This is a genomic window from Actinomadura geliboluensis (assembly GCF_043197915.1).
Taxonomy (GTDB): Bacteria; Actinomycetota; Actinomycetes; order Streptosporangiales; family Streptosporangiaceae; genus Spirillospora; species Spirillospora geliboluensis.
Genome location: NZ_JBICUA010000024.1, coordinates 1 through 53044 on the forward strand (window position 1 = coordinate 1; position 53044 = coordinate 53044).

53 protein-coding genes and 1 tRNA gene are annotated in these 53044 nt (G+C 71.2%); 18 read left to right on the top strand and 36 right to left on the bottom strand.

Annotation, left to right across the window (positions count from 1 at the left end):
* The first annotated feature begins 195 nt into the window (after nucleotides 1-195).
* A complete protein-coding gene (locus tag ACGFI1_RS43790; protein WP_392793550.1) occupies nucleotides 196-351 on the top strand; it encodes a hypothetical protein in 156 nt (51 codons plus the stop codon).
* A 210-nt stretch (nucleotides 352-561) separates the two neighbouring features.
* Here the strand turns inward: ACGFI1_RS43790 and ACGFI1_RS43795 are convergent, their stop codons facing one another.
* Together ACGFI1_RS43795 and ACGFI1_RS43800 are read right to left on the bottom strand one after the other, a co-directional pair.
* Entirely contained in the window at nucleotides 562-957 is a 396-nt protein-coding gene (locus ACGFI1_RS43795) for a hypothetical protein (protein ID WP_392793551.1), read from the bottom strand.
* Between the two features lie 304 nt (nucleotides 958-1261).
* On the bottom strand, nucleotides 1262-1999 hold the full coding sequence (locus ACGFI1_RS43800; RefSeq protein WP_392793552.1) for a VOC family protein: 738 nt from the start codon (nucleotides 1997-1999) through the stop codon (nucleotides 1262-1264).
* Here ACGFI1_RS43800 and ACGFI1_RS43805 point away from each other — a divergent pair.
* Complete coding sequence (locus ACGFI1_RS43805; RefSeq protein WP_392793553.1) at nucleotides 1998-2528, top strand: recombinase family protein; 531 nt, start codon at nucleotides 1998-2000, stop codon at nucleotides 2526-2528. The two genes, ACGFI1_RS43800 and ACGFI1_RS43805, sit on opposite strands and share 2 nt — an antisense overlap.
* A 285-nt stretch (nucleotides 2529-2813) precedes the next feature.
* On the opposite strand, the gene ACGFI1_RS43810 is transcribed toward ACGFI1_RS43805, so the two are convergent.
* Nucleotides 2814-3884, bottom strand: a complete 1071-nt coding sequence (locus ACGFI1_RS43810; protein WP_392793555.1) for a hypothetical protein — start codon at nucleotides 3882-3884, stop codon at nucleotides 2814-2816.
* Nucleotides 3885-3962: 78 nt separating this feature from the next.
* Between ACGFI1_RS43810 and ACGFI1_RS43815 the strand changes: the two genes are divergently transcribed.
* On the top strand, nucleotides 3963-4199 hold the full coding sequence (locus ACGFI1_RS43815; protein WP_387068830.1) for a hypothetical protein: 237 nt from the start codon (nucleotides 3963-3965) through the stop codon (nucleotides 4197-4199).
* On the opposite strand, the gene ACGFI1_RS43820 is transcribed toward ACGFI1_RS43815, so the two are convergent.
* The 15 genes from ACGFI1_RS43820 to ACGFI1_RS43890 all read right to left on the bottom strand — a co-directional run bounded on the left by ACGFI1_RS43820 (nucleotide 4200) and on the right by ACGFI1_RS43890 (nucleotide 23031).
* Nucleotides 4200-4424, bottom strand: a complete 225-nt coding sequence (locus tag ACGFI1_RS43820) for a hypothetical protein (protein ID WP_364552227.1) — start codon at nucleotides 4422-4424, stop codon at nucleotides 4200-4202. It abuts the gene before it with no gap.
* A gap of 206 nt (nucleotides 4425-4630) precedes the next feature.
* Complete coding sequence (gene cydC / locus ACGFI1_RS43825; protein ID WP_392793556.1) at nucleotides 4631-6373, bottom strand: thiol reductant ABC exporter subunit CydC; 1743 nt, start codon at nucleotides 6371-6373, stop codon at nucleotides 4631-4633.
* A gap of 50 nt (nucleotides 6374-6423) precedes the next feature.
* A complete protein-coding gene (gene cydD / locus ACGFI1_RS43830; RefSeq protein WP_171069064.1) occupies nucleotides 6424-8073 on the bottom strand; it encodes a thiol reductant ABC exporter subunit CydD in 1650 nt (549 codons plus the stop codon).
* A complete protein-coding gene (gene cydB, locus ACGFI1_RS43835; protein ID WP_387068834.1) occupies nucleotides 8070-9089 on the bottom strand; it encodes a cytochrome d ubiquinol oxidase subunit II in 1020 nt (339 codons plus the stop codon). The genes cydD and cydB overlap by 4 nt, the downstream gene beginning before the upstream one ends.
* Before the next feature lie 11 nt (nucleotides 9090-9100).
* Nucleotides 9101-10522 (bottom strand): cytochrome ubiquinol oxidase subunit I, encoded by a 1422-nt coding sequence (locus ACGFI1_RS43840; RefSeq protein WP_392793557.1) that lies wholly within the window; start codon nucleotides 10520-10522, stop codon nucleotides 9101-9103.
* A gap of 185 nt (nucleotides 10523-10707) precedes the next feature.
* On the bottom strand, nucleotides 10708-11994 hold the full coding sequence (locus tag ACGFI1_RS43845; protein ID WP_392793559.1) for a hypothetical protein: 1287 nt from the start codon (nucleotides 11992-11994) through the stop codon (nucleotides 10708-10710).
* Entirely contained in the window at nucleotides 11991-13259 is a 1269-nt protein-coding gene (locus ACGFI1_RS43850) for an ATP-grasp domain-containing protein (RefSeq protein WP_392793560.1), read from the bottom strand. The genes ACGFI1_RS43845 and ACGFI1_RS43850 overlap by 4 nt, the downstream gene beginning before the upstream one ends.
* Before the next feature lie 59 nt (nucleotides 13260-13318).
* Complete coding sequence (locus ACGFI1_RS43855) at nucleotides 13319-14578, bottom strand: MFS transporter (protein ID WP_392793561.1); 1260 nt, start codon at nucleotides 14576-14578, stop codon at nucleotides 13319-13321.
* On the bottom strand, nucleotides 14575-15843 hold the full coding sequence (locus ACGFI1_RS43860; protein ID WP_392793563.1) for an ATP-grasp domain-containing protein: 1269 nt from the start codon (nucleotides 15841-15843) through the stop codon (nucleotides 14575-14577). The genes ACGFI1_RS43855 and ACGFI1_RS43860 overlap by 4 nt, the downstream gene beginning before the upstream one ends.
* A gap of 31 nt (nucleotides 15844-15874) precedes the next feature.
* On the bottom strand, nucleotides 15875-16987 hold the full coding sequence (locus ACGFI1_RS43865; protein WP_392793565.1) for a hypothetical protein: 1113 nt from the start codon (nucleotides 16985-16987) through the stop codon (nucleotides 15875-15877).
* The gene (locus tag ACGFI1_RS43870; protein WP_392793567.1) at nucleotides 16980-18392 is read right to left on the bottom strand and encodes an iron-containing redox enzyme family protein; all 1413 of its coding nucleotides are present in this window, start codon (nucleotides 18390-18392) and stop codon (nucleotides 16980-16982) included. Before ACGFI1_RS43870 ends, ACGFI1_RS43865 begins: the two co-directional genes overlap by 8 nt.
* Nucleotides 18389-19525: a 50S ribosomal protein L11 methyltransferase gene (locus ACGFI1_RS43875; RefSeq protein WP_386874828.1), complete on the bottom strand. Its 1137-nt coding sequence runs from the start codon at nucleotides 19523-19525 to the stop codon at nucleotides 18389-18391. Before ACGFI1_RS43875 ends, ACGFI1_RS43870 begins: the two co-directional genes overlap by 4 nt.
* A gap of 31 nt (nucleotides 19526-19556) precedes the next feature.
* Nucleotides 19557-19961 (bottom strand): Rieske (2Fe-2S) protein, encoded by a 405-nt coding sequence (locus ACGFI1_RS43880; protein ID WP_386874827.1) that lies wholly within the window; start codon nucleotides 19959-19961, stop codon nucleotides 19557-19559.
* A 113-nt stretch (nucleotides 19962-20074) separates the two neighbouring features.
* Nucleotides 20075-21460 (bottom strand): iron-containing redox enzyme family protein, encoded by a 1386-nt coding sequence (locus tag ACGFI1_RS43885; protein ID WP_392793569.1) that lies wholly within the window; start codon nucleotides 21458-21460, stop codon nucleotides 20075-20077.
* Nucleotides 21461-22182: 722 nt separating this feature from the next.
* Nucleotides 22183-23031, bottom strand: a complete 849-nt coding sequence (locus tag ACGFI1_RS43890; protein ID WP_392735604.1) for a S1 family peptidase — start codon at nucleotides 23029-23031, stop codon at nucleotides 22183-22185.
* A 269-nt stretch (nucleotides 23032-23300) separates the two neighbouring features.
* On the opposite strand from ACGFI1_RS43890, the gene ACGFI1_RS43895 reads away from it, so the two are divergent.
* Together ACGFI1_RS43895 and ACGFI1_RS43900 are read left to right on the top strand one after the other, a co-directional pair.
* The gene (locus tag ACGFI1_RS43895) at nucleotides 23301-23570 is read left to right on the top strand and encodes a hypothetical protein (protein WP_392793571.1); all 270 of its coding nucleotides are present in this window, start codon (nucleotides 23301-23303) and stop codon (nucleotides 23568-23570) included.
* Between the two features lie 143 nt (nucleotides 23571-23713).
* Nucleotides 23714-24238, top strand: a complete 525-nt coding sequence (locus ACGFI1_RS43900) for a protein-tyrosine phosphatase family protein (protein ID WP_392793573.1) — start codon at nucleotides 23714-23716, stop codon at nucleotides 24236-24238.
* 15 nt (nucleotides 24239-24253) lie between these two features.
* Here the strand turns inward: ACGFI1_RS43900 and ACGFI1_RS43905 are convergent, their stop codons facing one another.
* Nucleotides 24254-25240 carry a helix-turn-helix domain-containing protein gene (locus ACGFI1_RS43905; protein WP_392793574.1) on the bottom strand — a complete coding sequence of 329 codons (987 nt, stop codon included), beginning with the start codon at nucleotides 25238-25240 and terminating at the stop codon, nucleotides 24254-24256.
* A gap of 97 nt (nucleotides 25241-25337) precedes the next feature.
* Between ACGFI1_RS43905 and ACGFI1_RS43910 the strand changes: the two genes are divergently transcribed.
* Both ACGFI1_RS43910 and ACGFI1_RS43915 read left to right on the top strand, forming a co-directional pair.
* Nucleotides 25338-25850 (top strand): rhodanese-like domain-containing protein, encoded by a 513-nt coding sequence (locus tag ACGFI1_RS43910; protein WP_387068859.1) that lies wholly within the window; start codon nucleotides 25338-25340, stop codon nucleotides 25848-25850.
* A gap of 197 nt (nucleotides 25851-26047) precedes the next feature.
* Nucleotides 26048-27511: a DEAD/DEAH box helicase gene (locus ACGFI1_RS43915; protein ID WP_392793575.1), complete on the top strand. Its 1464-nt coding sequence runs from the start codon at nucleotides 26048-26050 to the stop codon at nucleotides 27509-27511.
* A 102-nt stretch (nucleotides 27512-27613) separates the two neighbouring features.
* Here ACGFI1_RS43915 and ACGFI1_RS43920 read toward each other — a convergent pair whose 3' ends face one another.
* Nucleotides 27614-27826: a hypothetical protein gene (locus ACGFI1_RS43920; protein ID WP_392793576.1), complete on the bottom strand. Its 213-nt coding sequence runs from the start codon at nucleotides 27824-27826 to the stop codon at nucleotides 27614-27616.
* 112 nt (nucleotides 27827-27938) lie between these two features.
* Between ACGFI1_RS43920 and ACGFI1_RS43925 the strand changes: the two genes are divergently transcribed.
* Nucleotides 27939-28124, top strand: a complete 186-nt coding sequence (locus tag ACGFI1_RS43925) for a hypothetical protein (protein ID WP_392793577.1) — start codon at nucleotides 27939-27941, stop codon at nucleotides 28122-28124.
* Between the two features lie 7 nt (nucleotides 28125-28131).
* Here the strand turns inward: ACGFI1_RS43925 and ACGFI1_RS43930 are convergent, their stop codons facing one another.
* Complete coding sequence (locus ACGFI1_RS43930) at nucleotides 28132-28956, bottom strand: acyltransferase (RefSeq protein ID WP_138641515.1); 825 nt, start codon at nucleotides 28954-28956, stop codon at nucleotides 28132-28134.
* Nucleotides 28957-29083: 127 nt separating this feature from the next.
* A complete protein-coding gene (locus tag ACGFI1_RS43935) occupies nucleotides 29084-29557 on the bottom strand; it encodes a hypothetical protein (RefSeq protein ID WP_138641514.1) in 474 nt (157 codons plus the stop codon).
* Nucleotides 29558-29711: 154 nt separating this feature from the next.
* On the opposite strand from ACGFI1_RS43935, the gene ACGFI1_RS43940 reads away from it, so the two are divergent.
* Nucleotides 29712-30254: a peptidylprolyl isomerase gene (locus ACGFI1_RS43940; RefSeq protein ID WP_301174014.1), complete on the top strand. Its 543-nt coding sequence runs from the start codon at nucleotides 29712-29714 to the stop codon at nucleotides 30252-30254.
* Between the two features lie 58 nt (nucleotides 30255-30312).
* A complete protein-coding gene (locus ACGFI1_RS43945) occupies nucleotides 30313-31209 on the top strand; it encodes a rhomboid family intramembrane serine protease (protein WP_138641512.1) in 897 nt (298 codons plus the stop codon).
* Nucleotides 31210-31360: 151 nt separating this feature from the next.
* Here the strand turns inward: ACGFI1_RS43945 and ACGFI1_RS43950 are convergent, their stop codons facing one another.
* A complete protein-coding gene (locus tag ACGFI1_RS43950) occupies nucleotides 31361-31618 on the bottom strand; it encodes a cell division protein CrgA (protein ID WP_089327631.1) in 258 nt (85 codons plus the stop codon).
* 95 nt (nucleotides 31619-31713) lie between these two features.
* Between ACGFI1_RS43950 and ACGFI1_RS43955 the strand changes: the two genes are divergently transcribed.
* The 3 genes from ACGFI1_RS43955 to ACGFI1_RS43965 are packed head-to-tail and all read left to right on the top strand — an operon-like array spanning nucleotide 31714 to nucleotide 33356.
* Nucleotides 31714-32463, top strand: coding sequence for a DUF881 domain-containing protein (locus ACGFI1_RS43955; protein WP_392793578.1), 750 nt, complete (start codon nucleotides 31714-31716; stop codon nucleotides 32461-32463).
* A gap of 24 nt (nucleotides 32464-32487) precedes the next feature.
* Nucleotides 32488-33138, top strand: coding sequence for a class E sortase (locus tag ACGFI1_RS43960; protein ID WP_240808542.1), 651 nt, complete (start codon nucleotides 32488-32490; stop codon nucleotides 33136-33138).
* A gap of 11 nt (nucleotides 33139-33149) precedes the next feature.
* Nucleotides 33150-33356: a hypothetical protein gene (locus ACGFI1_RS43965; protein ID WP_138641510.1), complete on the top strand. Its 207-nt coding sequence runs from the start codon at nucleotides 33150-33152 to the stop codon at nucleotides 33354-33356.
* A 267-nt stretch (nucleotides 33357-33623) separates the two neighbouring features.
* Here ACGFI1_RS43965 and pknB read toward each other — a convergent pair whose 3' ends face one another.
* From pknB to ACGFI1_RS44000, 7 genes are read right to left on the bottom strand one after another with little or no spacing between them, the layout of a single operon-like run.
* Complete coding sequence (gene pknB, locus ACGFI1_RS43970) at nucleotides 33624-35453, bottom strand: Stk1 family PASTA domain-containing Ser/Thr kinase (RefSeq protein WP_392793579.1); 1830 nt, start codon at nucleotides 35451-35453, stop codon at nucleotides 33624-33626.
* Between the two features lie 22 nt (nucleotides 35454-35475).
* Nucleotides 35476-36942 carry a serine/threonine-protein kinase gene (locus tag ACGFI1_RS43975; RefSeq protein ID WP_392793580.1) on the bottom strand — a complete coding sequence of 489 codons (1467 nt, stop codon included), beginning with the start codon at nucleotides 36940-36942 and terminating at the stop codon, nucleotides 35476-35478.
* Nucleotides 36939-38414: a penicillin-binding transpeptidase domain-containing protein gene (locus ACGFI1_RS43980; RefSeq protein ID WP_392793581.1), complete on the bottom strand. Its 1476-nt coding sequence runs from the start codon at nucleotides 38412-38414 to the stop codon at nucleotides 36939-36941. The genes ACGFI1_RS43975 and ACGFI1_RS43980 overlap by 4 nt, the downstream gene beginning before the upstream one ends.
* A 16-nt stretch (nucleotides 38415-38430) precedes the next feature.
* Complete coding sequence (locus ACGFI1_RS43985) at nucleotides 38431-40017, bottom strand: FtsW/RodA/SpoVE family cell cycle protein (RefSeq protein WP_138641505.1); 1587 nt, start codon at nucleotides 40015-40017, stop codon at nucleotides 38431-38433.
* A complete protein-coding gene (locus ACGFI1_RS43990; RefSeq protein ID WP_392735580.1) occupies nucleotides 40018-41598 on the bottom strand; it encodes a PP2C family protein-serine/threonine phosphatase in 1581 nt (526 codons plus the stop codon).
* Nucleotides 41595-42086 (bottom strand): FHA domain-containing protein FhaB/FipA, encoded by a 492-nt coding sequence (locus ACGFI1_RS43995; protein WP_138641507.1) that lies wholly within the window; start codon nucleotides 42084-42086, stop codon nucleotides 41595-41597. The genes ACGFI1_RS43990 and ACGFI1_RS43995 overlap by 4 nt, the downstream gene beginning before the upstream one ends.
* Nucleotides 42087-42097: 11 nt before the next feature.
* Nucleotides 42098-42853, bottom strand: coding sequence for an FhaA domain-containing protein (locus ACGFI1_RS44000; protein WP_067627928.1), 756 nt, complete (start codon nucleotides 42851-42853; stop codon nucleotides 42098-42100).
* Nucleotides 42854-42981: 128 nt separating this feature from the next.
* Here ACGFI1_RS44000 and ACGFI1_RS44005 point away from each other — a divergent pair.
* Nucleotides 42982-43064, top strand: a tRNA-Leu gene (locus ACGFI1_RS44005).
* Nucleotides 43065-43417: 353 nt separating this feature from the next.
* On the opposite strand, the gene ACGFI1_RS44010 is transcribed toward ACGFI1_RS44005, so the two are convergent.
* Nucleotides 43418-43990: a DUF421 domain-containing protein gene (locus ACGFI1_RS44010; RefSeq protein WP_392793582.1), complete on the bottom strand. Its 573-nt coding sequence runs from the start codon at nucleotides 43988-43990 to the stop codon at nucleotides 43418-43420.
* Nucleotides 43991-44262: 272 nt separating this feature from the next.
* Between ACGFI1_RS44010 and ACGFI1_RS44015 the strand changes: the two genes are divergently transcribed.
* Nucleotides 44263-44595: a hypothetical protein gene (locus ACGFI1_RS44015; protein WP_392793583.1), complete on the top strand. Its 333-nt coding sequence runs from the start codon at nucleotides 44263-44265 to the stop codon at nucleotides 44593-44595.
* A 91-nt stretch (nucleotides 44596-44686) separates the two neighbouring features.
* Nucleotides 44687-45376 carry a haloacid dehalogenase type II gene (locus ACGFI1_RS44020; RefSeq protein ID WP_392793584.1) on the top strand — a complete coding sequence of 230 codons (690 nt, stop codon included), beginning with the start codon at nucleotides 44687-44689 and terminating at the stop codon, nucleotides 45374-45376.
* A gap of 22 nt (nucleotides 45377-45398) precedes the next feature.
* Here the strand turns inward: ACGFI1_RS44020 and ACGFI1_RS44025 are convergent, their stop codons facing one another.
* From ACGFI1_RS44025 to ACGFI1_RS44040, 4 genes are all read right to left on the bottom strand, one after another.
* The gene (locus tag ACGFI1_RS44025) at nucleotides 45399-46349 is read right to left on the bottom strand and encodes a DoxX family protein (protein ID WP_392793585.1); all 951 of its coding nucleotides are present in this window, start codon (nucleotides 46347-46349) and stop codon (nucleotides 45399-45401) included.
* 85 nt (nucleotides 46350-46434) lie between these two features.
* The gene (locus ACGFI1_RS44030; protein WP_392793586.1) at nucleotides 46435-47316 is read right to left on the bottom strand and encodes a sigma-70 family RNA polymerase sigma factor; all 882 of its coding nucleotides are present in this window, start codon (nucleotides 47314-47316) and stop codon (nucleotides 46435-46437) included.
* Between the two features lie 633 nt (nucleotides 47317-47949).
* The gene (locus ACGFI1_RS44035; protein WP_392793587.1) at nucleotides 47950-49419 is read right to left on the bottom strand and encodes a serine hydrolase domain-containing protein; all 1470 of its coding nucleotides are present in this window, start codon (nucleotides 49417-49419) and stop codon (nucleotides 47950-47952) included.
* Between the two features lie 342 nt (nucleotides 49420-49761).
* Nucleotides 49762-51207 (bottom strand): FG-GAP-like repeat-containing protein, encoded by a 1446-nt coding sequence (locus ACGFI1_RS44040; RefSeq protein WP_392793589.1) that lies wholly within the window; start codon nucleotides 51205-51207, stop codon nucleotides 49762-49764.
* Between the two features lie 161 nt (nucleotides 51208-51368).
* Between ACGFI1_RS44040 and ACGFI1_RS44045 the strand changes: the two genes are divergently transcribed.
* Together ACGFI1_RS44045 and ACGFI1_RS44050 are read left to right on the top strand one after the other, a co-directional pair.
* Complete coding sequence (locus tag ACGFI1_RS44045) at nucleotides 51369-51956, top strand: hypothetical protein (protein WP_392793590.1); 588 nt, start codon at nucleotides 51369-51371, stop codon at nucleotides 51954-51956.
* 106 nt (nucleotides 51957-52062) lie between these two features.
* Complete coding sequence (locus ACGFI1_RS44050; RefSeq protein WP_392735556.1) at nucleotides 52063-52284, top strand: hypothetical protein; 222 nt, start codon at nucleotides 52063-52065, stop codon at nucleotides 52282-52284.
* 336 nt (nucleotides 52285-52620) lie between these two features.
* Here ACGFI1_RS44050 and ACGFI1_RS44055 read toward each other — a convergent pair whose 3' ends face one another.
* A complete protein-coding gene (locus ACGFI1_RS44055) occupies nucleotides 52621-52944 on the bottom strand; it encodes an SDR family NAD(P)-dependent oxidoreductase (protein WP_392793592.1) in 324 nt (107 codons plus the stop codon).
* Nucleotides 52945-53044 lie beyond the last annotated feature (100 nt).

The following is a 53044-nucleotide window of genomic DNA, read 5'->3' on the forward strand; positions in this document are numbered from 1 at the left end:
CAACCTCATCTAGCAGGAGCTTCGCTACTTATGGGCGGCGGTCACCCGTCCGCAACCGCCCCGTGACCTGCGGACTCAGGTTGGAATCAGCTCACTGTGAGTGTTCTGCAGTGGATCATTCAACCCGTAGGGACGATCGCTTGGATCGTCCTGTATCGGCTCTATATCCGAGATCATGGATGGGCTGGATGGATCATGATCGCCCTCTACGTCCTGCTTCTCTTTGGTTTGGTTGTGGCTACTCTCGGCTCACTGCTCGCCGGGGAGTATTGGTTCTTCCTTCCGCTGCTGGGAGTCACCGGGCTATGGGCGTTCGTGGTTTGGAAGGCTCTGGCGGGTTTCCGGAAGTAACGCGCGGCCCGTGAGGCGCGTGTGGCGCATGGCCTGTTCGCCTGTGAGCCATCGGGGCGCCGAGTGCGGACGCGCCCTCGGCGACTTGCGCCCGCAGATGTTCCCCGGGCCAGAGGGATGACGCCCAGAGTTGAGGTTGGAACTCAGCTTGAGGGGGCCTTGCACAGAGTACGTGGGCCAGTGATGTATTCGCGTTTCTGATACGCCGGCTCAGGGGCGTGCTTGGCGTGATTTGCGGGCGAGGTGGAGGTCGCGGGACAGGTGTGCGCGGCGTAGGCCGTGGGAGCGTAGGTAGCGGAGGTCCTCGGTGGTGTCGTACATGAGTTGGACGTGGAAGTAGTTCACGTACTCCAGCACCGCGAACAGGCCGAAGGCCAGTCCCGGCCAGCTGCCCGCTCCCGGAACGGTGACCACTCTTGCGACCAGGAATGACACCCCGACAGCAAGGAGCACCGCAATGGCGGTGCGGGCTATCGCGAAGGCGCCAGCGCCGGGCAGGGTCCTGCTGGGAGTCGAGAGCTGCCGGAGTTTGGCCGACCAGTATGCGGCCCCGACCAGGAGGAGGGCCGCGAACATCGCGAAGCCCGTTAGGTTCGTCGCCGTCATCGGTAGTCCGATAACGCCGAACCAGGCTGTGGCCTGCAACGGAAGGTTGAGCAGCTCCAGCCAAGCCAGAGATCGCAGGCGTCGACGGACCCAGGAAGCGGAACGGTGATCCAACCAGGGCCTATCTCAGCTCGGGAGTACGAGGTGTCCGTGGACGCCACGTACCAGGATTCGGAGCGTATGGGGAGCGGGGCACGATGACGCAGATGAGGGGCGCGGCGTGGCGCGGGTGGTTTCTCGCCGCCGCGCTTCAGCGCTCGGCTGGAGGTGGGGCGGGCGGGCGACGGCGTAAGGGAGTGTGGGGTCAGTGTCGGCCTAGGACGCAGAATTCGTTGCCTTCTGTGTCGGCCATGACCGTCCACGGGACTTTGCCCTGGCCCAGGTCGATGTCGGTGGCACCGAGCGTGCGGAGTCGGGCTACCTCGGCTTCCTTGGCGTCAATGGGCTCTGGGAACAGGTCGACGTGGATGCGGTTCCACCATGCCCTCTCGTCGGGCTTGCGCAGGAACTCCAGGTAGGGGCCGGTGCCCTCGGCCGAGCGCAGTACCGCGTGGTCGTCGGTCACCTCGAGGAGCGTCCAGTTCAGTGCCTCGTCCCAGAACTGGGCCATGGCACGCGGGTCCGCACAGTCGACCACTACGGCGGCGATCGGTCCGGTGTCCCGGGTGGATTCGCGGGGCTCCAGCACGCAGAAGACGTTGCCCTCCGGGTCTGCCAGTACCGTCCACGGGACGTCGCCCTGGCCCACGTCCGCGGGTGTCGCGCCGAGTTTCTTCAGGCGCGCGACCATCTCCGCCTGGTGCGCCTCGGAGGTGGTGGCGAGGTCGAGGTGCACGCGGTACTTCACCGTTTCGGGGTCCGGAACGGCGACGAAATCGATGTAGAAGGCGGCGGGGTCTGGCCACTTGAAGCCCTTGGGCTCGAGGTTGGTGACACCGGGACCCTCGCTGGAGAGGTCCCAGTCGAGCGCCTCTGCCCAGAACTGGCCGAGGGCCGAGTCGTCCCCAGCCTTGAAGTTCACCTGTACGAGTCGCAGTGCCATGCCGCTGATCATAAGGCCGTCACGGAGTGAACCACATGGTCAAGCGCGTCGAACTCCCCGTCGGCCCGCTGCTGGACGGCTCGCTCGGCTGGAGTGCGCCCGGCCCGGCGACACGCTCGTGGTGCCGTCGCCGGACCGCCTCAGCCGCTCCCTGCAGGACCTGATCACGATCGTCGCCGGGCTCCGCGAGTGCGGCGTCGGGTTCCGCAGCCTGCACGAGGCGATCGACGCCACCACGCCGGGCGGCCGCCTGGTCTTCCACGTCTTCGCCGCCCTGGCCGAATTCGTCCGCGAACTCATCGTGGAGGGCACCCGCGAGGGCCTGGACGCGGCCCGCGCCCTGCTCACTCGCCCGGGTGAATCCGTCTCCTCGATCGCCCGGCTGAATAACATCAGCCGCTCCACGCTCTACGAGGACGTCTCCGAAGCCAAGGGCGGCCCCGCGCCATTCAGGTGCCCGCCCCCATGTCAGGAGATCGGGACCAGGTCAAAGGGCCATCGTGATCACTCGCGATGGGCCTTCTGGTGACTGCACGACCAGGTGTTCTGGGCGGAATGGGGAACACGGACACGTCGTCCATGGCCTTCGCACCGGTCGGCAGAGCTGATGTCGGACCGCACGAAGCTGTGTCGTAGTTGCCGCGACGTCTACTCGCCCGGGTTCAGGTCCGTCTTCGCCAGGACAGCCGGAAGGACCGCAGGACGTGAACCCGAGCACGGGGAAGAGGCTCGGCGGCGTTGAGGAGAGCCGTCCCGGCGCGAACCACCGTTCGGGGGGACGAGCAGCTTTGAGCGCCGGGCCCGGGCTGTTGGCTCATTGCAGGTGCGGGAGGTCCCAGAGATGGAGAGCGGTCTGATCCTTGGAGACCGTGTACCAGGCGTCTTTTCCTGCCGACAAGGGAGACCCCGAGACGGGGAAGGGGTAGGCGACTGATCCGCGTAGGGCCATTGTGCGTGGGTCGACGAGCCAGTGGCGGGGGACCTCCGCGTAGTACTCGGTGCCGACCACGGCGATGTCGTCGTACGGGAACGCCGCTTCGAAGTCCCAGCGAACACGGTCGTCTCCCGGAGGAGGGGGCACGGCATCCTGGGCGTTCAGTCGCCGCAGTTCCGTGCCGTCTTCCGCCTGGTGGAGATAGAGGGCCCACTGCCCCGTATCCGTCGTCAGGAAGTGCTCCCCGGACGGACTCACCGCGAGAAAGACCTCCTCGACGAATCGCTGGACGGTGAGCTGCGTACCATCCCAGCGTCCCCACAGCACGGGCGAACTCTCCTCGCCCTCCGCGATGGACAGCCCCATGTACGCCGGATCGGGGTGAGGAAAGTGGAAGGAGCCCGATCCCACGGTCATCGTCGGGACCCGGGCCAGCAGCGAGCCGTCGGCGGCGTCGAGGAGCAGCCATTCCTCCTCGGTTTCTTGCCCCATGTGGCTGCGGACGTGAGCCCATAGGACCTTGCCGTCGGAGGAGAAGGCGGCCGAGCCGCTGTCGGCGTGGCCGTGGTGGTAATCGTCGGCGTACTCGGAGAACGAGGCATGGGCCGTCGTGCACACGGTGGCGGACCAGCAACCGTGGCGGATCTCCCACAGCACGGTGCCGGTCGTATCCACGGCCCGCAAGGCGTGCACGCCGGCGAAAACGGCGACATCACCGGCGGGAGAGACCGCCACTGAGCCGTACCGGCGAGGCCACGGCGCGGGAAAGCGGGTCTCCGCCCCCGCCTCGTCCAGGTCGCGGACGGCCAGTTCGGTGTCCCCGCGCTGCACCAGCAGCCTGCGCCCCGGCCAGTGCAGTACCCGTGGGCCGTCCGCCGAGGCGGGGTCGAGGGAAGCGGCGGCGGTGGCCAGGAGACGGGCGGCTCCCTCACGGGTGGCATTGGGCGTCACAGCCGCATGCTTTCACAAGGGGCGGTCGGCTTCGCTGGGGCGCCTGGGAATCTTCGGCGGGGACTGACGGTGGTGGGCGTGGAAGACGCTTGGCCGGCTTTCTGGCTGACGGGCGCCGACATCTGGCCCCCGGAAAGCGACATTCTCGAATACAAGGGCGACACCCGGAACTGGTTCAACATCTACTGGAACGCGTCCGGCGGCTGGTCCAACACCATCGTCAACGTTCCCAGCCCCGGCTCCTGGGGCGGCCGCCACCGCGGACACCTACTACCGAGCCGCAACCTCCACGTAGGCCGCATCCGAACCTGGTGATCACTTGCCGCGACGACGACGGGTCTCGTCCGTCCAGGACAAATCCCCTCCACCGTGCCCTTGCGAGCCCCGGTCCCAGGCACGCATGTCGCGACGGTTCTCACGCATCTCCCGCGTCAACGCCGCACCGCCTTGAAACCGTCGCCCTCGCCGACGGAGACGGTAATCGAAGACCAACGCGAAGCCGAACAGCACGACGAAGAACCCAAGCACGAACCACCACATGCGCCTACCCTCGCCCACCCGGCCGTGCCTAACAATGGAGCCCTACACAAACCCCGAGCAGAGTTCCTCCTCGGCCTCCCGGCGGCCCTGCCGCCAGATCCTCCTCGCGGGCCGGCGCAGGGCGGTTGGCGGATTGAGCCGGTGCGCCTGGACGGCGTCGATCAGCTGCGCGTCCCCTGCTACCAGCTGTGGGCTCGCATCTCCTTTCAGGCCCTTGGGGCCGTCCTGGCCGGGGTGCGTTCGCGGTTCCAGAGGGAGCGGTAGAGGCCCGGGCGGGAGATGAGGTCGCTGTGGGTTCCGCGGTCGGCGACGCGGCCCTCGTCGAGGACGATGATCTCGTCGACGGCGTCCAGGCCGGTGAGGCGGTGGGTGACGAGGAGGGTCGTGCGGCCTTCGGTGGCGGTCAGGAGGTCGGCGGTGAGCTCGTCGGCGGTCGCGATGTCCAGGTGTTCCGCGGGCTCGTCGAGCAGGAGGATCGGGAAGTCGGCGAGGAGGGCGCGGGCCAAGGCGATGCGCTGGCGCTGGCCACCGGAGACTTGAGCGCCGTGCTCACCGACGTAGGTGTCGAGCCCCTGTGGCAGGGAGTCGACCCAGTCGAGGATGCGGGCGCGGCGTAGGGCGTCGCGTATCTCGGCCTCGGTCGCCGCGGGGCGGGCCAGGCGGATGTTGGCTCCGATGGTGGAGTCGAACAGGTGCGCGTCCTGGGCGCATAGGCCGATGACTGTTCTGGTGTCGTCGCTGTTGAGCGCGCCTAGATCGACGCCGTTCAGAGTTGCCTTGCCTGAAGCGGGCTCCAAGAAGCGCAGGAGGACGGAGGTAAGGGTCGTCTTGCCCGAGCCGGACGGTCCCACGATCGCGCAACGGCGGCCTGGTGTCAGGTCTAGGGAGATGCCGTCGAGGGCGTAGGGCGCGGTCGGTGTCCACCGGGCTCGGAGGTTCTCGACCTTGAGCGTGTAGGGGGACGCGGGGAGCGGTGCGGGGTCGGCCGGGTCTTGGACGGGCGGTTCCGCGTCCAGCACGGCGAAGATCCGTGCGGCGGAGCGGCGGACGCGCTCCAGGTACTGGGCGGCCATCGGGAGTCCCGCGACGACCTCGAACGCGGCCAGCGGGAGCAGGACGATCACCGCGAGCAGCACGCCGTCGAGCGCGCCCGAGCGGACGGCCGGGACGCCGGCGGCGAGGGTGGCCCAGACCGCGAGGCCGGCGGCGAGCGCGGAGATGGCGGCGCCGAGGCCGGCGGTGGCGGCGGAGCGGGCGGTGGCGCGGGTGAAGTCGCGGTCCAGTCGGGCCGCCTCGGCGAGCTGGGCGGGTGCCGCGCCGTAGGCGATGAGTTCGGGGGCGCCCTGGAGGGTGTCGACGATGTGGGAGGTCAGTTCGCCGCGCAGGTCGGTCGTCCGGCGTTCGGCCCGGCGCGCCATGACGGACGACAGCCAGGGGGCGACGACTCCGGCGACCAGCAGGGCGACCAGGAGGATGAGGCCGGCGGACGGCAGCAGCGCCCAGGCGACCCCCACCGAGGCCCCGCCGACGACGGCGGCGACCGTGCACGGCAGCAGGACGCGGAGGAACAGGTCCTGGACGGCGTCGACGTCTGCGACGAGCCGGTTCAGGAGGTCGCCGCTGCGGAACGCGGGCAGCCCGCCGGGCGCGAGCCGCTCCAGCCGTTCGTACACGCGCGCGCGCAGGTCGGCCAGGATGCGGAACGTCGCGTCATGCCCGATGAGACGTTCGAGGTACCGGAACACGCCGCGTCCCAGCCCGAACGCGCGGACGGCCACGATGGCGACCATCAGCATCAGGACGGGCGGGTGCTGCGCCGCGCGGGAGATGAGCCACGCGGAGGTCGCCATCAGGGCGACTCCGCTGCCGAGCGCGATGGCGCCGAACAGGACGGCGAGGAGGAGCCGTCCCCTGGCAGGGCGGGCGAACTCGATGAGCCGCAGGATCATGCCGCCTCCTCTCCGCCGCGAGGTTTCACGTGAATCATGCGCCACAGGGGTCATGCCGTCACCGCCGTGGGGGCGAGAGTGATCACGCGGTCGGCCAGGGTGGTCAGGGCCGGCCGGTGCGCGACGAGTAGGACGGTGCGGCCGGCCTTCAGGCGCTCGACGGCGTCGATGACCGCGGCCTCGCTCTCCACGTCCAGGTTCGAGGTCGGCTCGTCCAGCAGCAGGAGCGGCGCGTCGCGGAGGAAGGCGCGGGCCAGGGCGAGGCGCTGCCGCTGGCCGGCGGACAGCCCGGCGCCGCGCTCGCCGAGCGGGGTGTCGAAGCCCGCGGGGAGGGCCTCGATGAACTCCAGCGCGTTCGCGGCCTCGGCGGCGGCCCGCACCGACGCCATGGACGCCGACGGGCGGCCCAGCCGGATGTTCTCGGCGACCGTCCCGGCGAACAGGTGCGGACGCTGCGGGACCCAGGCGATCTGGGCGCGCCAGGCGTCCGGGGAGAACTCGGCGAGGTCGTCCCAGTCGGCCAGGACGCGGCCGGAGTCGGGCTGGACGAACCCGAGCAGCACCGACAGCACGGTCGACTTCCCGGCGCCGCTCGGCCCGACGAGGGCGACGGTCTCCCCGGGGTGGACGGTCAGCGAGAAGTCCGAGAGCGCGGGCCCCCGGTCGTAGGCGACCGTGACGCCCTCCAGCCGGAGCGTCGCGCGGGAGAGGTCGGGGACGTCGGTCCGGTCGCCGGTGGCGGGCAGCGGCGTCTCCAGCACCTCGAAGACGCGGGCGGCGGCGGTGAGGCCCTCGACGCTCGCGTGGTACTGCGCGCCGACCTGCCGCAGCGGGAGGTACGCCTCCGGCGCGAGGATCAGCACGAGCAGCGCGGTCTCCAGCCCGAGCCCGCCCTCGACGAGCCGCAGCCCGATCGAGACGGCGACGAGCGCGACCGACAGCGTGGACAGCAGTTCCAGGACGAGCGCCGACAGGAACGCGATCCGCAGCGTGGACATGGTGGCGCGCCGGTGCCGGTCGGTGACCTCGCGGATCCGGTCCGCCTGCGCCCGCGCCCGGCCGAAGATCTTCAGCGTGGGCAGCCCGGCGACGACGTCGAGGAAGTGGGCGGCGAGGACGGACAGGGTCCGCCACTGCCGGTCCATCTTCTTCTGGGTGGTGAGCCCGACGAGGATCGCGAAGACGGGGATGAGCGGCAGCGTCGCCGCGATCGTCACGGCCGACAGCCAGTCGCCGAGCAGGATCCGGAACCCGACGGCGGCCGGGACGATCACCGCGAGCACGAGCTGCGGCAGGTAGCGGGAGAAGTAGTCGTCGAGCGCGTCGATCCCGCGGGTGGCGAGGGTGGCGAGCTCGCCGCTGCGCTCACCGGACAGCCAGCGCGGGCCGAGGCCGACCGCGCGGGCGAGGAGCCGTCCGCGCAGCTGCGACTTGACCGCGGCGGACGAGCGGTGCGCGGCGACCTCCTGGAGCCAGGCGACGAGCGTCCGGCCGAGGACGACGGCCAGCAGGAGCAGCAGCGGCGTCCGCAGGTCGGCGAGGGCCGCGCCGTGCAGGAACGCGCCGTCGAGCATGTCGGCGAGCAGCGTCGCCTGCGCGATGATCAGCCCGGCGGTGGCGGTGCCGAGCGCCACGGACGACAGCAGGAAGACCCGCGTCGTCCGGGCGTATCTCAGCAGCCGGGGGTCGAGGGGTTTCACCGCACGGCCTCGGGCTTCTTGGGCGCGGCGGGGATGTTGGACGTGCCGATCCGCTTGCGGAACACCCAGTACGTCCATCCCTGGTAGATCATCACGATCGGGGTGAACACCACCGCGACCCAGGTCATGATCTTCAGGGTGTAGCCGGTCGATGCGGCGTTCTCGGTGGTCAGGCCGCCGGACTCCAGCGTGGACGGCATGACGTCCGGGAACAGCGCGGTGAACAGGGTCGCGACGGCGAGCACGATCGCGGCGCCGGTGCCGATGAACGCCCAGCCCTCGCGTCCGGCCCGGTTGGCGAGGGCGGCGAGCACCAGCGCGGCGGCGGCGCCCGCGGCGGTCAGCCAGGTCACCGGCTTGCCGTGCTGCACCTGCGTGATCAGCAGGAAGGCGCCGCCGGTGACGATGGCGGCGACGACCGCGAGTTCGGCGATGCGCCGCGCCCGGTAGCGGATGCTCCCGGACGTCTTCAGCGCCAGGAACACCGCCCCGTGCAGGACGAACAGGATCGTCGTGGTGAGCCCGCCGAGCAGCGCGTACGGGTTCAGCAGGTCGGCGAGCGTCCCGACGTACTCGTGGTCGGCGTCCAGCGGCACGCCCCGGACGATGTTCGCGAACGCGACGCCCCACAGGAACGCGGGCACGAGGCTGCCCCAGAAGATCGCCTTGTCCCAGCGGGACCGCCACCGCGCGTCGTCCTTCTTGCCGCGGTACTCGAACGCGACGCCGCGGATGATCAGCGCCAGCAGGATCAGCAGCAGCGGCAGGTAGAAGCCGCTGAACAGGGTGGCGTACCACTCGGGGAACGCGGCGAACATGGCGGCGCCGGCGACGATGAACCACACCTCGTTGCCGTCCCAGACGGGTCCGATGGTGTTGATGACGACGCGGCGCTCGGTGTCGTCGCGGCCGAGGGCGGGCAGCAGCATCCCGACGCCGAAGTCGAACCCCTCCAGGAAGAAGTAGCTCGTCCACAGGAAGGCGATGATGATGAACCAGACGGTGGTGAGTTCCATGGCCGGCTCCCTCAGTAGGCGAACGCGAGCGAGCGCTCGGCGTCGGGGTCGGAGTCGTCGTCGTCGGACGGCGGCGGGGGCAGCACCTCGTCCTCCGACGGCGGCCCGGCCTTGGCGTACTTGAGCATCAGCCCGGCCTCGATGACCATGAGGACGGCGTACAGCGCGGTCAGCGAGACGACGGAGATGAGCATGGACGTCGGCGACACGCCGGGCGAGACGCTCGCGCTCGTCTTCAGCACCCCGAACACCGACCAGGGCTGGCGGCCCATCTCGGTGAAGATCCAGCCGGCGGAGTTGCCGATGAAGGGGAGGGTCAGCGACAGCACGCCGATCCGGTACACCCACGGGTTGGACGGCAGCCGCCCGCGCCGCAGCAGCCACAGCCCGGCCAGCGAGACCAGCGCGGTGAGCATGCCGACCCCGACCATGATCCGGAAGTTCCAGTAGGCGATCGGGATGTTCGGCCGGTAGTCGCCGGGCCCGTAGCGGGCCTCCTCGGCGGCCTGGACGTCGTTGATGCCCTTGACCTCGCCGTCGAAGGTGCCGGTGGCGAGGAACGACAGGACGCGCGGGACCTTGATCCCGAAGATCTCCTCATTCCCGTCGAGCGTGCCGATGGTGATGACGGAGAACGACGCGGGCTGCTCGGTCTCGTAGAGGGCCTCGGCGGCGGCCATCTTCATCGGCTGCTGATCGGTCATGACCTTGCCCTGGAAGTCGCCGGTGATGGCGACGCCGATCGAGGCGATGGCCGTGACGACGAGGGCGAGCTTCAGCGACGGCCGGAAGACCTCGGTGTTCTTGCGGCGGGCGAGGTGCCAGGCGCTGACGCCGGCCATGAACATGCCGCCGGTGACGAACGCCGCCGTGATCGTGTGCGGGAACGCGACGAGCTGCGTCGAGTTGGTGAGGACGGCCCAGAAGTCGGTGAGGACGGCCCGTCCGGACTCCTCGTCGATGCGGTAGCCGACGGGGTGCTGCATCCACGAGTTCGCGGAGAGGATGAAGTACGCCGACAGCAGCGTCCCGACGTGGACGATCCAGATGCAGGCGTTGTGAAGCTTGGCGTTCAGCCGGTCCCAGCCGAAGATCCACAGGCCGAGGAAGGTCGACTCGACGAAGAAGGCGAGCAGGCCCTCGATGGCGAGCGGCGCACCGAAGATGTCTCCGACGAAGCGGGAGTAGTCACTCCAGTTCATCCCGAACTGGAACTCCTGCACGATGCCGGTGACGATCCCCATCGCGAAATTGATCAGGAAGAGCTTGCCCCAGAACTTGGTGGCGCGCAGGTATTTCGTCTTGCCCGTGCGCAGCCAGGCCGTTTCCAGGATGGCGACGAGCGCGGACAGCCCGATCGTCAGCGGGACGAAGAAGAAGTGGTAGACGGTGGTGATCCCGAACTGCCACCGTGCGATGTCGACCGAGTCCATGGCGCGTGATGCCTCTCCCGGGCTTCTACTACAAGCCGTAGTACTACTTCCCGTCAGACATACTACGGGCTGTAGTACTACGGCATGTCGTTACGTCCCTCACATGGGAAGGACGGCCCGGGGACCCGTCCAGGAGCGCCGTCCCGGACGGGTCTCGCCGCGCGTCATCGGCCGGGCCCGCCGTCTCAGTAGTGGAAGGCCGAGGTCACCCTCGCGCCGGGCGCGCCCAGGTTGACGACGGACCCCGCACCGGACGGGACGGCCCGGCAGAACGCGCCGCCGTAGCCGTCCGGGAAGACGAACAGCCCCCAGACGCTCAGCCAGTCCTCGACCGCGCCGGTCTCCGCGTTCAGCATCGGCTCCTGCACCGGGACGACCCGGCGCTGGACGATGTAGTCCCCCTTCAGGCACGCGGCGACCGTCTCGGCCCATTCCCGGTCGGTCTCGTCCCAGCCCGCGTGGATGCCCTGGCCCGACAGCCCCGCGAACGGCTTGAGGATCAGGTGCTCGCGGTCGGCGCGGACCTGGTCGGCCAGCTCCGGGGTGAGGGTCCGCGTCCACGGCAGGATCCGGTCGACCAGGGCGTTCTCCTCCGCGGTGAACTCGGCGCGCGCCTCGGGATCGGAGACCAGGGCCATGCAGCTCTTGTAGGAGAACATGGACGCCGTCATGGGGGTCCAGAGGACGACGTGGCCGTCCGCGTAGGCGCGCATGACGGTTTCGGCGGGCTCGTCGTTGCGCGGGTCCCGGGCGATCTGGTTGGCGGAGAAGTAGCGCAGGACGAGGTCGATCTGGCGGCCGTGCAGGTACAGCCGTCCGCCCCTGTCCTCCACCTGGCCGAGCTCGCCCAGAAGCAGTTCGATGCCGTACCGCTTCATGGTCTCCTGGAAGGAGCGGTGGAGGGAGTCGTACGCCGCCATGCCGCCGATCGCCTCCAGCGTCGCGACGACGGGCGCCTCCTTCCCCGTCGCCCGGACGAACTGGCGCGCGATGGCGGCCGGGGTGTCGACGGTGCCGAGCCCGTGCTCGCCGGCGAACTCCGCGAACCCCTCGTGGGCGAGCAGGGCGCGGTTGACCTCGCTGATGTCGACGCCGCCCAGCTCGCTGCCGAGGTTGAACTCCAGGAGCCGGAACCGGGACCCGTCGTCGTAGAGGTCGGCGCGCCCGTACAGGACCGGCTCCCCCTCGAACTGGGTCATGAGGGCGGTCCGGCGCGCGTCCGCGCCGATCGCCGCGCAGAACCGGCGGCGGTCGCCGTCGAACAGGCGCTCCGGCAGCGACGCCATCAGCCGGAACAGCCCGGCGAGGTCGTCGGCGGCCTGCCGCGTGCGGTCCTCGGGGGCGAAGAGGGGACGGGTCCCCAGGTACTTCCCCCAGGCCGCGCCGAACTGCGGCGGCAGGTCGACCTTGGAGACGACGTCGTGGAGGGGGCCGTCCTCGCAGGCGTCCAGGTACGCGCGGGTCACCTTCACGAGGAGCGCTCCACCGGGTCGACGACGAGATCCCGCTCGATCTTGCGGATGGCCTCGCGGTCGGCGTAGATCTGCTCCGAGTCCTCGTGCGCGAGGATGATGTAGCCCATCGTCATGCTGGCGAACAGGTCGGTGCTGGCGTCCACGTGGTCGCCGGTGGTGACGAGGTGCACCGGCGAGTGGTAGCTCGGCAGGTCGCGGGCCTGGTCGTAGATCTCGGCGTTGCGCACGATCCCGGTCGAGTGCGACATCAGGAAGACCGCCATCACGTTGCGCCGCAGCGTGTAGCCGGGCGGCAGCTGCGGGCCGAGGCCGCGGCACACGTCCACGATCCGGGTGACCTGGCTCTCCCCCGTCGCGATCTCCGTCACCGCCGGGTTCCCGGCGCCGGCCAGCCGCGCGTTGACCTCCAGCAGCCGGGGCCCGTCCGGAGTCATCATGATCTCGGTGTGCGCCGCCCAGTTGCGCAGCCCCACCGCGTCCAGGGCGGCGAGCCCGTAGTCGATCAGCTCGCCGTAGACGTCGGTGTCGTAGGGCAGCCACTCGACGCTGTCGTACACCGCGATGCCCTCGCCGAACGGCACCCGCTTGTACTTGATCATGTCGGTGATCGAGTGGCGGCCGTCGTGGCTGACGGTGTCGATGGCGAACTCGGTGCCCGTCATCATCTCCTGGACGAGCACCTCCTCGGCCAGCACGTCCAGTTTGTCCCGGGTGCCGAGCATCGCGGTGAACAGCTCGCGCCACCCCTCCCCGCCGGGCGCGCGGCTGACCCCGACGGTGCCGGCGCTGGTCGGCGGCTTGACGACGAGGTCCCGGCCGGCGAGCCCCTCCCGCTCGATCCAGGCGGCGACCTCCTCCGGGTCGGCCGTGGACACCTGGCGGGGGATCGGCAGCCCCGCCTTCGCGAGCTCCTGGTGCATCCGGTACTTGTGGCGCCGGGCGTCGACCAGCTCGGGATCGTTGGAGAACGCGGGCGCGAGCGCGTCCGAGCACTCCTGCGCCAGCCGCAGCGCCGCCTCGACGCCGGGGATGACCGCGATCGGCTTCAGCGCGCCGAGCCGCGCGACCGTCTCCGCCATGTCGCCGTGGTGGTTGATGATGGCGTCGTAGTCGCCCGGATTGTGCGAGGAGTGCAGCGGGGCCAGCGAAGGGCCCGTGTAGTCCATCACGGCCACCGGGCTGAACCCCGCCTCGCGCAGCGCGGGAGCGACCATCGCCGCCGAGGTGAAGGGCCGCACTACCGCCACGACTGGTCTGTCCATGATGTTCACCTTGTCTCTGGTTGATCCGTTGAGTTGTGCGGTCGGCCGCTGGACGTCCGTCAGTCACCGCCCTCCGCCGTGCCGGCGGTCGCCAGCTCCGGTTCGTCCGGCCCCTCCGGCGGACGCCGGCGCCCGAACTTCGCGCCGGCCGCGACGAGCACGGCGGCGAGGAGCCCGAACGTCCCCGTCAGCGCCCACACCCCCGAGCCCCAGGCGTGCCACGCGGCGATCCCGATCATCGGGCCGACGGCGTAGCCGACCTGCTGCGGGATCGTCGCCGCGGCGATGTAGTGGGCGCGCAGCTCCGGCGGCGCGACGAGACCGGGGTAGGCCATCATCGACGGCGCCGCGATGACCTCGCCGAACGTCCACACGACGGTCGCGAGCAGGAGCAGCGCGAGCGGCGTCGGCCCGGTGTAGAGCAGGTGGCCGGCGCCGAGGACGGCCATGCCGATCGTCATCGGCAGCCCGATCGGCAGCCGCTGGAGCCACTTGGACAGCAGCACCTCGAACGCGATGACGATGGCGCCGTTGACCGTCAGCAGGGTCGCGTACACCCGCTCGTCGTGGCCCGAGCCCGTCACGAACAGCGGCAGCGCGGCCGACGCCTGGATGTAGGCCACCGCCGTGAAGAACAGGCCGACGACGACGAGCATGAACCGCCGGTCGGCCAGCACCTGCCCGTACCCGGCGCGCCTGCCGTCGGACGCCCCGCCCGCGGCCTCCGGTTCGGCGTTGGACCGCAGCGCCGCGTAGGCGACGACGCCGAAGGCCAGCGACGTCGCCGCGTCCACGTAGAACAGGGCGCCGTAGGAGGCGTACGTCAGCAGCAGCGCGGCGCCCATCGGGCCGACCGTCGAACCGACGTTGAACGTCAGCCGCAGCACCGAGAAGACCATCACCTGCTGGTTCTTCGGCGTCAGCTCCACGATCCACGCCATCGAGGCGGGGCGGTACGCCTGCGCCGTCAGCCCGGCCCCGGCCGCGACGGCGGACGCGGTCCACACCTCCGGGACGTGCACGAGGGCCGCCGTGAGGACGGCCGTCCCGGCCATCGAGCCGACGATCACCGCGCGGTAGCCGATCCGGTCGGCGACGGCGCCGCCGACCGCGGAGCCGGAGATCCGGCCGACCATCAGCGCGGTCAGCACGATGCCGCTCTCCCAGGCGGTGAACCCCTCGTCGGTGAGGAACAGCACCAGGAACGCGTTCAGGAACGTGGCCAGGTTGCTGATCAGGGTGCCGATGATCAGGATCCGGACGGTCCCGTTCATCTCCCGCAGCGTGGCGAGGACGGTCGGGTGCTCGGCGTCGCTCACGGCGCGGGCTCCAGCCTGGTCCCCTCGAAGGTGAAGAACCGGCCCGCGTCGCCGATCGCGGCGGCGGTCTCCTCCAGGGTCGCGCCGACCGCGATCACGTAGCCGATGCGGGCGAGCCCGTGCGGTGGGCGCCGGACCCGGGTGCCCGGCTCCACCCCGACGGCGAGCTCCACCAGCGGCGGGCGCATCAGCTCGCGGTGCGCGGTGGCCGTGGTGACCTCCATGTCGTAGGCCGGGTAGGCGAACCTGATCGAGGCGGCGCGCCGCGGCTCGGGGAACGAGACGGCCGGGGCACGCCCGGCCACCACGTCCGCCGCCGCGAGCGGGGCGTCCACGCCGGAGGTCAGCTGCCCCAGATGCGGGATCATCCCGCCGCCCAGCCGCGCGTTGATCTCGATGACGTGCCGCGCGCCGTCCGGGGTCAGCTTGAACTCGATGTGGGTGAAGCCGTCGGTGAACCCGGCGGCGGCGTGGGCGCGGGACAGCGTGTCGCGGAACTCGGGGTCGGACAGCAGCGGGTCGTTCGCGTCGACGTCGTGGCCGATCTCCTCGAACGCCAGGTCGCCGCTGCCGCCGAGCACCTTGCGCGCCACGATCAGCGGCGTGCACTCGCCCTGGAACAGGACGCACTCGACGGAGACCTCCGGCCCCTCCAGGAACTCCTCGACGATCACGTAGTCGTCGAACTGGCGGATGCCGCCCATCCGCGTCCCGTCGGCGAGGGCGAACGCCGCGTCCAGGTCGTCCGGCCCCTCGGCCTTGCTGAGGCCGAGGCTGCCGCCCAGGTTCCGCGGTTTCACGATCAGCGGGTAGCCGACCTCGGCGGCGAACGCGCGGGCCTGCTCCAGGGACGACACGGCGCGCGACGCGGGCTGCGGCAGCCCCGCGTCCCGCAGCGCGGCGCGGGCGGCGGACTTGTCGCGGCACCGCGCCACCGCCCCCGGATCCAGGGCGGGGAACCCGAGCGCGGCGCTGAGGTGCGCGGACGTCTCGATGTAGACCTCGTCGTAGCAGAAGACCCCGGCGACGTCGTGGTCGCGGGCGACCTCGCGGGCCGCGGCCGTCAGCTTCTCCAGGTCGAGGCAGTCGACGACGGTGTGGCCGACGATGTAGGGGTCCTCCCAGGTGGCGGGGGTCGGGTTCAGCAGCCAGAGCCGGTACCGCGCCGACACCGACTCCAGGATGTACTGCCGGTAGACCCAGTAGCTGCTCGCGACCAGCAGGAGGAGCGGGCGGTCGTCGCCCGCCGGCGGATTGTGCGGCATGGGGACCTCGTTCAGGAGCGTCGGGGCGGGATCAGGAGAAGTAGTCCTCGAGCCCGCCGCGGCGGCGGATGTCGAGGGTGGCGCAGTGGAAGCCGCCGCCGAAGGTGTTGACCGTGCGGAACGGGACGGGGATGGGCGTGAAGCCCTCCTTCTCCAGCACCCGCAGCAGCTCGGTCTCGCCCGCCTCGACGAAGATCCGCTCCTGGTCGAGCATCAGCGTGTTCATCGCGATCCAGCGGCTGCAGAAGTACATGGTCTGGTCGGCGGGGATGGCCGGCTCGGGGCAGACCACGGTGTCCCAGCCGGCGAACATCTCCGGCAGCTCCCGCACCCGCTCCGGGTTGATCAGCACCCGGCCCGGCCGCAGCGGGACGAACGTCGCGTTGAGGTGCATCGGGTGGTCGTCGATGAACGCGACCTCGTGCACCCGGAACTCGTCGCCGAGCAGCCGGCGCGTCCACTCGATGCCGAACCGGTTGGTGACGTGGCTGCGCTGGACGAGGATGTCGCGGCCGAACCGCATGAAGTCGCCCGCGTCCACGATCGGCTCGAACTCGGTGATGACGGACGTCGCGTCCGGGAACGGGTCGTCGGGCGACGGGGTGTCCGGCTTGGCCGCCGCGTAGCCGGGGTTGTAGGACGCGTCGGTGAGCTGCGGCTTCGGGGCGGCGACCCAGCGCGCGCCGCGCCGGAAGTAGTCCTTGAAGATGGTCCGGAACGGGTGGGTCGCGAAGTAGTACGAGCGCCAGCCCATCGTCGCCTCGACGATCTGGTCGCCGGCGACGAGCGCGATGTCGCGGGGGAAGGTGTGCGACGACCCGCCGGTGGACGACCAGTCGGCCGTGCCGAACGGGCGGGACTGGTCGACCGGGTCGGGCCGCCGGACCGTCACCCCCTCGGCCTCCAGGACGGCGACGAACCCGTCGAGCTCCTCGCGGGCCGCCTCGACCTGGTCGGGCGGGAACCCGCCGCCCCCGTTGCGCCGGTAGAAGTCCCACGCCTCGGGCGGGACGGTCGCCTCGATCGCCGGATGCCACGGCGGGACGGCGGCGCCGTCGATGACGCCGACGATCACCTCTTCGAGCGGGTCCCACTCGTTGTAGGAGCCGACCGGGCTCGCGGAGGGCGTGGGGCTCTCAGTCATCGCGGGAGGTCCTTTCGATGGTCCGTACGGTCACGCGCGCCTCCGGGGAGGCGGCCTTCAAGCCGTGCAGCCGGCTCCGCGGCACCAGCAGGACGTCGCCCGCCCCGAGCCGGTGGGGGCGGTCGGTCGCCCACGCGTACACGTCCACGTCGCCGCTCGTGATCTCGACGAGGCGGTCGGACTCGTACACGTCGGTGCAGAACGGGCTGTCCGGGCGCAGTGTGGTGGTGACGGCGTCGTCCAGCGCGGCGGACGCCAGCGCCGCGCCGGCCTCGGTGTGCTCGTCCAGGGTGTCGGCCCAGGCGATCTGGGCGCGGAAGTCCTCGTCGCCGAGGCGCAGCAGGAGCTTGGTGTCCTCGATGCCGCGCACCAGTTCGGGGATCACCAGCTCGCCGTGGGTGCGGGCCAGCCCGAGCAGCAGGTTCTCGTAGGTCATCCGCCCGTGGTGGACGTCGATGTGGGCGTGCTCGTCGCAGTACTTGGCGTCCACCCGGTCGCCGTAGACGGCGCGGAGCATCCGGCCGGTGTCGGCGAACCCCTGCGCGAACAGCCACTCCAGGTACGTCACCGCGGCCATGTAGCGGAACAGCCCGCGGTGGTCCTCGGTGAGCCAGTTGAAGTAGTTGACCCCGATCAGCGAGCTGGTGAGGTAGAAGTTCCAGTAGGCGTGCAGGTCGGTGCGCAACCCGACGCTGGCCAGCATCTCCTTGAAGATCGTGCTGTGCTTCGCGCCGTAGAGGCCGTACCCGAACTCGTCGTTGAAGATCTTGAAGAGTTCGGACTGCTCGACGCCGTAGGAGCCGCCCAGGTTCCGCGCCATCGCGGACGCCTCGGTCAGCGCGTCCAGCGCGAGCTGGATCAGGTGCAGCGACGCCGCCTCCTCGGGGTGCCGGCACTCGGTGATGGCGCGCATGGTGCCGGTCATCGGCGCGGCGGCGTCCACCGCCGGGTTGACCCCGGACGCGTCGGCGGGCGCGCCGGCCCCGCCGACCTCGGCGAGGAAGTACTCCTGGAGCTCGTCGAGCGTCCGGACGGGCGGGACCTTCACGGCGTCGTCCAGGAAGGAGAAGGCGTATCGCTCCAGGTCCGGGCGGACGCTGTCGCGCAACCGCCGCACCTCGTCGCCGTAGAACAGGTCGAAGTCGTCCTTGGCGGAGGCCAGCCCGGCGGCGGGCAGCAGGATCATGTCGCTCTCGTAGGCGTTGCACAGCAGCCGCCCGGCGATGAGCTGGCCGCGGCCGAGGAACCCGGCCTCGGTCGCGGGGACGGAGAAGTCGAGGGCCGCGACGTCCGGCGGGCCGACCGGCCGCCGGTACGGGTTGCCCTCGATGTAGACCTCCGGTCCGGGCCGGAAGATGCGCTGCGCGCAGTACGCCGCGAGGGCGTCCGTCGTGGCCGCGGTCATGACACCACCTCGAACTCGGCGTGGGCGAGCGGACGGCCGGCCGGCTCCCCGGCGGGCGTGTCGGCGGCGACCTCGAAGCGCACGCACTCGCCGTCGTGCGCCGCGTCCAGCACCACGGGCTCGCCCGGCTGGACGCGCGGCGGGGCCGGCAGGCACTGGATCGCCTGCTTCCAGTGCGAGTCGCGGCCCGGCGGGTTCCCCACCGTGATCCCCGGCAGCAGCTCCATCTCGAACCAGAACACGACCGCGTGCAGCGTCCCCGCCGCCGTCGGGTGGATCCGGAGCCCGGTGCGCCGCGGGCGGGCGTCGGCGGTGCGGAAGTCGAAGTCGAACACCGTCACCGGCTCGGACAGGACGCGGTGCTCGTGCCGGTGCAGCCGCGAGTCGAAGTACTCCAGCGTCGACAGCCGGTTGAACGGCGCCAGGTCGAAGCCGTACAGCTTGCCCACGTGGTTCTTGCGGTGCAGCGCCTCGCTCTCGACGAGCTGCGCGACGATCCGGCCCCGCGACGGCATGATCGTCGCGTCCGGGGTGAGCAGGTGCTCGCGGGCGTGCGCGATCGTGCCGAGGATGCCCTCGCCGAGCAGCCCGCAGTCGACGATCTCGGTGACGAGCAGGCCGGCGCGCCGGGGCAGGTCCGCCGGGACGCTCATCCGGGTCGACATCTTCGAGACGACGGTGACCGCGTCGTCGTACCCGGCCGCGCGGACCACCCGCGCCGCGGTCTCGGCGACGGACGGCTGCCCCTCGCACGCCACGACCTGGCGGGCGCCGGCCCGCGCCGCCATCATGGCCAGCAGGCCCGACCCGGCGCCGATGTCCAGCACCAGCGCGTCCGGGTCGGCCGCCACCGCCTGCCGGATGGCCCGGTCGTACAGTTCGGCGCGCTCCTCGTCGTGCAGCATCTCCCAGTGCCAGCGGGGGACGGCGCGGCGCACCGCCCGGTTCCGGCCGATGAGGGCCTCCTCGTTGCCGTCGTCCACGCCGAGGATCAGCTCGAACGCCTTGACGGCGTCCTCGTAGCGTCCCTGGTGGTGCAGGTCGCGGCCCCAGTCGAGGAACGCGCCGAGCTCCAGCCCGGTACGCTCCTGCGGGCCGCGCGCGGCCGGGTCCGAATCGTGCGTCCTCGTCACGACGGTGCCTCCTCGGTTGTCACAGGTGTGTTCATCGGCCCGCGTCCAGGGCGGGCTGTGCGGGGTCGGCGGCGCGGGGGGCGGTTCCGGTGTCGGACGGGTCAGGCGGCAGGTTCGCGAGGATCTCCCGGTGGATGACCGAGACCGGCGCGTCGCCGTCGTCGTCGGGGAGCACGATGACGGCCTCGTCCCCGCTGCGCACCATCGGCAGGCAGGTGCGCCGCACGGCGGCGACGCCGACCTTGGTGCCGTGCCAGGGGCAGTTCAGCCGCCGCCCGTCCGGGGTGAGGCGGGCCAGGCTCAGCGGCCCGCCGCGGTGCGGGCAGTAGTCGTGGACCAGCAGCGGCCGGCCGTCCGACCGGAGGACGAAGTAGCGGTCGTGGCCGACGAGCAGGGTGTTGTGTCGGCTCAGATCCATGACGATGACGCGGCCCATGGGCTCCTCGTGTCGGTTCGGCCGCCGCGGGGGGACGGGGCGTGCGCGGGCATGCGGGCAGGGGGACATGGCGGGGCGGCGGGGCCGCCCTCGCCACTGGTCGGACGGAGGGATCAGCCGGGAGCGGCGGTGTGCAGCAGCCAGGCGGTGTCGGCCGCGAGGGGCTTCACGCCGTAGAGCCGGCCGGCGGGGATCAGGACGGCGTCACCGCGTTCCAGCCGCTCCGGGGGTCCGGTCGGCGTGGTGATCAGGTCGGCCTCGCCCCGCTCGATCTCCAGGACCGTGTCCTCGTCGTGGCCGCGCGTGCCGAACGGGGCGCCGGGCGCCGGCGCGACCCGGCGCGTCCCGGTGACCTCGGCGTCCCGCGCGAGGTCGCGGTGGCGGGGGAGGTCGTCGGCCCACTGGATCTGCGCCGCGGTGTCGTCCTCGAACCAGCCGCCGATCAGCCGTGCCTCGGCGATGCCGCGCATCAGTTCGGGCACGACGCGCGGGCCGTGCCGCCCGGCCAGGGCCAGCAGGACCTGGTCCCGGGTGATCCGCCCGTGGTGCTCGTCGATATGCGCGTGCTCGTCGCAGTAATGCAGGTCGACCTCGTCGCCGAATATGCCGCGGAAGACCTTCACCATTTCCACGAACGCGGGCGCGAAAACCGCCTCGGCGTAAGTGACCGCACCCGCGTAGCGGAAGAACTTGGCATGATCACGGGAGAGGTAGTAATAGTAGTTGTTCGTCGCCAGCGGGCCGGCCAGGTAGAAGTTCCAGTAGGCGTGCACGTGCGTCGCCATCGACCGGCTGCGCAGCATTTTGGCGAAGATCGTGGTGTGCTTGGCGTCGTAGACGCCGTAGCCGAATTCATCGATGAAGATCTTGAACAGGGCGGACTGCTCGGGGCCGTAGGCGCCGGCGAGGTTCCGCGACATCGCGGACGCCTCGGTGAGCCCGTCGAGGGCGAGCTGCACCAGGTACAGGTCCGCGGCGCTCTCCCGGTCCCGGGCGTCGGCGATCGCGGTGAGCGCCGGCGACGGCCCGGCCGCGGCCTCGGCCACCACGTGCCGGAAGTAGGTCTCCAGCACCTCGGGGGTGGCGGCGCCGCTGACGTCCACCGCCTCGTCCAGGCAGCCGAACGCGAACCGTTCCAGCTCCGAGACCGTGCCCTCCCGGAGTTCACGCAGCTCACGGCCGTAGAAAAGGTCGAAGTCGTCATGCAGGACGGCCAGGCCCTGCTCGGGGAGCAGCACCGTCTCGGCCTCGTACCAGGTGCCGAGCAGCCGGTGCGCGGCGAGGGAGCGGTGCGCCGGCCAGTCGCCGGGGCGCAGCGGGCGCTCGAAGTCCGCCTCGGCCAGCGCGGCGGGGAAGAGCATCCGGCGGTAGGGGTTGGGGCCGTGCAGCACCTCGGGGCCGCCCTGGAAGAGCGGGCTGCCGGCGAACGCGCGGACCCGCTCGCCCAACGTGCCGCCGGGGAGCTCTTTGGCAGGATGTGACTGAGACTGGACTGTCATTTAGTTAGACCGTTCGCCTGACTACGTTGATGTCGTGGTGTAGGAGAGGGATCCCGGCCCGATTGTGTCGGTCCGAAACCATGAGGAACGGTGGCTGGTGCGTTGGCAAGTGGTCGGTAGAGTGGCGGGATAACGCAGTGAAAACGTATTCTCACATTAAGTGAGAGTGCCGTTTGCGTTGCGCGCTGGGCACGTTAACAAAGGTCACCGGGATGATCAATGATCGAAAAAAAGTTTGAGTACTCGATGACCAGCGGCGCGGCGGCGCGGAAGATATCGGTCATGTCCGAAAATAGGGCCCGGGGACACCCGCCGTCCGGCCGCCCCGGCGCCGGCGCGGCTCCGCATCCGGGCCCTGACCTCGGACTCTCCGGCTCCCGGTGGTCCGCCGCACGTGCGAGAAGGCGAGGGCGACGGAGCCCGGCTTAATTTGACTCGCTGTGAAGGGCGCGAGTCAGCGTCTAATCGGAGGTTGTCCCCGGTTCAATGTCCGTATCCGGCCGCCCCCCTGCCCCGCGACGACGCGACCGGAGCCGCGCTGGTCGGACCCGGACGCGCACGACCGGTCGGCCCACGATGACCGGGTGCCGTCCACGGGCCGCGGCTCCCTCACGAGGAACCGGGAGACGCGGCGAGCCCGCGGCCGGCGTACGGCCGCGGGCTCGCGGAAAAGCGGGGGAAAGCGGGGTGAGGGGCGTGCGCGCGGCACGCCGGCGCCGGACTCAGCCGCGCGGCACGAGGCACCCCGGCCGGTTGTAGTCGATCACGCTGCCGGGGGCGATGCAGGCGGCGAGGATGTAGGTCTGCTGCGCGTACCCGATGTTCGGGCGCACCGTGATGTTGCCGGACTGGTCCACCTCGCACGGGTTGTTCAACGTGCAGCGGCCGCCGTCCTCGTTGATGGTGTTGTTCACCGCGATGACGTCACCGGACGCCGCGTCGATGACCGGCGATCCCGACGTCCCGCCGATCACGTCGCACGCGGACGTGTAGCGGACCGAGTCCTTCCACGTCCACTGCCCCTCGCGGAGCCGGTAGGCGAACCCGTCGAGGCTGCACGAGTACATGCGCCGCCAGTAGCCGGAGACCACGCGCAGGGAGGTGCCAGCGGTCGGGTGCTGGAGCGACAGCTCCAGAGCGGGCGTGCCGTAGGTCTGCCTGATGCTGGCGTAGCTCCGGTTGAGCCGGTACAGGGCGACGTCCGTGTCCGTCATGGTCGCGTACAGCATCGCCGACGCGCGCAGGGTGCCGAGAGACCCCGTCCCGCTGGAGTTCAGCAGCGTGAACGTGCGGCTGGACGACCGGTTCGTGATGACCTGCCCGGCCGACGGCATGCCGCCCTCGTAGCAGTGGCCGTTGGTGAGCACGAGCGCCGGGTCGCCGTCGGCGGAGTTCGGGGTGCGCACCAGCGAGCCGGAGCAGTTGCTCAGCGCGACGATCCCGGTGAAGTCGACGGCGGCGCGGGGCGGCGCCGGCGCCTGGGGCGCGGCGGACGCTGCGGACGCTGCGGCGGTCAGCGTCCCGGTCCCGAGGAGGGCGGCGACGAGCACGCCCAGAATGCGTCTTTGCATGGCGGGGGGTCCTATCGGGGGGTGAGGGCGGCGGGGCGGGGGCGGGAGCCGCGCCGGCGCCTGCGAGCACCTGGGAGCACACGGCACTCGACGCCGGACGCGCAGCGCGATGGTAACCAGGCCCTTCGCGCCCGGGAAGGCCCGGATCGGCCGACCTGCGGGAACCCGGAGAATCAGGCAGGCATTGCAAAAGCGGACACTCCGCCGGACGTCCGAAAAGCCCGCCGGACACCCCCGCCCGCGCGCCGCCGCGGCCTAGACTGCGCGGCATGGACCTCAGCGACGCCACACGCATGATCCTGTCCGAGTCGGCGGCGCACCCGGAGCTGCTCCGGGTGACCCGGGAGGCGCACGACCGGCTGGCCCGCGGAGTCGGCGTCCCGCACACGGACCTCAGCTGGATGCTCCGGGAGGCGGCCCGCAAGAACGTCTATCCCGCTCTGCGCACCCGCTACGGCGTCGCCGCCTTCGACGAGATGGTCGTCGTCCTGTGCCGGGAGATCGACGACCAGGCCCCCGTGCCCGCCCGAACGCACTGACGGCGCCCGAAATGCACCGACAGCGCACGGATACGGGGAGCGTGCCCGAACCGCTGACGGCGCCCCGCGCCGCGCCTAGACTCCTCTCGGGCGCGACGCGTACCTTCGGCCGGAGGACGCGTACTTCGGCCTGAGGCGGGACAGTGCGCATCAAGGGCGGCGGAGCACCGGACGCGGAACAGCCGTGGAACGAGATCGTCCCCGGCCTGTGGATGGGCGGGCACTTCTACACGGAGTCCTCCGGCGAGCGCGCGCCCGCGGTCGTCGCGGACGAGTTCGACGTCGTCATCAGCATGTACCGCAAGGACGGCCACGGCCCGCCCGCCGACGTGGAGCACCACTACGAGGCCCTGCCGGACAGGCCCCTGACCGACGTGCAACTGGAGGCGGTGTCGCGCCTCGCCGAGGTGGCGGTGGGGGCGGTGCGACGCGGCCGGCGGGTGCTGGTCCGGTGCCACTCCGGCTACAACCGGTCCGGGCTCGTCGTCGCGCAGACCCTCATCGAGATGGGCTACCCGGCGGACGACGCGATCTTCCTCGTCCGGTACCGCAGGTCGAAGTGGGCGCTCAACAACCAGACGTTCGTCGACTACCTGACGACCGGGCTGGACGTGGCGCGGCTCCTGACCGGCCTCGGCAGCCTCACCGAGGACGGCGACCTCACGTAGCAGCGCCGGCGGCGGTCAGCGGCCGGCGGCGGCACCGCGGAACGTCCGCCGGTAGGCGGACGGCGACGTCTTCATCGCCCGGACGAAATGGTGCCGGAACGTCGCCGGGCTCTCGAACCCGACGGCCGCGCCGATCTCCTCGATCGGCGCCGTGCCCTCCTCCAGCAGCGGCAGCGCGGCCAGGACCCGCTGGCCGATGACCCACCGCAGCGGGCTCGTCCCCGTCCGCCTGCCGAAATGCCGGACGAACGTGCGCGGCGCGAGGCACGCCTCCCGCGCCATCCGCGCGACCGTGACGGGCTCGGCGAGGTGCGCCAGCGCCCAGGCCATCGCGCGCGCGACCGGGTCGTCCTCCGCGGGCGGGTGCACGGCGGCCTCCACGAACTGCGCCTGCCCGCCCTCCCGGTGCGGCGGGACGACCAGCCGCCGCGCGACCATGTTGGCGATCCGGGCGCCGTGGTCCTTGCGGACGAGGTGCAGGCACAGGTCGAGCCCGGCGGCGCTGCCCGCGCCGGTGAGAACGTCGTCGCCGTCCACGTAGAGGACGTCCGGGGTCACGCGGACGCGGGGGTGGCGGCGGCGGAGCAGGTCCGCGAACTGCCAGTGGGTGGTGGCCTCGCGCCCGTCCAGCAGGCCGGCGGCGGCGAGCGCGAACGCGCCCGAGCAGATGGACACGACGCGGGCGCCGCGCGCGTGCGCCGCGCGCAGCGCCGCGACCACCTCGGGCGGCGGGTCCCGCCGGACGTCGGGGACGGCCACGACCATCACGGTGTCCGCGGCCGCGAACGCGTCGAGCCCGTGCTCGGCGGTCATCGTGAAGCCGCCGACCACGCGCATCGGGCCGGGGCCGTACGCGCAGACCCGCAGGTCGTACCAGGGCACGTCCAGTTCGGGCCGGGGCAGCCCGAACACCTCGACGACCGCGCCGAGTTCGAACGGCGTCATCCCGTCGAACGCCAGCACCGAGACGGTGTGCCGGCGTGCCGGGGGAGCGGTGCGCATGGCCGGATCTTAGCGATGGTGGACGTTCCCGCCACTCCCGGACCGGTGCCGCGGCCCCCGAGGATCGAACCACCCGCACCGGACGAGGAGCCCCCCGATGACCGACACGCCTACCGACACGCCCGCCGACACCGCTCACCCCGCCGACGCCGTCTCCGCCGTCACGGCGGTGCCCGCGGGCGGTGCCGAGGAGGCGCGGCGGCACTTCGCCGCCCGGCTGGCCTTCGAGACCGATGTGTCGGACGTCGCCGCCGACCTGGCGGCGCGCGTGGCCGGGATCGTCGTCGTCGACACGCGCAGCGCCGAGAGCTGGGCGCAGGGCCACATCCCCGGCGCCGTGCATCTGCCCACCGCCGAGATCGCCGAGCGCGCCGGCGCCCTGATCCCCCGGGACGCGACCGTCGTCGTCCACTGCTGGGGGCCCGGCTGCAACGGCGCGCAGAAGGCGGCGCTGGAGTTCGCGAAGCTCGGCCGCCCGGTCAAGGAGATGATCGGCGGGTTCGAGTACTGGGCGCGAGAAGGGTTCCCCGTGGCGCGCGGCGGCGCCGTGACGCGCCGGTCCCCCGATCCGCTGACGGCCCCCGCATCGGGCGTCGCCTGCGCCTGTTGAGGCGGAGTCGGCGCATGTTCCGGCGGGGACGGGGCATAAGGATGTCCTTCGGCGACGTTAGACTCTACGAATCACTCTTCGACGCCCCCGGCGTCAGGCTCGTCCTTGCAGGCCGCCACATCGCGGTGCCTCCCGAGACGTGCCCCCCTCTCGGAAGGTAATGCGTGACCACAGCTGCCGCTGCACAGAACCCGACCATGCCCGCCACCGCGGACGAGGAGCGGGTTCCCACCTTCGCCGAGCTCGGCATCCCGCCGGTGCTGGTGAGCTCCCTGGAGCGCCAGGGCATCGAGGCGCCCTTCCCGATCCAGGCCGCCGCGATCCCCGACATCATGGCCGGACACGACGTCCTCGGCCGCGGCAAGACCGGTTCCGGCAAGACCCTGGCCTTCGGCCTGCCGCTCCTGTCCCGCCTCTCCGGCCGCAAGGCCGCCCCGAAGCGCCCGCTGGCGCTGATCCTCGTGCCGACCCGCGAGCTGGCCCAGCAGGTCCAGAACAACCTGGAGCCGCTCGGCCGCGGCCTCGGGCTGCGCTTCAAGACCGTCATCGGCCAGACGTCCATGTTCAAGCAGATCGACGCGCTGCGCCGCGGCGTCGAGGTCCTCGTCGCCACGCCCGGCCGGCTGAAGGACCTGATGCGGCAGGGCGCCTGCGACCTGTCCGACATCGAGATCGCCGTGCTGGACGAGGCCGACCACATGGCCGACATGGGCTTCCTGCCCGACGTCACCGACATCCTGGACGCCGCCAAGCGCGACGGCCAGCGCCTGCTCTTCTCCGCCACCCTCGACAAGGACGTGGACGTCCTGGTCAAGCGGTACCTGCACGACCCGGTCACGCACGCGATCGGCCCGGTGGACGAGTCCGTCGACACGATGGACCACCACCTCCTGCTCGTGGCGCCGAAGGAGAAGGGCGCCATCACCGCCGAGATCGCCAACCGCGAGGGCCGGACGATCCTGTTCGCCCGCACCAAGCACGGCGTCGACCGGCTCGCCAAGCAGCTCGTCCAGGTCGGCGTCCGCGCGGCGGGCCTGCACGGCGGCAAGAGCCAGGGGCTGCGCACCCGCACGCTCGCCGAGTTCCGCGAGGGCTCCATCAGCGTGCTGGTCGCCACCGACGTCGCCGCCCGCGGCATCCACGTCGACGACGTGTCGCTGGTCATGCACGTCGACCCGCCGGCCGACCACAAGGACTACATGCACCGCGCCGGGCGCACCGCCCGCGCCGGGGAGCGCGGCACCGTCGTCACGCTCGTCCTGCCGCACCAGGTGCGCTCCACGTCGGCGATGACGCGCCGGGCCGGCATCAACGCGCCCCGCGTCCGGGTGGCGAGCGGCGACGCCGAGCTGGTGAAGCTGACCGGCGCCCGGCAGCCGTCCGGCATCCCGATCGAGGAGCCGATCATCCCCGAGCGTCCGCGCCGCGAGGGCGGCCGCGGCCGGCAGGGCGGCGGCGGGCGCCGCCGGGGCCCGCGCTCCTTCGACCGCCAGGACGGCGGGCGCCGCCGCGAGGGCGAGGCCGGCCGCGGCGAGCACCGCACCTATTCCGGCGGCGACCGCCGGGGCGGCGGCCCGCGCACGGGCGGCGGCTCGCACGGCAACCGCCGCGGCGGCCCCCACAGCGGCGGCGGCGACCGCCGCGCGGCCCGCTACAACTGACTGACGCCCCTCCAGGGCGACGCCTCCGAGAAGCCCCGTCCGGCACCCGCCGGGCGGGGTTTCTCGCGTCCGGCCATGCGGGACGCCGCCACCGGCCGCCTCTCAGTGAACCCGGCGGCCGTCACCGGCGTCGTAGGTCGCGACGGGAGCGGCGCGCGGAGGAGGGATCCGGAGGGTGACGTACTCGCGGGGGCCGGGACGTCCAGGGGAGGGGGCGCCCGCGTCGCTGGTGATACGCGTCCAGTCGGCGACCTTGGCGGGACGGCACGGGCCGAACTCGATGTCGCTCCCCGTCCAGGCGCAGATCGGTGACACGAGACTGACGCTCCGGCAAGGTGACAATCCGCTCCCCCTGCCGCCGGGCGTATGGCCGGTCACGGTCTGGTGCTCGTACTACGGCATGAAGTCGGGACGGGCTGACATCACCGTGGACACGCGTTCGGGCCGTCCGACCCTGCTCTACTACACGGCCCCGAGGACGATCTACAACCGCGGCGTGCTCGGCTACGAGCCCGCCGAACCGCCCGGCAAGTCGACGCTGCTCGCCATCTACACGCTGGCGCCGGTCACGGTGATCCTGGCCGTCGTCATCGCCGCCCTCATCGCCCGCTGACGGGGGTTCAGCCGGCCTCTTCCTGGAGGGTGTCGTCCTCCCGGAGGGCCTCCTCGCGCACTGTGGACTCCTCGCGGAGCCTGTCCTGGAGGATCTGCAGGCCCTCCAGGCCGTCCACGGACAGGGCGGCCAGCTCGTCCAGGGAGATCAGCGGGCCGTTGCGCAGCGGCGGCTGCCAGCCGTTCTCCTTGTCGTGGCTGCGCAGCACCTTCGCGGGGACGCCGCCGATGACCGAGTGGTCGGGGAACTCGCCGCGGACGACGGCGCCGCCGGCGACGGCGACGTTCCGGCCGAGCCGGGTGCCCGGCAGGATGATCGCGCCGGTGCCGATCCAGCAGCCGTCGCCGATCACGACCGGGTTGTTCTCCGGCCACTGCCGGCCTATCGGCGTGTTCAGGTCGCCGTAGGTGTGGTTCTGGTCGGTGATGTAGACATTGGGGCCGGTGAAGACGTCGTCGCCGATCTCGATGGACTGGTGCCCGACGATGTGGGTGCCGCGGCCGAGGGAGCAGCTCGCGCCGATCCGGACGATGACGTCCGGGCCGAGGTCCAGCCCGGGGACGAACCCGGCGGAGATCGTGACGTGCGTTCCGACGAGGGTGTGGTCGCCGATCGAGATCCACGGCTCGCCGTAGATCGAGCCGACGGGGAAGCCGATGCAGGCGCCCTCGCCGAGGTAGGCGAACTTGCGCCGGCCGGGGGTGTGCGGGGTGATCTCGCCGTGCCGCTGGACCCATTCCCAGGCGCGGTGCACGGCCACGTGCACGCCCTGCCGCGCCCGCTGCCTCGCGCGGGCCGCCAGCGCCTGCCGGACGGAGTTCTTCGGCGACATGGGCGTTACCGTACCGGGTGGTAGCAACCCCCGCGCACGGCGGAGCGCAACTCGCGGACGAGGATGGACCCCCGGAACGGCGGAGGGCCCGGCCGTTCGGAAACGGCCGGGCCCTCCGGTGCGCGCACTAGTGCGGCGAATGCACCTGACCGTCGACATCGGCGCCGGAAACCGTCATGGAGTCGGCCGACGTGGCGTCCTCCACATGCTCCCCGGAACCCTTGGTCATGTCGCGGATGACGCCGCGCCGCGTCGCGACCACACCGGCCGCGCCGACGACGGCGACGGCGCCCATCATCGCCATGAGCGTGCCGCGCCCGGGACCGGACCGCCGCGGCGGCTCGACCCGTCCGGCGACATCGCTCAGAAACGTGCTCACCCGCGGGGCGAGCCCGGACTCCACGTACCGGGCCGCTCGCCGGAGCCTCGGTGCGCTCCAGCCGCGGACGAGCATGACACGCTCCTGCGCGGCGGGTGCGATCCGCTCCGCCGTGCTGGAGGCACTCTGCCGACACATCTCGGCGCCCTGCCGGGCCGCCTCCTGGACACGGCCGAACCGCGTGAGGACTTCCTCCCGCGGCTTCCGGCGGAGACTGATCATTAGGGACACGCTAACCTCCCTGTTTGCGAGGTCCTGTCGTGCAGCCTTCCCAGCGATCGGGAGGTAAACCCCGAATGCGTGACCAGCTGTGCGCGCGGGGTAGTCGAATCGGGCGCGACCGAGACCGTAACGTTTCGAGCAAGACATCCATCCGATGAGAGAGGCGGCCAGCGTGGCCAACGAGATCTTCGCGACGCTCACCACGTCGCTCGGCAAGATCGTGATCCAGCTCTACCCGGAGCAGGCGCCGGAGACCGTGGCGAACTTCGTCGAGCTGGCGGAGGGCACCCGGACCTGGACCGACCCGAACACCGGCCAGAAGACCGACAGGCCGCTCTACAACGGGACGATCTTCCACCGCGTCATCGACCAGTTCATGCTCCAGGGCGGCGACCCGCTCGGCACCGGCACCGGCGGCCCCGGCTACCAGTTCAAGGACGAGTTCCACCCGGACCTGAAGTTCAACCGCCCGTACCTGCTGGCGATGGCGAACGCCGGGCCCGGCACCAACGGCTCCCAGTTCTTCATCACGCTGAGCGTCGCGCACACCCAGCACCTGACCGGCCGGCACACCATCTTCGGCAAGGTCATCGAGGGCACGGACGTCGTCGACCGCATCGGCAAGGTGGAGACCGGGCGCGGCGACCGCCCGAAGCAGGACGTCGTCCTGGAATCGGTGACGATCGAACGTCGTTAGTCGTCTCTAGTAGTAGAGACCCGCGCGACGCGGAACCCGCACCGGCCACGGAGCCCAGATGAGCACAGACCACAGTCCCGCCCCCGAGACCTCGGTGCCGACCTGTTACCGGCATCCGGGGCGCGAGACGTATGTGCGCTGCACCAGGTGCGACCGCTACATCTGCCCTGACTGCATGCGGGACGCGGCGGTCGGGCACCAGTGCGTGGAGTGCGTCGCCGAGGGCAACCAGGGCGTCCGCAGGGCGGTGCCCCGGACGGTCCTCGGCGGACGGGCCGCCGCGTCCGCGGTGCCGGTCGTCACCTACACGCTCATCGGCGTGTGCGTGGCGGCGTACGCGGCCGAACTGGCGTCGTGGCGCGTCGTGTGGGAGTTCATGATGCTCGGCCAGGCCGTCCTGCCGGACGGCCATGTCGGCGGCGTCGCGCAGGGCGAGTGGTACCGGCTCTTCACCACGATGTTCCTGCACCAGCGCGGCGGGTCGTTCGGCATCACCCACATCCTGTTCAACATGTGGGCGCTGTACGCGGTCGGCCCCGCGCTGGAGCAGGTGCTCGGACGCTGGCGATACCTGGCGCTCTACCTGCTGTCCGGCCTCGGCGGGTCGGTGCTGCTGTACCTGGTCGGCGCCCCGCAGGACTCGGCGGTCGGCGCGTCCGGCGCGATCTTCGGGCTGTTCGGTGCGTACTTCGTGATCGGCCGCAGGCTGGGCGGGCCGGTCGGGCCCATCGTGGTGCTGCTGGTGATCAACCTGGTGATCACGTTCTCGGTGCCGGGCATCTCGTGGCAGGGCCACGTCGGCGGCCTCGCCGTGGGCGCGGTGCTCGCCGCGGCCTACGCGTACGCTCCCGCCGCGCGGCGCCGGCTGTTCCATCTCGGGGCGCCGCTGCTCACGCTGGCGCTGCTCGCGGCGCTGGTGCTGATGCGGACGGCCGAGCTGAATCCCGCCATGTAGCCGGACGGCGACGCGGTTCGGCGACGCGGACGCCGTTCACCCGCGGCGGCGTCCGCGCAGCCGAACCGTCGGACCGGGCCTGTGGAAAGTTCCTGTGGAAAACCTGGGGAAAGCCGGGGTGGGAGATCCCCGACCTGTGGATAACCCGCCGTCAGCGCCAGCGGGTCGAGAGGATCACGCCGAGGATGATCGCCGCGAAGCCGATGCCCAGGTTCCAGTTGTGCAGGTCGGTCATGAACGGCACGTCGGTGCCGGTGCTGGCCGTCACGTAGAAGACGGCGATCCAGATCAGGCCGATGAGCCACAGCCCGACCATCGTCGGCACCAGCCAGCGGGGGCTGACCTCGGGCGCCTTCGACTTCTGGGGCGGGGTGTAGACGGCCTTCTTACGCACTTTCGACTTGGCCACGGTGGGATCGATCTCCTCGGGCGTCCGGCGGCCGGAGCGCCGGACCGCGCATGGGTGTTTTGTCGGTTAGCGTAGTCGCTGGTGACCACTGTCTGATGAGCAATGTACGGCGTTCCGCGTGGGGAAGCATCATCCCAGCTCTCACGCTCCTCGCGGGCACCTTGTTCGCGGCGAGCGCGAGCACGGCCCGCGGCACGAGCCTGCGCGAGCAGGGCCGCACCCGGATCACCGAGCTCATCACCGCCGAACAGCGTCGCGGCCGCGCGGAGCGCGCCGAGTACCGGCGGTTGCGCGACCAGGTAGACCGTATCTCCCAGGAGGCCGGACGTCACGACGCCCGCGTGCGCGACGCCCGGGAGGAGGCCGAGCGCCGCGCGGCCGGGGCCGGGTTCGCCCCGCTCACCGGGTCCGCCGTCCGCGTCACGCTGGACGACGCGCCGCTGCCCGAGTCGGGCGCCCTGCCGCACGGCGTCGGCCCGGACGACCTCGTCGTCCACCAGGCCGACGTCCAGGCCGTCGTCAACGCGCTCTGGGCGGGCGGCGCCCAAGGCATGCAGATCATGGATCAGCGGATCATCGCGACGAGCGCCGTCCGGTGCGTCGGCAACACGCTGATCCTCCAGGGCGTCGTGTACTCCCCGCCGTTCCAGATCACCGCAGTCGGCGACCCGGACCGGCTCCGCGCGGCGCTCGGCGCGTCCGCCGAGGTCGCCGTCTACCGCAAGTACGTCCGCGCGTACGGGCTCGGCTACTCGGTGCGGAGCGTGGGACGGGCCACGCTGCCGCCCTTCACCGGCAGCGTGACCTTGAAGCACGCTACGGTTCCGGCGGGGCCGGGCGGCTGACCCGACCGGACGAGGAGGCATGCGGTGCGGACGGTGATCCGGGGCATGGGCGAGCTGTGCATCACCGCCGGCCTGATCGTCATGCTGTTCGTCACCTACGAGCTGTGGGGGACCGGGCGCTACACCCAGGGCCAGCAGGACCGGCTGCAGGACGAGATGATGCACAGCTGGCGCGCCGCCCCGTCCGCGTCGGGCAAGGTCACCACGGAGAAGGTGAAGCTCGGCAAGGGCCTCGCGGTGATCCGCGTCCCGCGGTTCGGCGACGACTACCGCTTCGTCGTGGTGGAGGGCGTCACCCGCGCCGACCTCCGCAAGGGGCCCGGCCACTACCCGGGCACCGCGCTGCCCGGCCAGGTCGGCAACTTCGTCGTCTCCGGGCACCGGACGACGTACTCCGCCCCCTTCAACCGGCTCGGCGAGCTCGACCGGGGCGACAGGATCCTGATCGACACCCGCGACCGGCAGTACGTCTACACCGTCACCGACCGCAGGATCGTCAAGCCGTCGGCGGTGGAGGTGACCGCGCCCGTGCCGTTCCATCCGAAGCGCCGGCCGACCGAGCGGCTGATCACGCTCACCACCTGCCATCCCAAGTACTCCGCCGCCGAACGAATGATCATCTTCGGTGAGCTGGCCGAGGCGCTGCCGCGCGTGCCGGCCGCCGCCGGCACGTAGGAGGTCGTCCCGTGTACGCCTGGATCTGGCGCCGCCTCCCCGGCGAGTGGCCCACCAAGGCCGCCGTCGCGGCCGGCATCGTGCTCGCGGTCGTCGCCGTCCTCTGGTACGCGGCGTTTCCGCGGGTGGAGGCGAAGCTCCAGTTCGACCACGGCGTCGTCCAGGACCCGGGTGTCGTCCAGAGTCCGGCACCGTCAGGTTCCGCACCGCCCGGCTGATGGTGCACCGCTCTGACCTGCACGAACTCCGGGAGCCGCGCCGTCCACCGGAAGGATGAGAAAAATTCGGTTGAAATCCGTAACGTCCTAGGGCCGCGTGACGAAGACCATAACGAGGGCTTCCGCCATTGCCCCCGAGTGGCGGAAGCCCTGCTTCATGCCCGGACCAGGACGGACCGCGGCCCCGTCCCACGGCCTCCGCGCACGCGAAGGACCCCGGCTCCCCCACGTGGGGAACCGGGGCCCTTCGCGCGTTCAGCGGGCCGTTCAGCCCTGGCCCTCGCCCGGCGGCCAGCCCGGCAGGTTCGGCGACGAGGGACCGCCCGGCTGGGTCGGGGTCGGCGGCGGCTTCTCCGCGACGAAGATCGTCACCGTGTCGCCCGGGGCGACCGTGGCGCCCTCGGTCGGCTGCTGGTCGAACACGAAGCCCGGCGCGACCTGCTTGTCCGGGGGCGGCGTGCCCTTCTCCACCCGGCACTTCAGCCCGGCCGCCTCCAGCTTCCCGCACGCGGCGCGCTGGCTGTTGTTGAACAGGTTCGGCATCTGCACGCTCGACGGCCCGTTGGAGAACACCACCGTGATGGTCGCGTTCTTCGGCGCCTTCGTCCCGCCGGCCGGGTCGGTGCGGATCACGGTGAGGCGCGGGACGGTGTCGCTCGTCTCGGCCCGCCTCTGCACCTCGAAGCCCTTGGCCTCCAGCAGCTTCTTCGCCGTCGTGTACGGCTGCCCCGCGACGTTCGGGACCTCGATCTCCGTCGGCGGCTTCTTGCCCTTGGACACCAGCAGCGTCACCGTGGCGCCCTTGGCGGCGTTCGTGCCGGGCTTCGGATCGGAGCCGATGACGTTGCCCGCGTCGATGTCGTCGCTGAACTCCTTCTTCGGCTCGCCGAGCTGGAAGCCGAGCTTGGTCAGCTGCGCCGTCGCCTCGCTCTCCGAGACGTTGACGATGCTCTGCGGAATCGCGACCTGCGTGTTCTTCTCACCGCCGCCGCCGCTCAGCATCCAGCCGATCAGCGCGGCGCCGCCGATGAACAGCACGGCGAGGCCCACCCACAGCGCGGCCTTCCGCCCGCCCCCGCCGCGCTCGGGCATCTCGTCGTCGTAGCGGACGGGAGGCAGCCCGTACCCGTCGTCCTGCGGGTGGTGCATCTGTGTCCGGGACGCGCCGTGCGGCGGGTAGGCCCCCATCACCTGGGTGCCCTGCGGCACCTGCGCGCCGCCCATCAGCATCGTGGACGCCGCCGTCGACGCCACCGGATGCCCCTGCAGGACGCGCTGGATCTCCTGCCGGAACTCCGTCGCGTTCTGGTAGCGGTGGTCGGCCTCCTTGGCCATCGCCTTCAGCACCATCGCGTCCGCCCACTGCGGGATCTGCGGGTCCACCTGGGACGGCGGGACCGGCTCCTCCCGGACGTGCTGGTAGGCGATCGCGACCGGGGAGTCGCCGGTGAACGGCGGCTTCCCGGTGAGCAGCTCGTACAGGACGCAACCGGTCGAGTAGATGTCGCTGCGGGCGTCCACCCGCTCGCCGCGCGCCTGCTCCGGGGACAGGTACTGCGCGGTTCCGATCACCTGGGCGGTCTGCGTCATCGTGGACGCCGAGTCGGCCATGGCGCGGGCGATGCCGAAGTCCATGACCTTGACCTCGTGCTGCCGGGTGAGCATCACGTTGGCCGGCTTGATGTCGCGGTGCACGATCCCGCCGCGGTGGCTGTAGTCCAGCGCCCGCAGGATCCCGTCGGTGATCTCCAGTGCCTTCTCGGGCAGCAGCGCGCGGTTCTCCCGGAGCAGGTCGCGCAGCGTGCTCCCGTCCACGTACTCCATCACGATGTACGGGATCGAGTTGTCGCCGATCATGTCCTCGCCGGTGTCGTACACGGCGATGACCGAGGGGTGGTTCAACGACGCGGCCGACTGGGCCTCGCGCCGGAACCGGGCTTGGAACGTAGGGTCACGGGCCAGGTCGGACCGCAGCGTCTTGACCGCGACGACGCGATCGAGGCGCAGGTCTCGGGCACGGTAGACCTCGGCCATGCCGCCCCGCCCGATCACCGAATCGAGCTCGTAGCGGCCGCCGAGCAGCCGAGGTTGACTCATATGTGCACTTTCCCTCGTACGTCTACACCTGGTGTTCCGAACCTAGCTTCCCGCTCTCGGTCGGCGAGGGCGCCGGGCTCGAAGTTGACGGAGTCGTGGTGCTCCCCGTCGGTGTGGGTGTTGGCTTGGGGGCGGTGGCAGTCGCCCGGGGCGATTTCATCGATGTCTTCTGTGAAGGGGACGTCTTGGGCGTCACTCGCGTTGACGGACGGATCCTATGCTTCCGGTGCCGTGGGGTGACAGCCGGCCGCTGGGGGGTGCTGCTCGCCCGGCGGGTGGGCGGGGCGCTCGGACGTTCCGCGGGGTCGCCCACGAGGCCGTCGCCGACCGGGCTGGTGGCCGGGGCGGCGGGTGGATCCCGCTCGTCCTCGCCGGATCCCGCGGACGCCAGCCCCTTCCACAGCGAGCCGACGACGATCACGAAGACCAGCACGAGGACGGCCGCGACCGACGCGTACGTCAGCGTCGTGCGTCGTTGCACTGTCCCACGCGAGAGGTTATCCGCCGCCGGGTCAGCGTCAAATCCCGACAAAGCTGCCGATTGCGTAACGATGGGGTCTCCGCCCCGAGCGGCGTGCCTGCCGCGTCGCGGGGCGCTGCGAGGGGCCGAGGTGGAGGCGGCGGACGCACCGGCGGACGCCCCCGCCGCCGGCGGCCTGACGGGACGCGCCCCCGCCAGCGACGCCCGGATCGCCAGCGCCCGCGCCGCGACGCGCCCCGCGTCCGGCGGACGGTCCAGCGGGTCCTTCGCCAGCATCTCCATGACCAGCTCGCGGGCGGCGTACGGCACCCGGGCCGGCAGCTCGGCGGGCGCGTCCCGGACGTGCTTGAGCGCCACCTCCACCGGCGTCGACCCGTCGAACGGCGGCGCACCAGTCAGGCACTCGTAGGCCACCACGCCCAGCGAATACAGGTCGGCCTTCGGCGACAGCTCCTTGCCCTGCGCCTGCTCCGGCGAGATGTAGTGCGCCGTCCCCATGACCATCCCGGTCTGGGTCTGCGACGCCGCCGCCAGCCGCCGCGCGATCCCGAAGTCGGTGATCTTCACGGTGCCGTCCGGGGACACCATCAGGTTCGCCGGCTTGACGTCCCGGTGCACGATCCCCGCCTCGTGCGCCACCGTCAGCGCCCGTCCCGCCTGCACCACCAGGTCCAGGACGGCCTCCAGCGGCAGCCCGCCGTCGCGGGCCAGGATCTCGTCGAGCGGCTCGCCCGACACCAGCTCCATCACCAGGAACGTCCGGCCGCCGTGCTCCCCGAAGTCGAACGCCCGCGCGATCCCCGGATGCCGCAGCTCCGCCGCGAACCGCGCCTCCGACTCGAACCGGGTGCGCGCCCGCACGTCCGAACCGAGCTCCAGCCGCAGCAGCTTCACCGCGACCTGCAGGCCCGTCACCGCGTCCGACGCGCGCCAGACCTCGCCCATCCCGCCGATGGCCAGCCGCTCCAGCAGCCGGTACCGGTCGCTCAGGACGAGGCCCGGGCTCACTTCTGCAGGACCTTGGCCATGATCGCGGCGGCGATCGGGCCCGCGTTCTCGGCACCCGAGCCCGGCGCCTCGGTCATCACGGCGAACGCGTAGCGCGGGTCCTTCATCGGGCTGAACCCGACGAACCAGTTGGCGTTCGGGTTGCCCGGACCCTGCTCCGCCGTACCGGTCTTGCCGGCGATCCGCCTGCCCGCCAGGTTCTTCGCGGTGCCCTCGGTGACCACCGCGCGCATCATGTCCTCGAGCTGCCCGGCCTGGTCGCCGGTCATCGCCTTCCCGAACTCCTTCGGGGACGCGCCGTACAGCTGGCTCTGGTCCTTGGCGCGGACGGTCTGCACCACGTACGGGTTCATGATCTTGCCGCCGTTGGCGACCGCGGCGGCGACCATCGCCATCTGCAGCGGCGTCGCGCGCACGTTCTCCTGGCCGATGCCGGACCGGGCCGTCCCGTCCGCGCCGGTCGGGATCTTCTTGCCACTGGCGTCCGTGAACGCCACCGGGACGTCGCTCTCGGCCGTGTAGAAGTCGGGCTCCAGCTCCACCCGCTTGCCGAACCCGAACTTCGTGGCGCCGTCGTGCAGCCCCTGGATGCCCATGTCCAGCGCCATCTTGCCGAACGTCGTGTTGCAGGACTCGGCGAACGCGCCGCGCAGCGAGGCCGCGCCGCCGCAGCTGCCGCTGTCGTGCGAGTTCGGCAGCGGCTGCCCCGACTCCGGCAGGATCAGCTGGCCGGTGTTGACGGTCGACGAGCTGTTGATGCCGAGCTTCTGCATCGCCAGCGCCGCCACCAGCGTCTTGAACGACGAACCGGGCGGGAACGTCTGGCTGAGCGCGTTGTCGACCAGGGGCTTGATGACGCCCTCGCCCTTGTCGAGCTGCTCCAGCCGCTTGCCGCCCGTCAGCCCGGTCTGCGGGGCCACCTCGTTCGGGTCGAACGACGGCCACGACGCGGCCACCTTCACCGCGCCCGTCTTCACGTCGATCACCACGGCGCCGCCGCGGCGGCCCTGCTGCGTCCGCGCCTTCAGCTGCGCGTACGCGGTGCGCTGCGCCCCCGGGTCGATCGTCAGCTCGACGTTCGCGCCCTCGGCCTTCTTACCGATGAACATGTCGAACCAGCGCTGCTGCGTGATCCGCTTGTCCTTGCCGCCGAGCAGCGAGTTGTAGGCCCGCTCGACCTGCGTGGCGCCGCCGTTGAAGTACCCGGTGACCGGCGCGAAGACCGGCCCGTCCTTGTAGGACCGGCCGTACTTCGGGTTGTCCTTCCCGGTCTCCTTGGAGATCACCAGCACCTCGCCGCCCGCGGAGATCTCGCCGCGCGGCGCGTTGAACACGTCCGCGTACTGCCGGCTGTTGCGGGCGTCGGTGCGCAGGTCCTCCGCCTGGCTGCCCTGGACGTAGTTGACCTGCGCCATCAGCCCGAAGAACAGCAGCATCGCGAAGATCGCCACCCGCCGAACCGGCTTGTCCATGTTCATAGGGGGGAAGTCACCTCGTGCTCACGATCTGGGTCATGCCCTCGTCCTGGATCGCCTGCGGGGCCGGCTTGCGCGCGTCATGGCTCATCCGCACCAGGATCGCGATCAGGATCCAGTTGGCCATCAGCGACGAACCGCCCTGCGACAGGAACGGCGTCGTGAGACCGGTCAGCGGGATGAGCCGGGTGACCCCGCCCACGATCACGAAGACCTGGAGGGCCAGCACGAACGACACACCGCCCGCGAACAGCTTCAGGAACGGGTCCCGCGCCGCCACGGCCGTCTTCATCCCGCGCTGCACGATCAGCGCGTAGATCAGCAGGATCACCATCAGCCCGGTCAGCCCGAGCTCCTCGCCGAGCGAGTCGAAGATGAAGTCGCTGAACGACAGCGGCGTCCGCCACGGCTCGCCCTGGCCGAGCCCCGTGCCGAGGACGCCGCCCTGCCCCAGCGCGAACAGCCCCTTCATCAGCTGCGCGCTGTCGGAGTACTCGCCGCCGAGCTTCGCGCAGGCCGTGAAGCCCGGCGAGATGACGCCCTCGACGTCGTTCTGCTTGTAGATCTCGGTGTCGGGGTTGACCGGGACGACCTTGCCGCTCTCCAGCAGGCAGCCGCCGTCGAAGTACGGCTTCGGGTTCTGCCAGATGTCGATGCGCTGGTTCACGTGGCCCATGAACGGCAGCAGCGTCGCGACGAACACGCCCACGGCGAGCAGCCCGACACCGATCACCACCCAGGAGACCCGCTGCGTCGCGATGTAGAGCATCGACACGAACAGGCCGAAGAACAGCAGCGCGGTACCGAGGTCCTTCTGGAGGAACAGCACGCCCAGGCAGAAGAACCAGATCACCATGATCGGGCCGAGGTCGCGGCCCCGCGGCAGGCTGACCGGGCCGACCTTCTTGCCGATCAGCGACATCGCCTGCCGCTTGTTCACCAGGTATCCGGCGAAGAACACGACCAGCAGCAGCTTCGCGAACTCGCCCGGCTGCACCGAGAACGGACCCAGATGGATCCACACCCGGGCGCCGTTGATCTCCGCGCCGATGCCCGGGACGATCGGCAGCAGCAGCAGGATCACGGCGGTGAGGCCGATCAGGTACGTGTAGCGCTGCGCGGTCTTCGGGGTGAACGACAGCGGCGCGTCCGGCTTCTCGGTGTCCCGCATGATCAGGACGGCGGCGACGAACAGCCCGATGCCGACGAACGTCCACATCAGCTGGCTGGGCGCGTCCGCGGCGTCCGGGAGGAGCTTCTTGCCGGCCAGCGCCGCGGCCTTGCGGTCGGCGCTGGTGTCCAGGTCGAGCCGGTAGATCATCGTCAGCCCGATGCCGTTCAGCGCGACCGCCAGCGGCAGCAGCAGCGGATCGGCGTACGGGGTGAACTTCGCCTGCACGAAGTAGGCGACGAGCGCCAGCACCGCGAGGCCGCCGCCGTACACGAACAGGCCGGCCGGGATGCTGCCGTCACGGGCCAGCCCGACCTCCGCGAACGCCGACAGCGTCATGACCATCGCGAAGATCAGCAGGGCCAGCGAGGCGGCGTTGCGCCGCTGGTACGGCAGCCGCGCCCGGATCTGCTCCCCGATCGACTGCATCTACGAGCTCCCGCCGCTGGAGGGACAGTCCTTCGGCTTGCCCGCCGCGTTGTCGGCGCACTGGTCGCGCCGCTTCTCCAGCGTCTGCAGCGCGCTCTGCGCCGCGGCCCGGCCGATCACCGGCGGGGTGCCCTTCGTGATCTCCGTCGCGTCCGACCGGGGCAGCTCGCTCAGCAGGACCTCGCTGGTGACGATCTTCGTCTCCTGGCAGTTCTGCTGGCCCTTGCCCCGCACGATCGCGACCTTGCCGCCGGCCTGGACGAGCGTGTACTTGCAGACCACGTCGGTCAGCTTCTTCCAGTCCTTCGGGCCGTCCACGGTGTAGGTCGACCGGACTCGCTGCTGGATGTCCTCCGGCAGATCGCTCACCTGGATCTTCGGCTCCGGCTGCTTGGACGCCGGCCGCGACAGGTCGAGGCCCGGTACCTCCTGCGGCGTGCCCCGGTACAGGACGACGGTGTCGCCGGTCGCGCCGATGTAGTAGCCGTTCCGGACGTTCTGCAGCAGCACGAAACCGCCCGCCACCACGCCCACCACGACCACGCCCGCGACGACGATCAGCCACGTCCAGCGGCGGGCGCCGCCGCGCCGCGGCCGCTCCATCGGCGCCTGCTGGATCGTGCCCGGCGGGGGCGGGCCGCCCATCGGGTCGCCCATCGGCGCGGGCGCCGGCGGGGGAGGCCGCTCGTCCACCGCCACCGGCGGCTGCGGCCGCGTGTCGCGCAGCTGCGCCGCGCGGCCCGCCGGGGTGTCGGCCACCGTCGTGTTCGCGCCCGGGCCGCCGCCCGGCGGCTCCGGCGGCGACGCGTTCGCCGCCGCGCCCACCGCGTGGCCCGGGCCGCCCGTCGGGGGCTGGCGCTCCAGGTCCACCACGTCGGCGACGACGCAGGTGATGTTGTCGGGGCCGCCGCCCCGGTTCGCCAGGTCGATCAGCTGCCGGACGGCCTGCTCCGGCTCGTCCACGTCCGTCAGCACCTGGAAGATCGTCTCCGCCGTGACGACGCCCGACAGGCCGTCCGAGCACAGCAGGTACCGGTCGCCGACCACGGCCTCGCGCAGCGACAGGTCCGGATCGACCTCGCCGCGGCCGTCCAGCGCCCGCAGCAGCAGCGACCGCTGCGGGTGCGACGCCGCCTCGTCCGGGCTGATGCGGCCCTCGTCGACCAGCGACTGGACGAGCGTGTGGTCGTGCGTGATCTGGAAAAGGCTGCCGTCGCGCAGCAGATAGGCGCGGGAGTCCCCGATGTGCACCAGCGCGACCTGGTTGCCCGCCCACAGCATCGCCGTCAGCGTCGTCCCCATGCCCTGGAGGGCCGGGTCCGACTCGACGATGCGGTGCAGGTTGTCGTTCGCGGTCTTGACCGTGTGCTCGAGCGCGGCCAGCAGCTCCGTCGCCGGCAGGTTCTTGTCGAGCGCGCGCAGCGCCTCGATCGCCGCGGCGCTCGCGATCTCGCCGCCGACGTGCCCGCCCATGCCGTCGGCCACCGCCAGCAGGTGCGCGCCCGCGTACGCCGAGTCCTCGTTGCCCTCGCGCAGCATGCCGACGTCGGAGCGCGCGGCGTAGCGGATTCCCAGGGTCATTTGCGCAGCTCGATCACGGTCTTGCCGATACGGACCGGGACGCCGGGCGGCACCGGCATCGGCCGGCTCACCTTCGTGCGTCCGAGATACGTCCCATTGGTCGAGCCGAGATCTTCCACGATCCACTGACCGTCCTGCGCGAAAAGTCGGGCATGCCGGCTCGAAGCGTAGTCGTCGGTCACGACCAGAGTGGAGTCATTCGCCCGGCCGATGGTGATGGGCACCCCGGTGAGGTCGATGACCGTGCCGGCCCGCTCCCCCTGGACGACCACCAGCTTCGTCGGGGCGCCGTGCTGGGCGCTGCGCTGCTGCCGCGGCGGCTTCGGCGGCCGGGCGGACCTCGGGGGCTGGGACGGGCGCGCGGCCGCCTTCGACGCGGCCTTCGAGCCGAACAGGTCGGCCCTGATCACACCGACGGCCGCGATGACGAACAGCCACAGCACCGCGAGGAACGCCAGCTTGATCAGCGTGAGGGTGAATGGGGACATCGGAGTCGGGGTTACTCCCTATCGCGGCGGAACACAAGGGTTGTCCGGCCCATCGTCACCCGGGAGCCGTCCACCAGCGTGACCCGCCGGATCGGCTGCCCGTTCACGAACGAGCCGTTGGTCGACCCTAGATCCACGAGAGCGATTTCGGGACCTTCTACGCGGATCTCGGCATGGTGCCGGGACACGCCCGGATCGACGAGTCGCAGGTCGCAGTCCGTACCGCGACCCAGCAGAGTGACAGGCGTATTGATCTCATAGGTGCGCTGCGTCGTGTCCGAGCCCTCCACGGCCGTCGTCACCAGCAGCCGCGGATGCCCCCCGAAGACACCGCCCCGGCCGCCCTGCGGCACATCGCTCACCGGCCGGCGGATCTCCCCGCCCTCCACCGTCGAGCCCCGGATCACCCCCGACCGGATCCGGAACATTCCCGTGGCGAGATCGCCCGCATTCTCGAACCGCACCCGCACCGGCCCCACGAAGGAGTACCCCTGCTCCTTCGCGTACTCGCGCGCGAGGTTCGCCAGCTCCTGGCTCAGGCTGTCGGCGTACACCTGCAGCCGCTGCCCGTCCTGCTGAGAGATCTCCACGACGAAGTCGTTCGGCACGAGGGTGCGGCCCTGCGCCACGATCGCAGCCCTGTCGTCCATCTCGCGCTGCACAGCACTGGCCACCTCGACCGGCTGCAGCTCCGACTTGAACGCACGGGCGAAGGCCCCTTCGACCATGCCCTCCAGCCGTCGCTCGAAGCGCTGAATGACGCCCACGGGCACCTCCCTTCCCCACTGGTAGACGATCGTATCGGTGCGAAGGTTCGCTAGGAGTATCTGGATACCTAACCACTGCCCGGCACGTGCTAGCCTTTTCGAGCACCCGGAAACGGGACGGCACCCATGGGCGGGTGGCGGAACGGCAGACGCGCACGGTTCAGGTCCGTGTGTCCGAAAGGATGTGAGGGTTCAAATCCCTCCTCGCCCACTCGGAGTTGGGAGTGGTGTGCCTGCGGAGAGCGCAGGCTGCCACTCCTTCGTCATGTTTACCCGGGGGGCGACCCCCGGACCCCCGATGTGGGGGCTCCGCCCCCACGCCCCCTTGCGCTCGCTTTCGGGGCTTCGCCCCGCTCGGCTTCGCCTTCACGGTCGATCTCCGCCTTCCGTACCCACGTGCGGACCGTCTCCGGCGTCTTGATCCCCCTCTGGTGAGTGCAACGCGGAACCGTCCTCGCGGGGGAAAGACCCCTCCGGAGTCCACCCACGCTTCAGGGCCTCAGCTACGCGGCCCGAGGCGCTGAAGGCGCGCCCGAAGGCCACTCGGTCACCTCAGGTGGGCTACTACTGTGGCTCGCCGGGCGAGGTGCCGTCCCGGAATCGGTATGGCGGGCCGACGGCTTCGCTCAGCCCGGCGCGGACCAGACTGGGCAGGGGAGCGCGGTGGTCCCCCCGTGGGACGATGGTCAGGCCGCCTCTGCTCTCGTAGAGCACGAACCGGACGCCGGACAGGTCGAACACGCCGCGCAGCCGCAACTGGGCGAACAGGTCGCCCTCGGTCAGCCCGCACACACGCAACTGGCGTCTGACGATCCGTCCGTCGCTGACCAGCACGCGGACAGGGTGGTCGGTGAGCCTGCGCAGCGGAGCGCTGAACCGCACGACGCTGGCGAGACGGTGCACGACGACCAGTGTCACGATAGCGACGGCGCCCGTGGCGAAGGACTGGCGGGAGGCGATCGCGGTACGGCCGACGATGGCGCCGACCGCCACCGCGGCGACGAAGTCCGCGATCGTCCATTGGGCCAGGGTGCGCCGCTCTCCCAGCCGCAGGCCGAGCAGCGCGGCGGCGTACATGAGCGCGGCCTTGCCGGCCACGGCGCCCAGGTGGGCCCAGTTCCCGATCAGCCATGACATGACGCGCTCCCGCGATCAGCTTCCCCGATCGGCGGTCGCTACCCGGACGTTCCGCGGGACAAACCATCCGTGGCCGAAAGCGTCCGGCTACGGCAGGACACGGCGCGAGACCCCACCGTGACCGATCTTGCGCCGCCCCCAGAGCTCGAAGCGCTCTCCAGGCCGAGGTCACCGACGGCCGACTCGTCGGCCATCGTCAGGGTGGCGATGCGGCGGGTGTCGCCGGGCAGCAGCGGCTCTCGGTCCTCGGTGGAGATCATCGCGTTGTAGTCGTGGGCAAGGCCCGGACCGAGCCGGTGGACGCGGACGACGACGCGATGGTCCGCCCCCACCCGCAGCCACGTGCGTGCGGCCCGATATCTCCGCTTTCCCCGGACGCCACCGCGCGGGTGCCGTCCCGAGGAGGTCGGCCGGGTACGGGAGGTGCCGTCTCGGTGGCGGCCGCGACGACCGGGCTACTCGCCGCAGCAGGGCTCTTGCCGGGGCCGACGCTGGTCGGCCCCGGCAGCGCCTTGGCCGAGTCGATGATCGCGGCGTTTCTCGGCGCGGCGCCGGGCCTGTGGTCGGCGGGCCGTTCACCACTGCGGCGCGGCGGACGGCAGTGAAGCGGCGGACGACGGTCGCTCAGGCAGGCAGGTCCCGGGCGTGACGTGGACAGGGGCGGTCCGTGACCGGCGGTGTGGGTAGGGGAAGGCGATGATGGATAGGCCGATCCGGCTGGTGCTGTTCGATGTCAACGAGACCTTGAGCGACATGTCTTCGCTGCGGGCGCGGTTCACCGCGGTGGGCGCGCCCGCGGAGCTGGCCGCCGCCTGGTTCGCCGGGGTGCTGCGGGACGGGATGGCGCTCACCGCCGCCGGCGGCTACGCCGACTTCCAGGCCGTGGCCGAGGCCGGGCTGCGCGGTCTGCTGGCCGCCCTGCCGGGCTGGAACGGCGACCTCGGCGCCGCCACCGCCCACGTCCTGGACGGCCTGAAGGGGTTCGGCGTGCATCCCGACATCGGTGACGGCGTTCGCGTGCTGCACGCGGCCGGATTGCGGCTGGCCACCTTGACCAACGGGTCGGCCGCCACCACCGAGGACCTGCTCTCTCGGGCCGGTCTGCGGGAGTACTTCACCGCGCTGCTGGATGTCAGCGTCCCGCGCGTGTGGAAGCCCGCTCCGGCCGCTTACCGCTACGCCACCGACACCCTGGGCTTCGAGGCGGCCGAGACCCTGCTGGTCGCCGTCCACCCGTGGGACATCGACGGCGCCCGCCGCGCCGGCTTGCAGGCCGCTTGGCTGACGCGCGGAGCGACCACCTACCCCGGTGTGATGACGGCCCCGACCCACACGGCGGTCGACCTGCGGGAGCTGGCCCGCGACCTCGCCCCGGCCGCAAGGTGACGGCCGCCGGGTTGCGGGCCGGTCAGCCGGTGAAGGGTTCCAGCGCGAAGCGGCCGATCGCCACGAAGGCGGCCAGGGCGAGGTAGCCCGCGTCTCCCAGCGCGGCTTTGGTCTCGCCTCGGCGGATCCGCATGATCGTGGCGCCGGTCATGAGCAGTGCCAGGCCGGTGGCCGCCAGCGGTACGAGTACTGGCGCGACGTCGAGCACGGCGGGCAGGATCAGGCCCGCGGCACCGAGTATCTCCAGTGCTCCGATGGCCTTGAGGGTGCCGGGCTTGAAGTCGAGGACCCAGCGCGCGGCTTTGGCCATCGCGGCCATCTTCTCCGGTGGAACGAACAGCTTCCCAAACCCGGAGAACAAGTAGACGGCGGTCAGCAGGCCGGTGACGATCCACAGTGCGGTGTTCATGAGTCCTGTCCTTCGCAACGTCCGGGGGTGGCGGCCGCGGGCGGACCCGGGGTCGTCCCGGGGCCGCCTGCGCGCCCGAGGGGATGTCCGGGTCAGAGGGACTGTCCGGGCTGGTATTCGCCGCCCGGTGTCCGGGTGATCACGTTCAGCCGGTTGAAGGCGTTGATCGTGCAGATCATGGCCACCAGGGCCGGTGATCTGATCCTCGTCGAAGTGCTTCGCCGCGTTCGCCCACGCCTCGTCGGTGATGCCGCTGGAGTCGGCGAGGCGGGTGCCCTGCTCGGTGAGTTCCAGCGCGGCCCGCTCCGCGTCGGTGTAGACGGTGGTCTCCCGCCATGCCCCGACCAGGTTGATCCGCACCGTGCTCTCACCGGCGGCCGCGGCGTCCTTGGTGTGCATGTCGAGGCAGCCACCGCAGCCGTTGATCTGGCTGGCGCGGATCTTCACCAGCTCCTGCACCTCCTTCGGCAGCGCGGAGTCGGTGATGACCTTGTTCGACGAGATGATGTACCTGGCCCACTTCGACCCGACCTCGTTGGCCATCCAGTTGATCCGGGTTTCCATCACGGTCTCCTTCGTCTTCGGATGCCTGCACCCCTATGACGAAGCCCCCCGCGAAGAGGTAACGACCTTCGGCGATGGACGTGCGCTACTCGGGTCGCGCGGGCAGGCCCATGGCGTCGAGGCGCCGACGATCGCTCACGGTCAGCAGTTCGACGATCCGGCCATCGACGACGGTGCACATCGCAACGCCGAGCACCTTGCCGTTGGCGCCCCAGGCCACGAACCCGGGCTCGTCGTTGACCAGGACCGGGAGCACCGAGGTCATCGACCGGAAGCCGCGCAGGATCGGACCGGCCGTCTCGGCCGCCCCGACCGTGGTCATCACGCCCTGCGGGTGGTACGTGCGCCAGGTCACCTGCGGGTGGAGCAGCCGTACGAGCCCTTCGAAGTCCCCGTTCCGCGCCGCGGCGAGGAACGCGTCGACCACGGCGCGCTGCCGCCGCCGCTCCCGCTCCGGCGGCGGTGTGCCCTGCACCTTCCGGCGGGCCCGGCTGGCGAGCATCTTGGTCGCGTCGCTGGACCGGCCGATGATCTTGCCGATCTCGGCGAAGGGCACCGCGAACAGGTCATGCAGGACGAACGCCAACCGCTCGACGGGTGTGAGGGTGTCGAGCACCACCAGCAGTGCCAGCCCGACCGATTCGGCGAGCATCGCATCGTCCTCGGGTCCCGCCCCACCGTCCACCGTCACCATCAGCACCGGCAGCCGGTCCTCGTACGACGACTCGGCCCGGGTCTTGCGCGAGCGCAGCGCGTCGAGGCAGACCCGGCCGACCACGGTGGTCAGCCAGCCGGCCAGGTTGTCGATCGCGGCCGCGTCCTGTCGCGCGAGCCGAATCCACGCCTCCTGCACCGCATCCTCGGCGTCCCCCCGCGACCCGAGCATCCGGTAGGCGACCGCAACCAGGCGGTCGCGCTGCTCTTCGAACGCCTCCGCCAGTGCTGCGTGCGGACCTGATCCGGTCACGTCGTTACCTTTCTCTCGCGAACCCCGTCATGGCCATGACGGACCCGAAGACGTCGAGGTAACCGTGCGGCGTGCCCCTGATCGAAGCACAGCGGGCCGTGCCCGCCGTGGAGTGCGGCCCGTACGCGTCGTCCCGCCGTTGCCAGGGCGCGTCCTGGAGCCGCTTCGCGCAATCGCTGTCGGCCAGCAGCGGGTGGCCTCGGCGATCGCCATCCGCGGAGGAATGGAAGTAGCGGCGGACGTTCGCCCGGCTTCTTGCGCAGGGACTTCGCCATCAGCATCGACAGGCAGGCCCCGCCTCGCCGAGCGGGAAAGCCCTGAGTGCCGGTGCCGTGCAGGCCCCAGCCCGTGCCCGACACGCCGACAACCGCCGTGTGCGCATCGACGGGATTCGACGCCTGCGCCGACTTGTGGGCGGCGTGGCCCGACGCCGCCTTAACGCAGCTGGAGGACGACAAGGCGGTCGCCGTCCGGCACGTCGAACCGCAGCGGCTGGTCAGCGCGCGCCACCACGGGTACCTGTTCGCCTTCGACGCCGAATCCACGACCACACCCGTACCACCACGCCCAGAGAGGAGACTCAAGAGGGGCCGTGAGCACACTGTTCCCCGCCCCTTGAGACCGGCCGGTACGTCACCGTGCGTTCGACTTGACGAACCTGACCAGTGCCCACAGCCGGAGCGTCACGGTGACCAGCCCGGCCAGCGCCGCGGCGGCCAGGGCGATCGTCAGCGGTGCCGCGAAGTAGGTGAGCTGCGCCCAGGTGACCGTACGCCCGCCGGTGATCAGCGACGCCAGATCGGGGTAGGCGGCGAACACCGCGACGGGCAGCAGCGCTGGGACCGACCGCGGCACCGTTCGCCACCGGGGCGCCGCCGCGCGCTTGCGTGCCCACCGGCGGGCGCGGAACCCGGCCAGCACCCCCAGTCCGACGGAGACGAGCACGATCAGGCCGAGGACGAGCTCGGCCGGTTGCGAGTCGTCCCCGGGCGCGGGTGGGGTGCGCCCATCGGTCAGCGTCAGCAGGCCCTGCAGCGTCGACCAGCTCGCGTCGGTCAGCCCGGCGCCGTTGACCATGACGGCGACGCCGTACCCGGTGGACGGCACGATCGCCTCGGCGGCGTTGTAGGTGAAGATGTTCCCCGAGTGCACGAGCCGCGCCGGGCCGGTGCCGTTCTTCTCCTCGGCCCACCCCATGCCGTACCGGTGGTCACCGGTGGCCGGGCCGGGCGTGTGCATGGTGCGCAGTGCGGCGGGGCTCAGCGTGCGTGGCGCGTGACCGGCCTGGGCGATCAGCCACCGTCCCATGTCGTGGGCATTGGTGATCACACCGCCCGAGCCGCTGCCGTCGAGAAAGCCGGGCGGTTCGGAGCGCGCGACCCACAGGCCGAACACGGAGTGGTGGCCGTCGGCAGGGTGGACGTCCCGGTCGCTGACGGCGCTGCCGTCCATGCCGAGTGGGGCGAACACGCGGTGCCGCAGGTAGTCGCCGAACGGCCGGCCGGTGACGACCTCGACAAGGCGGGCGGCCAGGTTGTAGTTGACGTTGCAGTACGCCCAGCGGGTGCCCGGGTCGGTGGTCAGCCGCGCGGTGCGCAGCCGTGCCACGTACGCGCGAAGCGAGCCGGCGTCCTCCAGCGCGCCGATGTCGATGGTGCGGTCGGACAGGCCGGAGGTCTGGTTGAGCAATTGCCGCACGGTGATGCGCGCGGCCCGCGGATCGGCCGTCTGGAACTCCGGCATCTGCGCGGCGACCGGCCGGTCCAGTGCGATCCGCCCCTCGTCGACGAGGGTCATCACCGCGGCGGCGGTGACCGACTTGCTGAGCGAGGCCACCCGCATCGGTGTGCGGGCGGTGACCGGGCGGCCCGCGGAGTCGTGGCCGTATCCTGCGGCGTGGACGACGCGGCGGCCGCGGGTCACCACCAGCGACATCCCCGGCACGCCGGAGGCCTTCATCGCGTGGCGGGCGTACGCGTCGATCGCCTCCGGCGTGACTCTGGTCTCGGCCGGGGGCGCGGGCACGGCATGTGCCGGGAGCACCGGGGTCGTTGTCACGGCGAACCCGATCGCGATGATCGCCGCCGAAAGCCTGGTTCTCAATCCCTCTCCTTCGATCGAAAGAGAACCTAGGCACCGACGCCCTCCAGGGGATCTGCCGATCGTCCACGATCACCCCTGACCTTTGTCAGAGGTCTGCACGAGGGCCCGGGACGTTGGTGCCGACACCCTGGCCACTCGTGAGCGTCCACCGCCGGTCTTGATCCCCACACCGGCCATCGCGTTCGTGTGGCGAGGTGGGCGTGCTCGGGCTACTGGGCTCACCAGGGGTGTCGCTGTTGATGCGACGCGCGGATGCTGCTTGAGGCGGGGCGGCGGCCAGGGGTGGAACGGGCGCCGCCGGGTGGCCCCCGCGCCGGGTGGTCGGCGCGGGGGCCACGAGGGTTAGCCGTTCCAGCCGGAGGTCAGTTGCTGGCGGGCGGCGAAGCCGGTCGCGCGGCCTGCGTAGACGTACATGACGCCGGTGTTGCTCTGGACGCCGATGAGGTCTGAGACGCCGTCGCCGGTGATGTCGCCTGTGTAGGTGAGGGAGCGGATGCCGCCCCAGCCGGAGCCGAGTTGCTTGGGGGTGCCCAGTGCCTTCGGGGCGCCGGGGTAGACCCACAGGGTGCCTTCGGAGATGCGGACTGCGATGAGGTCGGGTTTGCCGTCGCCGGTGATGTCATTGACGCCGACCAGCTTGGTCATGCCGTTCCAGCCGCCATTTCCGATCTTGATTCGGGTGCCCAGGGCGTTCGTGCCGCCCGGGTAGAGCCAGAGGGTGCCGTCGTCCTTCTTGGCCGCGATCAGGTCTGGTTTGCCGTCGCCGGTCAGGTCGCCGATGCCGGTGAGGTCCTTCATGCCGTTCCAGCCGCTGTTCCCGATCTTGATTCGGGTGCCTAGGGCGTTGGTGCCGCCGGGGTAGAGCCAGAGGGTGCCGTCGGACTTTTGGACGGCGATCAGGTCTGGTTTGCCGTCGCCCGTGAGGTCTCCGGTGCCGGTGAGTTCCGTCATGCCATTCCAGCCGCCGGTCCCGATCAGGCGTCGGTCCGAGGCGGCCAGCGTTGGGCCGGGGTAGAGCCAGAGCTTTCCGGTCGCGCGGTCGACGCCGGCCAGGTCGGCGGTGCCGTCGCCGGTCAGGTCGCCGACGCTCGACAGGTCGGCGTCGGTGTGGCCGGTGACCTTGAACATGCCGCTGGGCTGCATGTCCGCGGCGAGTTTCGCGGCGGTGATGGTGTGCGAGCCGCCCGTGGACTTCCACGGGTCCCACACCGTGATCGTGCCGGCGTCGCGGTCGTAGCCGTAGGCGACGATCGCGTGGCCGACGTTGGAGCCGCTCATGCCGGCGTTCCACGGCAGCTTCTCCATCCACACGCCGAGGACGGGCGCCCGCTTGAGCACGCCGACGTTGTAGGAGACCTGCTCCATCATGGTCGACGCCGTCGAGGCGCTGGAGAAGCCGTAGCTGTAGCCGAGCGGGTCCACGTAGCCGTTCATGACGGGCAGCGCCTGGTTGCCGCTGGTTCCGTCGGCGGGGGTCGTGCCCATCTTGGCGGCCAGGGTCTCCTGGCTGACGGACACCCCGAACGTCGACAGGCTCATCGACGCCGAGGTGGGCACGCAGTTGTAGTTCGTGTTCTGGTAGCGGCCCGTCAGGGGCAGCTTCGCCGAGGCCGGCGCCGCGGCGGCCGCCGAGGCGGCGACCTTCGGCGCCATGAGGGTGGGGGACGCGGTGACGACCGCGTCGCCGCGCGGCGGGCGGGGGGCCGCGTTCGCGGGCCCTGCCGTTCCCGCCACGGCCGCCAACGCGAGCGCGGCCGCCGATGCCGCCAAGGGCAGGCGCCGATTCATGGGGGTCTCCTTGCGTTCGAGGGGAGCGGCCGGTTTTCCGGACGTGGGCGCGCCGGGCCGCCGACCAAGATCTTTTGACGCTGCCGAGGAGGAGATGGTTCTCTGCGCACTGGTGGGGATGGGGCAGGCTCTTGAGGAGCCGCGAAAGGGTGGTGTCGGGCGTGGGCGATGAACTCGTGGTTCGGCCGGACTACCGGACGGGCGTGCTCGTGCTGGCCATCCTGGCTGTGGTCGCCGTGGGCGTGGTCAGCGCGATCCTGGTCGGCGATGCGCCGGAGGGGTTCGCTCTGATCGTGGGCGTTCCGTTCGCCGCGCTGATCCCCCTGTGCATCGGGGCCCTGGTCCGTGCTCGGATCACCGTGACCGCTCACGAGCTCGTCGTCCAGGACTTGATCTCCGTCAAGGTTCAGCCTCGCTCGCATGTCGCGGAGGTGGTGCGGGCGAGCATCATCGCGCCTCGCGGCGGGGCCGGCGAGAGCCTGTTCGTGCTGGACGCGCAGCGTCGGCTGCTCGTGAGGGTGCACGGCGGTCTCTATGGTCACGAGGATCTCGGCCGACTGGTGGACGCGCTCGGCGTGCCGTGCAGCGGGCCCGACGGGCCTGTCAGCCCCAAGAAGTTCGCTGAGGCTTATCCGGGTCTTTTGCCGTGGGCGGAACGGCATCCCTACCGGCTCGCCTTCGGGTTCGCGGGCCTCGTGTGCGTCGTGGGGCTGGTAGTGGTGCTCGTCGCGATCGCGGCAGCGTCCTGATCTCTTAGAGTGCGGTTCGCGAGTCTATGCCCGTGATGTCGCTGTGTGATCGCATGGATTCGTAGCGTTACAGTCGATCGGCGGGTCCGGATGTGCGGGGATCGACGTGGAGATCGTCGAACGCAACCCCGCCGGCAAGGGATTCATCCCCCAGCCCAAGAGATGGGTCGTCGAGCAGACCTACGGCATCTTGATGTTCCACCGGCGTCTGGTCCGCGACTACGAGCACCTTCCGGCCAGTTCCGAATCACGGGTGTATTGGGCGATGACGGACGTGATGTCCCGCCGCTTGACCCGTGGCACGGCCCCCGCGTGGCGGTGGACATGACCGGGCCCGACGCTCGCCAGCCCGACCCCGGCACCGGATGGTGGGAGGAGTTGCGACCGGCTCGACCGGGGCGGGGTCCTCCTCGGCGAGGGAGATGAGGGTCTTGCGGCTGATCCGCAGATGCTCGATCTGCTCGCTGAGTTCGCCCAGACGAGCGGTCAGCGTGTCGATCTCCGCCTGGGTCTGGCTACGCGCAGTGCGACAGGTGTGGGGTTCGCCTTCGATGCACCACGCCCGTTCGCGCGCACGTGGGAGCCGTGCCCGCACGCGCGGGTCGTCGGCGGTGCGCGCCCCGAAGGCGCGATGTTCTTCGGGGCGCGCGGAAGTGGTTCCGGTTCAGGCGTTGTAGCCACCGTGGGCGTCCAGCACCGCGCCCGTGACGTACGACGCGGCGGGGCTCGCCAAAAAGGCGATCGCCGCGGCGATTTCTTCGGGGCGACCCGTGCGTTGCAGGGACAGCGTGCTGACCAGGGCCTTGATGGTCTCGGGGTCCCTTTCCATGCCGCCGTCCATCAGTCCGGCCTCCACGACGTTGGCCGTGATGTCCCGGGGCCCGAGGTCCCGTGCGGCCCCCAGGGTGTACCTCGTGACCCCTGACTTGGTCGCCGCGTAGTCGGCAGCTCCCGGGGTACCGACCCGGGAGCCCATTCCAGAACTCACCGTAATGAGCTGATTCCAACCTGAGTCCGCAGGTCACGGGGCGGTTGCGGACGGGTGACCGCCGCCCATAAGTAGCGAAGCTCCTGCTAGATGAGGTTGT

Bases quoted from the DNA above. Each gene is read 5' to 3' on its own strand.
- ACGFI1_RS43905 (WP_392793574.1), bottom strand. From the start codon at position 25,240: ATGCGCACCGCTCCCCCGGCACGCCGGCACACCGTCTCGGTGCTGGCG.
- ACGFI1_RS43790 (WP_392793550.1), top strand. From the start codon at position 196: ATGATCGCCCTCTACGTCCTGCTTCTCTTTGGTTTGGTTGTGGCTACT.
- ACGFI1_RS43940 (WP_301174014.1), top strand. From the start codon at position 29,712: ATGAGAGAGGCGGCCAGCGTGGCCAACGAGATCTTCGCGACGCTCACC.
- ACGFI1_RS43880 (WP_386874827.1), bottom strand. From the start codon at position 19,961: ATGGGCCGCGTCATCGTCATGGATCTGAGCCGACACAACACCCTGCTC.
- pknB (WP_392793579.1), bottom strand. From the start codon at position 35,453: ATGAGTCAACCTCGGCTGCTCGGCGGCCGCTACGAGCTCGATTCGGTG.
- ACGFI1_RS44010 (WP_392793582.1), bottom strand. From the start codon at position 43,990: ATGTCATGGCTGATCGGGAACTGGGCCCACCTGGGCGCCGTGGCCGGC.
- ACGFI1_RS43795 (WP_392793551.1), bottom strand. From the start codon at position 957: ATGACGGCGACGAACCTAACGGGCTTCGCGATGTTCGCGGCCCTCCTC.
- ACGFI1_RS43985 (WP_138641505.1), bottom strand. From the start codon at position 40,017: ATGCAGTCGATCGGGGAGCAGATCCGGGCGCGGCTGCCGTACCAGCGG.
- ACGFI1_RS43840 (WP_392793557.1), bottom strand. From the start codon at position 10,522: ATGGACTCGGTCGACATCGCACGGTGGCAGTTCGGGATCACCACCGTC.
- ACGFI1_RS44040 (WP_392793589.1), bottom strand. From the start codon at position 51,207: ATGAATCGGCGCCTGCCCTTGGCGGCATCGGCGGCCGCGCTCGCGTTG.
- ACGFI1_RS43895 (WP_392793571.1), top strand. From the start codon at position 23,301: ATGGACCTCAGCGACGCCACACGCATGATCCTGTCCGAGTCGGCGGCG.
- ACGFI1_RS43945 (WP_138641512.1), top strand. From the start codon at position 30,313: ATGAGCACAGACCACAGTCCCGCCCCCGAGACCTCGGTGCCGACCTGT.
- ACGFI1_RS43955 (WP_392793578.1), top strand. From the start codon at position 31,714: ATGAGCAATGTACGGCGTTCCGCGTGGGGAAGCATCATCCCAGCTCTC.
- ACGFI1_RS43995 (WP_138641507.1), bottom strand. From the start codon at position 42,086: ATGTCCCCATTCACCCTCACGCTGATCAAGCTGGCGTTCCTCGCGGTG.
- ACGFI1_RS43990 (WP_392735580.1), bottom strand. From the start codon at position 41,598: ATGACCCTGGGAATCCGCTACGCCGCGCGCTCCGACGTCGGCATGCTG.
- ACGFI1_RS43910 (WP_387068859.1), top strand. From the start codon at position 25,338: ATGACCGACACGCCTACCGACACGCCCGCCGACACCGCTCACCCCGCC.
- ACGFI1_RS43860 (WP_392793563.1), bottom strand. From the start codon at position 15,843: ATGCCGCACAATCCGCCGGCGGGCGACGACCGCCCGCTCCTCCTGCTG.
- ACGFI1_RS43980 (WP_392793581.1), bottom strand. From the start codon at position 38,414: ATGGACAAGCCGGTTCGGCGGGTGGCGATCTTCGCGATGCTGCTGTTC.
- ACGFI1_RS43850 (WP_392793560.1), bottom strand. From the start codon at position 13,259: ATGGACAGACCAGTCGTGGCGGTAGTGCGGCCCTTCACCTCGGCGGCG.
- ACGFI1_RS44020 (WP_392793584.1), top strand. From the start codon at position 44,687: ATGATGGATAGGCCGATCCGGCTGGTGCTGTTCGATGTCAACGAGACC.
- ACGFI1_RS43885 (WP_392793569.1), bottom strand. From the start codon at position 21,460: ATGACAGTCCAGTCTCAGTCACATCCTGCCAAAGAGCTCCCCGGCGGC.
- ACGFI1_RS43870 (WP_392793567.1), bottom strand. From the start codon at position 18,392: ATGACCGCGGCCACGACGGACGCCCTCGCGGCGTACTGCGCGCAGCGC.
- ACGFI1_RS43930 (WP_138641515.1), bottom strand. From the start codon at position 28,956: ATGTCGCCGAAGAACTCCGTCCGGCAGGCGCTGGCGGCCCGCGCGAGG.
- cydC (WP_392793556.1), bottom strand. From the start codon at position 6,373: ATGATCCTGCGGCTCATCGAGTTCGCCCGCCCTGCCAGGGGACGGCTC.
- ACGFI1_RS43820 (WP_364552227.1), bottom strand. From the start codon at position 4,424: ATGTGGTGGTTCGTGCTTGGGTTCTTCGTCGTGCTGTTCGGCTTCGCG.
- ACGFI1_RS43890 (WP_392735604.1), bottom strand. From the start codon at position 23,031: ATGCAAAGACGCATTCTGGGCGTGCTCGTCGCCGCCCTCCTCGGGACC.
- ACGFI1_RS43805 (WP_392793553.1), top strand. From the start codon at position 1,998: ATGCCGCTGATCATAAGGCCGTCACGGAGTGAACCACATGGTCAAGCG.
- ACGFI1_RS43800 (WP_392793552.1), bottom strand. From the start codon at position 1,999: ATGGCACTGCGACTCGTACAGGTGAACTTCAAGGCTGGGGACGACTCG.
- ACGFI1_RS43865 (WP_392793565.1), bottom strand. From the start codon at position 16,987: ATGACTGAGAGCCCCACGCCCTCCGCGAGCCCGGTCGGCTCCTACAAC.
- ACGFI1_RS43915 (WP_392793575.1), top strand. From the start codon at position 26,048: ATGCCCGCCACCGCGGACGAGGAGCGGGTTCCCACCTTCGCCGAGCTC.
- cydB (WP_387068834.1), bottom strand. From the start codon at position 9,089: ATGGAACTCACCACCGTCTGGTTCATCATCATCGCCTTCCTGTGGACG.
- ACGFI1_RS43935 (WP_138641514.1), bottom strand. From the start codon at position 29,557: ATGATCAGTCTCCGCCGGAAGCCGCGGGAGGAAGTCCTCACGCGGTTC.
- ACGFI1_RS44025 (WP_392793585.1), bottom strand. From the start codon at position 46,349: ATGGAAACCCGGATCAACTGGATGGCCAACGAGGTCGGGTCGAAGTGG.